The following is a 54,834-nucleotide window of genomic DNA, read 5'->3' as shown; positions in this document are numbered from 1 at the left end:
CGCACCGCCTGGCGGCTGCGCATCGGCCGCTACCGCGAAGACTATGCGCAGGGAACCGCCATCGCCTTCTTCATCTTCGAGAAGGCGAGCGGCAAGCTTGCAGGCGGCATTACGCTCGGCAATATCCGCCACGGCGTCTCGCAAAGCGGCCATGTCGGCTACTGGATCGGGGAGCGGTTCGGCGGCCGCGGCCTGATGACCGACGCGGTCAAGGTGGTCTGCCGCTTCGCCTTCGATACGCTGAGGTTGCACCGGATCGAAGCTGCCTGTATTCCCGACAATGTCCGGTCGATCCGCGTGCTTGAAAAAGCCGGATTCCGGCGCGAAGGACTTCTGCGATCCTACCTCAGGATCAACGGCATCTGGCAGGACCACTACCTCTACGCCCGGATCGCGGACGATCCGCCGGGCGCTGGAACGAAGGACTGATTTTTGACGAATTTCCTGCGAAACGGGTCGCTGTTGGCCTTTGTTCTGGCGGTTGTCGTCACGCTTTGCGCGGCGCTCCCGGCCTTCGCCGTCGAACCGATCAAGATTGCCCGCGACGATGTCGCGCTCGACCTGTCGCGCGCCGTCCAGATCTACGTCAATCAGGGCGAAAACTTCCAGGTGTCGACCGCGCCCGGTCCCGACGGCATCGTGCGGCGCATCGAGGTCGAGGCCAATGACGCGCGCTCGAGCGGCGACTGGGCGGTGTTCGCGCTCGCCAACACCACCGACCAGCAGCTCGACCGGCTGATCGTGGCGCCGCATTTCCGGCTGGTGAATTCCGGCATCTTCTGGCCCGATCTCGGCGCCACCCGCATCGCCGCGATCACCCCCAGCGAGGGCTTCGCGCTCGACCGCCAGTCAAGCTCCGACGCCGACGTGTTCCGGGTGACGCTGAACCCGGGAACGGTGATCACCTTCATCGCCGAACTCGCCTCGCCGAAGCTGCCGCAGGTCTATCTATGGGAGCCGGAAGCCTACAAGGACTCGGTCAATTCCTATACGCTGTTCCGCGGCATCGTTATCGGCATCGCCGGGCTGCTGGCGCTCTTCCTGACCATCCTTTTCGTCGTCAAGGGAACCTCGATGTTTCCGGCGACAGCCGCACTTGCGTGGGCGGTACTTGCCTATATCTGCGTCGATTTCGGCTTTCTAAACAAGATCATAGAGATATCGCCCGGGAACGAGCAGATGTGGCGGGCGGGAACGGAGGTGGCGCTTGCGGCGACCTTCGTGGTGTTCCTGTTCGCCTATCTCAACCTCAACCGGTGGCACGGCCATTTCAGCTATGGCGCGCTGGTCTGGATCCTCGGTCTGGTGCTGATTGCGGGTGTGGCCATCATCGATCCGGCCGTCGCCGCCGGTATTGCCCGGCTGTCCTTTGCCGCCACCGCGCTGACCGGGCTCGGCCTCATCATCCTGCTCGGTCTTCGTGGTTACGACCGTGCGATCATGCTGGTGCCCAGTTGGGTGATGGTGCTGCTATGGCTGTGCGGGTCGTGGATGGCAATCACCGGCATGCTCGACAACGACATCGCCCAGCCGGCATTGGGCGGCGGGCTGATCCTGATCATCCTTTTGATCGGCTTCACCGTCATGCAGCATGCCTTTGCCGGCGGCGCGCTGCATCAGGGCCTGTTCTCCGATCTTGAGCGCCAGGCGCTGGCCGTCGCCGGCTCCGGCGACACGGTGTGGGACTGGGACGTGCTGCGCGACCGCGTCGTCACCAAGCCCGACGTCAGCATCCAGCTTGGCCTGGCGCCCAACAGCCTGGGGGGTGCGGCCCGCAACTGGCTGCCGGTGCTGCATGCCGACGACCGCGACACGTTCCGCACCACCCTCGACGTGGTGCTCGAACATCGGCGCGGCCGGGTCTCGCAGAATTTCCGCCTGCGCGGCGCCGACGGGCACTACCACTGGTTCTTGCTTCGGGCGCGGCCGGTGATCGGCTCGGACGGCGAAGTGATTCGCTGCGTCGGCACCATGGTCGACGTCACCGAGCAGAAAAAGTCCGAGGAAAGGCTGCTGCACGATGCCGTTCACGACAATCTGACCGGCCTGCCCAACCGCGAACTTCTGATGAACCGGCTGGAAGCCATCATCTCGATCGCGCGCACCGAAGAGAAGGTGCGCCCGACCGTCTTCGTCATCGACATCGACCGTTTCAAGCAGGTCAATGACGGGCTTGGCATCTCGGCCGGCGACACCATCCTGCTCACCATTGCGCGCCGCTTGCACCGGCTGTTGAAACCGAAGGATTCGCTGTCGCGCTTTGCCGGTGACCAGTTCGCCCTGATGCTGCTCTCCGAACAGGAACCCTCCCGCATCGCGGCGGTGGCAGACGCCATCAAGCACGCCATCAACAACCCGATCACCTTCGCCAAGCGCGAGATCGTGCTGACTGCCTCGATCGGCCTGATCACCTGGACCTCGGCGCAGACTTCGGCAGAAGACATGGTCAAGGACGCCGAGCTTGCCATGCACCAGGCCAAGCGCTTCGGCGGCGACAGGATCGAGCCGTTCCGGCCGGCCTTCCGCACCGTCGGCACCGACCGGCTGCAATTCGAATCCGATCTGCGCCGCGCCATCGAGCGGCGCGAATTCACCCTTGCCTACCAGCCGATCGTGCGGCTGGAGGACGGCAGCATTGCCGGCTTCGAAGCGCTGCTGCGTTGGGACCATCCGCGCCGCGGCATGATCCCGCCCGGCGATTTCATTCCGGTCGCCGAAAGCTGTGGCCTGATCGTGCAGCTTGGGCTGTTTGCCATGCAGCAGGCGGCTGAAGACCTCGCCGGCTGGCAAAAGCAGATCGGCGACACCCCGCTGTCGGTGTCGGTCAATCTGTCCAGCCGCCAGCTGATCCGCCGCGACCTGGTCAGCGATGTCCGCTCGGTCATCGCCCGCGCCAATCTGAAGCCGCGCTGCTTCCGGCTCGAACTTACCGAATCGCTGGTCATGGACAATCCAGAGCAGACCTCGCATGTGCTGACCAAACTCAAGCAGCTCGGCATCGGCCTGTCGCTGGACGATTTCGGCACCGGCTATTCCTCGCTCGCCTATCTGACCCGCTTCCCCTTCGACACCATCAAGATCGACAAGAGCTTCGTCGACGACGCGACGCCGAAGCGGGCGGTGCTGCTCAAATCCATGGTCAACATGGCGCATGAACTCGGCCTGTCGGTGGTGGCCGAGGGCATTTCCGACGAAAGCGATGCGCTGGAATTGCGCCAGATGGGCTGCGAATATGTGCAAAGCTTCATGTTCGGCGCGCCGATGCCAGGCGACCAGGTGCTGAAGGCGTTGAAAGAGCAGTACCCGATGACGCAGGCGTGACGGGTGAGGCATGCGTCGTGCAGGCGCGTGGTCACATTGGAATGAACCCCTGAAGCGACCGCGCCTTGGTCATCCTGGGGCGAAGCAAGGAGCGCAGCGACGCGGCGCAGACCTTAGGATGGCGAAAGTGGCGGGCGGCTTCGGCTAGTCGCGAAGGTTCGGCGGAACGTCGGCGAAGGCGAGGCCTCAGGCGTGCCCCGCGGCCAGGCTCAAATGCGCCAGATCAATCCCGATCGATGCCAGGATGCGGTCGTACTTCCGCTCGATGTCGGCGTCGAACAGCAGCTCCGGCGTGGCCGGACAGGTCAGCCAGCCATTCTCGGCGATCTCGGTTTCCAGCTGGCCGGCGCCCCAGCCGGAATAGCCGAGCGCCATCAACGCGCGCCGCGGGCCGCGGCCGGACGAGATGGCGCGCAATATGTCGACCGTCGCGGTCAGGCAGATATCGTCGGAGACGGTGAGCGAGGATTCCACCCGGTAGTCGCCCGAGTGCAGGACGAAGCCGCGGCTGCGGTCCACCGGGCCGCCATTGCGCACGACGAAGTCGCGGGCCTGCGCCGGCAGCCTGATCGCCTCCTGCTCGTTCATGATGCCGAGCTGCACCAGAAGATCGGGAAACAGCATCTGTTGCGTCTGGTTGATGATCAGGCCCATGGCGCCTTCATCGCTGTGCGCACAGATGTAGATGACCGAGCGCGTGAAGCGATCGTCCTTCATGCCGGGCATGGCAATCAGAAACTGGTCGTCAAGAAAGCCGCGTCCACCGGCTGTCTTTTTGTGGCGCAACAAGTCCATGGACGGGAGCGTAACGCGTTTCCGGGACGCCGAAAAGATGCGCCGCGTGCGATTCGGCCAAAGCCCAACGGTTGGAACAACGGAATCTTGACTGCGAACTTCACTCGGCCGATTGCTTGAAGCCAACTGTTCCTTGCCCGAAGGTCACGCAAATATGATACGCAGAGCGCCATGAAAACATTGCGCGGCCATGAACTGACGATCAAATCAACGCCATGCAAAGCTTGAAAATCCTGCTGCTCGGTATTGCTATCGGATGCGGAGCAGTCCTGCCCGCCGCCGCCTCCTCGTCGGAATGGTACAACAGCGAAGGCGGCAAGGTGCGGCTGGTGACAACAGGCAAGGCCGACGAGGCCGGTCGCATACAGGGCGTGCTCGACATCGCGCTCAAGCCCGGCTGGAAAACTTATTGGCGCGATCCGGGCGACGCCGGCGTGCCGCCGCAGATCGACGTTTCGGCCAGCACCAACATCACCGATGCGGCGTTTTCCTTCCCGCCGCCGCAGCGCCATGACGACGGCTACGGCAAATGGGCCGGCTACAACCATCCGGTCTCGCTGCCGGTGACATTCACTTTGTCGTCGCCTGGGGATGCGGCCGTCATCGATGCCGACATCTTTCTTGGCATCTGCGAGACGATCTGTATTCCGGTGCAGACGCGGCTGAGCGTCGATCCCGCCGCCGATCCCGACAATGCCGAGGATGCGGCGCTGGTGAAGGCTGCACTCGCCACCTTGCCCGCGCCTGCCAAGCCCGATTTCGGGATCAAGGTGCTGCCGGGCGACCATGAGACGCTGATGGTCGAGGCGACTTTTCCCGGAGATCCGGAGGCGGCGGATTTATTCGTCGCCGGGGGACGCGATTATATGTTCGGGGCGCCTGCACGCAGCGAAAAGGACGGCCGGCTGGTATTTACCATTCCGATCCTCGACCGGCCGTCGACGACACCGACCGATGGCGGGTTGTATTACACCCTGACAAGTGCCGAAGGCGCAGTCGAGGGCGTTCTGCCGTTCCCCTGATACCGAACCCGATCAGGGCTTTCCCTTGATCCAGGCCTTGTCGGCGGTTGCGGGAGATGCCCGATTTCGCTATCGCAAGAAACCTTCCCTGCTTTTCACACGAGGACCATCATGACGATTGCCGTTGGCGACAAACTGCCCGATGCGACCTTCAAGGAAATGACCGCCGACGGCGCCAAGGTGATCACCTCGGCCGAGATTTTCGCGGGCAAGAAGGTCGTGCTGTTCGGCGTTCCAGGCGCCTTCACGCCGACCTGCAGCAACAATCATCTGCCGGGCTATCTCGAGAACCACGATGCCATCCTGGCCCGCGGCGTCGACACCATCGCCGTCGTGTCCGTCAACGATGTCCATGTCATGGGCGCCTGGGCGAATTTCACCGGCGGTCAAGGCAAGATCCTCTATCTCGCCGACGGCAATGGCGACTTCGCCAAGTCGATCGGCCTCGACTCCGACTATTCCAGCGGCGGCATGGGATTGCGCTCGAAGCGCTTCTCGATGATCGTCGACAACGGCAAGGTCACGGCGCTCAATGTCGAGACCAAGCCAGGAGTCGACACGTCGGGTGCCGCTCACATTCTGAGCCAGCTCTAAACCGCGGCCGCCTCGGCTCATGAGCGCCATGGCCTGACGACCACGCGCTTCCGGCCGGATTGCCTGCTTTGGGGGACATCGACGATGTTTGACATCATCTGGCGCAGCATTGCGATCGGCATCGGCGCCACCGTGCTGATGGATCTTTGGGCGCTGTTCCTGCATCTGGCGCTCAGTCAGCCGCGACCGAACTGGGGGCCGCCCGGCCGCTGGGTCTGGCACCTTAGGGAAGGCAAGGTTTTCCACGACGATATCGCCCAAGCAGCACCCTATGCGCATGAGCAGGCGCTGGGCTGGGCTTTCCACTATGTCACCGGCATCGTCTACGGCTTCATCCTGGTGGCGCTGGTGGGCACGGCATGGCTGGACGCACCGACCTTTCTGCCGGCCTTCATCCTCGGCATGGTCACCATCAGCGCCGGCTGGTTCCTGCTAGCGCCGGGCATGGGCGCCGGCTGGGCTGCCTCAAAGCGCCCCAACGCGATGCAGATCCGCGCCTTCAACGTGATCTCGCACACGGTGTTCGCGCTCGGCCTCTACGGCACGGCCCTGCTGATCCGCTGAGGACAGGTTCTATTCGCGCGGCTTCATCGCGGCAACGGTATCGATGATCTCCTGACATCCGCTTTAGCGCGGCGCCAGACTAGCTATCGGCCGCCAGCCGTGGACGACGCGGCGCGTGCCGACATCATAGGCGAAGTAATTACCACCGCCGGCCGGCTGATCCGCCTCGCGGCTGATTGCGCGGCCGCTGAGCGAGAGCAGCAAGAGCGTTCCTACGCCGCCATGGCCGACGAAGGCAATGTCGCCGCCATCCGCAGCACCCAGCACCGTTTCGACCTCGCTGACAATGCGTTGTTGGGCATCGATGGCCCGCTCCCAGCCGCGGATGCTTTTGTGCGGGTTGGCGAAGAACTGGTCGGCGACCGCCTCGAACTCCGGCGGCGGCAGGAAGCCGGTTGCCGACCGATCGTTCTCGTGCATGCGCTCCCGCACCTCGACCGCGAGGCCGAGGTGTTTGCCAAGGATCTCGGCGGTTTCGATCGCCTTGCGTTCGGCCGACGAGACGACCCGCCGGATCGACCCGACCCATGGCTGCTCGAGCATGGCTGATGCTCGAGCCCGTCCGATCTCGGACAGCCCCCAGTGCGGCACGGGAACGTTGGCATCGATCTGAACCTGGGGATGGGCGATGTAGTATACGATCGGCATGAGTGAGGTCTCCTGCCGGTAGCTTGAGCTCAATAGCTCTGGGTCGAGCGCCGTGCCCGTGGCGCCGCAGGCTGCTTCTCGGATGCCGCCGGCTTCAGCGCCGCTTTCGGCGCCGCAGGTTTGGCTGAGCCCCTCTTGAACGGCGCCATGCCTTCCCTTGCGAGTTCGTCGGCGCGTTCGTTCTCGGTGTGGCCGGCATGGCCCTTGACCCAGTTCCAGGTCACCTTGTGGCGCCGATTGGCCTCATCCAGCGCCTGCCACAGTTCACCGTTCTTGACCGGCTTCTTGTCAGCGGTCTTCCAGCCGTTTTTCTTCCAGCCGTGGATCCATTTGGAGATACCGTCCATGACATATTTGCTGTCGGTGTGAAGCTCGACGGCGCACGGCTCCTTCAGCGCATTCAGCGCCGAGATGGCGGCCAGCAGCTCCATGCGGTTATTGGTCGTCTCGGCCTCGCCGCCCGACAATTCCCTGGTCTTGCCGTTGAAGCGCAGGATGGCGCCCCAGCCGCCGGGACCGGGATTGCCCGAGCAGGCACCGTCGGTGAAGATTTCAACCTGCTTGGTCATGTCAGTCCGTATTCCGAAGGCGACTTGATCGCGCGGTGGAAGCGCATGCGGCGGATATATTCGGTCGGATCGCGCTTCATGACCAGCCCGCCCTCGGGAACGGTCAGCCAGTCATAGAGCCGAGTCAGCATAAAGCGCAGCGCCGAGCCGCGCGAAAGCATCGGCAGCGCTGCTTTCTCGCCATCGCTCAAAGGCCGCACGCTCTGATAGCCGGCCAGCAGCGCCGTGCCTTTGGTCAGGTTGAAGGAGAAATCCTTCTCGAAACACCAGGCGTTGAGACAGGTGGCGACGTCATAGGCGTAGAGGTCGTGGCAGGCGAAATAGAAGTCGATGAGGCCGGACAGTTTCTCGCCGAGGAAGAAGACATTGTCGGGAAACAGATCGGCATGGATGATGCCTGCCGGCAGGCCCTGCGGCCAATGGCGTTCGAAATCCGCGAAATCCGCGTCGACCTCGGCCGCCAGTCCCGGCTCGACCTCGTCGGCTCGGTCGCGCGAGGCATTCCAGAGTTTGCGCCAGCCCTCGATGGCCAGTGCGTTGTCACGCGTCATCGCAAAATCCTGCCCGGCCAAATGCAGTGCGGCGAGGGACTTGCCGACCTCCGCGCAATGCGCCGCTGTCGGCCGCCGCAGCGACAGGCCTTCGAGGAAGGTGATGATGACCGCGGGCCGGCCGGCCAGCGTGCCGATGACGGTGCCGTCATGCGCGGTCACCGGCAGCGGACAGGAAATGCCTTTGCGGGCGAGATGGCCCATCAGGCCGAGGAAGAACGGCAGGTCGGCCTTGTCGACGCGCTTCTCGTAGAGCGTCAGTATGTAAGAGCCGCTTGAGGTGTGCAGCAGGAAATTCGAATTCTCCGTGCCTTCGGCGATACCCTTGTAGGACAAGAGTTCGCCGACTGGATATGCCCTCAGGAACGCGCCGAGTTCGCCCTCATTGACGTCGGTGTAGACCGCCATGGCCTGTTCACGCGGCTCCGTTGACGAAGGCCATGTCGGCCCGCGTCAGTTCTACATCGCGCAGAACCCGCATGACTGGAAAATCCTCCGTTTCGGTGGCCGTGATCGCCAGGTCGATGTTCACCTCGAAGCGCTGGCGGAAGGCGTCGATGATCTCGTCGACGATGATCTCCGGCGCCGACGCGCCGGCAGACAGGCCGAGCGTCGAGATATTTGTGATGTCATTCCACGGAATTTCGGCGGCGCGCTGTACGAGAAGCGACATGGTGGCGCCGGCGCGCTCCGCCACTTCGACAAGACGGCGCGAATTGGAGGAATTGGGCGCACCGACGATCAGATAGAGATCGGCGCCGGCGGCGGTTTCCTTGACCGCTTCCTGGCGGTTGGTGGTGGCGTAGCAGATCGATTCGGCGGCCGGTGCATGCAGTTGCGGGAAGCGCTCCTGCAGCACCCGCAATATGCCGGCAGTGTCTTCGACCGACAACGTTGTCTGGCTTACGAAGCCGAGCGCTTCCGGGTCGGCGGGGGCAAAGGTCCCAGCGTCGGCTTCGGTCTCGATCAGCGTGACGGCGCCTTCAGCCAGTTGGCCCATGGTGCCGATCACTTCGGGATGGCCGGCATGGCCGATCAGAAGCACATGGCGGCCGAGCCGCTGATGGCGCATCGCCTGCTTGTGCACCTTGGACACCAGCGGGCAGGTGGCGTCGAGATAGAAGAGCTCGCGTGCCTTGGCGTCGGCCGGCACCGATTTCGGCACGCCGTGGGCCGAGAAGACAACCGGCGACTTGCGGTGCTCGGCCGGGATTTCCGAGAGTTCCTCGATGAAAACCGCGCCAAGGCTTTGCAGGCCCTCGACGACATAGCGGTTGTGCACGATCTCGTGGCGGACATAGACCGGCGCGCCGTATTTCTTCAACGCCAGCACGACGATCTGGATCGCGCGGTCGACACCGGCGCAAAAGCCGCGCGGCTGGCAGAGCCGGATCGTCAGCGGTGGTTTTGTGGCGGTCTGCAGCATGATTCCAGATCGGTTGATCGTATCGTGACGCGAAATGAGGTGTGCACCCCTGCCCTGTCAAGGGCAGTTGAGATCAGGTTGAATGGTCAACCTGATCTAACTCTTTGTTGGAGCATGATCTTGTCCGAAAACCGGTTCCCACTTTTCGGGATGATGCTCTGGATCATTCAGTCTTTGCCGGGCGGCGCAGCCTGATGATCAGAACCGCGGCAAGAGCCGCCGCCAGGCCATACCAGGTGAAGGCATATTGCAGATGAGAGTTCGGCAGGTCGATGATGGTGACGCCGCCGACCGGCAGCCCGCCCGGGTTCGGCGTCTTGTCGGCGTCGATGAAGATCGGCACCAGCACGGCGCCGGCCGGCAGGCCGGCACTCGCCGCCATGACATCACGTTCCTTCCAGTAGAAGATGTTCTTGGCCACGTCATTGTCGGGCAGCATCATCGACGGCTTGCCCGGCAGCGGGTTGCGCGCCAGGCCGGTGACCGTGACCTTGCCGGTCACCTGCCCTTGCGGCCGCTTGGCGGCATCCTTGAGATCATAGGGAACGAAGCCGCGGTTGATCAGGATATAGCGGCCATCGTCGAGGGCCAGCGGGGTGTAGACGTTGAAGCCGGCGTCGCCGTCCCAGGTGGCGTAGAAATGCCGCTCGCCGGAGTGCAGGAACGTCCCGCTGACGGTGACCGGCGTGTAGTCGACATCACCGGTTGCGGCGAATTCCTTCTCGACGTCCGCCAGCGGCTGCGGCGCTGAATGGGTGCGCTGGTCGATGGTCTGCAGAAGGGCTTCCTTCCAGTACAGGCGCTGCACCTGCCATGTGCCAAGCCCGAGCAGGATGACGAACACCACCAGGCCGAGGCCGAGCAGCAATGCCGTCTTCGGCCGCGAGCGGCCGGCGGGCTTGGTCAGTGCCTCGTTCATTGCCCCTGGTCCAGGCGGCCTTCGGCCGCCTTGTTGGCGTATTGAAGCGTCAGCAGCACCCCCTTGATCAGCCTCAGCGCCGTCAGGCACAGCGCCACGGCCAGCGGTATCCAGATGATGAAATGCAGCCACAGCGGCGGGCTCAGCTTCACCTCCACCCACAGCGCCAGCCCAACGACGATGAAGCCGATGATCAGGATGACGAACACCGCCGGGCCGTCGCCGGCATCGGCGTAGGAATAGTCGAGGCCGCAATTGTTGCAGCGCTTGCCGACGGCGAGGAAGCCGGAAAACAGCCGTCCTTCGCCGCAGCGCGGGCAGCGTCCGTGCAGGCCGGCCGAGATCGGCTCGATGGGTGGCCAGATCGCCCTGTCTTCACTCATGGATAGTCATGCTTTATGGCTCGATTTCGATCAGCGTTCCATCCGGCACCATAGTCCAGATTTCGTCCATGTCGCAGTCGGTAACCCCAATGCAGCCATCGGCCCAGTCGACCAATTGAAGCAGCCAGCCCGACCAGCCGAATCCGTTGGCCATTGATGGGCGCCGAAAAGAAGAAAGGCGACCGCGTTGCCGCGACCGCCCTTCTGATTTGTCGGTTCGGTGAAAGCCGTCAGTGGCCTTCGATCACCGCGCCGACCGATCCCCAGACGTAGATCGATGCGAACAGGAACAGCCAGACCACGTCGACGAAGTGCCAGTACCAGGCAGCCGCCTCGAAGCCGAAATGCTGCTTGGGCGTGAAGTCGCCTTTCCAGGCGCGGATCAGGCAGACCAGCAGGAAGATGGTGCCGATGATGACGTGGAAGCCATGGAAGCCGGTCGCCATGAAGAAGGTGGCGCCGTAGATGGAATCCTTGAAGCCGAACGGAGCGTGCATGTACTCGTAGGCCTGCACCATGGTGAACAGCATGCCGAGGCCGACGGTCAGCACCAGGCCGTTGATCAGGCCCTTGCGGTCGCCATGGATGAGCGAATGGTGCGCCCATGTCACCGTGGTGCCCGACAGAAGCAGGATGATGGTGTTGTAGAGCGGCAGATGGAACGGATCGAGGACTTCGAGACCCTTCGGCGGCCAGACGCCGCCAGTGAAAGCGGTGCGGGCGTAATTCTGCACTTCGCTCGGAAACAGGCTGGCATCGAAATAGGCCCAGAACCAGGCAACGAAGAACATCACTTCCGAAGCGATGAACATGATCATGCCGTAGCGCAGATGCAGCGACACGACGCGCGTATGGTGGCCCTCATGCGCTTCCTTGATGGTGTCCGACCACCAGGCAAACATCGTGTAGAGGACGATGACCAGGCCGATGAAGAACAGCCACGGATTGGCGATGTTGTGGCCGAAAATTGGAAAATCGCCGTTCTTGAGATACTGCATCAGGGCGACGCCGCCGACTGCAGTCACCAGCGCGCCGATCGACCCCAGGAAGGGCCACGGGCTCGGGTTGACGAGATGGTAGTCGTGTTGTGGTTTTGCGTGCGCGTCTGCCATATCAACCCCCGAGATTTGCTTCGGTATCTGAAACTTTGCTGCTGCTGTTCGGCGTCGATGACGCCACCGGCTTGTTCTTTTGGACCGGGAACATGGTGTAGGACAGGGTGATCGTCTTCAAGTCCTTCAGTTCCGGCACGTTGACGATATCGGGATCCACATAGAACACGACCGGCATGTCCAGCGTCTCGCCGGGCTTCAGCGTCGTGTCGGTGAAGCAGAAACACTCGACCTTGTTGAAGTAGGGGCCCGCCAGTTCCGGCTGCACGTTGAAGGTGGCGCGGCCGGTAACGGCGCGGTCGAACTTGTTGGTGGCGCTGTAATGCGCCTGCGTGGTCTCGCCGATCTTGATGGTGACCGAGCGGGCGACCGGCTGGAACTGCCAGGGAATGCCGTTGGTGTTGGCGTCGAAGCGCACGGTGATGTCGCGGTCGAGGATGCGGCCGGCATATTGCTTTTCGGCGCGCTGCGTCGTGCCGCCATAGCCGGTGGCCTGGCAGAACATCTTGTAGAGCGGCACCGCGGCGTAGGCCATCCCGATCATGCCGCCGAAAAAGGCGACGCAGACGGCGGCGACGACGCGGTTGGTGTTCTTCTTCCTGGGATCGGTCACGGTCTGGCGGGTCATCATCGGCCTCATCCGGTATGGCCGAATTTCACGATGGTCGCGACGTAGAAGATGACGACCAGAATCGCCAGCGCGACGCCGATCGCCGCCGAACGGTTGCGCCGCGCCTTCTTCTGGCTTTCGGTCAGCGTGACCAGTTCAAGCTTCTTGTCGATCATGGTCATGCTCCACCGATGGCCAAAGCGCGACCGACGACACAGTCGGCAAGATAGATGGCGAAGATGGCGAAGAGGTAGAGCAGCGAATAGGCGAACAGAGCCTTGGCCGGCTTCATGACGCGGTCGCTATCGGTCATGCACAGCACTTTCCAGGCATACCAGACGAAGCCGGCGCCGAGAGCCACTGATGCGACGCCATAGAAGGCGGTAGTGAAACCGAGCACCCAGGGCAGCACGCCGATCGGCGCCAGGATCAGGGCGTAGGCAAAGATCTGGCGGCGGGTCGAGGCCTGGCCGGCAACGTTCGGCATCATCGGGATGCCGGCCTTGGCGTAGTCGTCGGACTTGAACAGCGCCAGCGCCCAGAAGTGCGGCGGCGTCCACAGGAAGATGATCAGGAACAGGACGAGGCTTTCCAGGCTCACCGTTCCGGTCACCGCGGCCCAGCCGATGACCGGCGGGATGGCGCCGGCGGCGCCGCCGATGACGATGTTCTGCGGCGTCGAGCGCTTCAGCCACATCGTGTAGACGACGGCGTAGAAGAAGATGGTGAAGGCAAGCAGCGCCGCCGACAGCCAGTTGACCAGCACGCCCAGCGTCATCACCGACAGCACCGAAAGCACAAGGCCGAAGCTCAGGGCTTCGCCGGGCAGGATGCGGCCGGAGGGTACCGGGCGGCCGGCGGTCCGGCTCATTACTGCGTCGATGTCGGCGTCGTACCACATGTTGAGCGCACCAGAGGCGCCGGCGCCGATGGCAATGGCCAGGATGGCGATCACCGCCAGCAGCGGGTTGATGGTCACGGGTGCAGCGACCATGCCGACAAAGGCCGTGAACACCACCAGCGACATGACGCGCGGCTTCAGCAGGGCGAAGAAATCGCCCGACGTGGCTTCCGACATGCGAAAGCCCGCTTCGTCAATCATTGGGTCGTCGACAAGGGCCATGCGTACATAAGTCCAATCATTCCGTTGGCCGAAAACCGCCGGCGGGCCGGCGGTTTCGTATTCGGGCTGCCTTACTTGATCTTCGGCAGTTGTTCCCACTGGTGGAAGGGCGGCGGCGAAGGCAGCTGCCATTCGAGCGTCGTTGCACCCTCGCCCCACGGATTGGCGCCGGCGACGCGCTTCTTCTGGAAGGCCTCGAACACGCCATAGAGGAAGATCACCACGCCGACGGCCGATATATAGGAGCCGTAGGACGACACCATGTTCCAGCCGGCGAACGCGTCGGGATAGTCGATGGTGCGGCGCGGCATACCGGCGAGGCCGAGGAAATGCTGCGGGAAGAAGATCAAATTGACGCCGACGAAGGTGACCCAGAAGTGGGTGTTGGCGATCACCGGCGAGTACATATAGCCGGTCATCTTGGGGAACCAGTAGTACCAGCCGGCGAAGATGGCGAAGACCGCGCCAAGCGACAGCACATAGTGGAAGTGGGCAATGACGAAATAGGTGTCATGCAGCGAGCGGTCGAGGCCCGCATTGGCGAGCTGGACGCCGGTGACACCGCCGACCGTGAACAGGAAGATGAAGCCCAGCGCCCACAGCATCGGCGTCTTGAACGAGATCGAGCCGCCCCACATCGTCGCGATCCAGGAGAAGATCTTCACGCCTGTCGGCACGGCGATGACCATGGTGGCAAAGACGAAATAGCGCTGCGTGTCGAGCGACAGGCCGGTCGTGTACATGTGGTGCGCCCAGACGATGAAGCCGACGGCGCCGATCGCGACCATGGCGTAGGCCATGCCGAGATAGCCGAACACCGGCTTCTTCGAGAAGGTCGAGACGATGTGGCTGATGATGCCGAAGCCCGGCAGGATCAGGATGTAAACTTCGGGGTGACCAAAGAACCAGAACAGATGCTGGAACAGGATCGGATCCCCGCCGCCATCCGGGGCGAAGAAGGTGGTGCCGAAATTGCGGTCGGTAAGCAGCATGGTGATGCCACCGGCCAGAACCGGAAGCGACAAGAGCAGCAGGAAGGCGGTGATCAGAACCGACCAGGCAAATAGCGGCATTTTGTGCAGCGTCATGCCCGGCGCGCGCATGTTGAAAATGGTGGTGATGAAGTTGATGGCGCCGAGGATCGAGGACGCGCCGGCAATGTGGATCGACAGGATCGCCAGATCCATGGCCGGCCCGGGCTGGCCGGAGGTCGACAGCGGCGGATAGAGCGTCCAGCCGCCGCCAACGCCATAGGCGCCGGGCGCGCTCGGCATGAAAGCCGAAGCGATGAGCAGCAGGAAGGCCGGCGGCAGCAGCCAGAACGAGATGTTGTTCATGCGCGGGAAGGCCATGTCGGGGGCGCCGATCATGATCGGCACCATCCAGTTGGCGAAGCCGCCGATCAGCGCCGGCATGACCATGAAGAAGATCATGATCAGCGCGTGCGCGGTGCCAAAGGCGTTGTACATGCTCTTGCCGCCGTCGATGGCGGCATCGCCGTTCATGCCGTAGACCATCTGCGCCAGACCGGTGAAGATCTGGATGCCCGGCTCCTGCAGCTCCATGCGGATGACGACCGAAAGCGCGCCGCCGACGATGCCCGCGAAGATCGCAAAGATCAGGTAGAGCGTGCCGATGTCCTTGTGGTTGGTGGAGTACACCCACCGGACCCAGCCATGATAGGGCTTGTGGTCGTGGTCGTCGTGAGCTGCAGCTTCTGCCATGGTCGGCTCCGTTCCCTAATTCTTGCTAACCCGCGGCATCAATTGCCGGCGGCCGCTACCTTGTTGGTACCGTCGACCTCGGCCATCAGCGCCTTGTTGGCGCCGGGGAGGTCGGTCTTGGCTGCTGCCAGCCAGGTCTTGTACTGCGCATCGGATACGACGCGGACGGCGATCGGCATGAAGGCATGGTCCTTGCCGCAGAGCTGCGAGCACTGGCCGTAATAGATGCCTTCCTTTTCCGCCTTGAACCACGTCTCGTTGGTGCGGCCGGGAACCGCGTCCATCTTGATGCCGAAGGCCGGAACGGCAAAGGAATGGATCACGTCGGCTGCGGTAACCAGGACACGCGTCATGGTGTTGACCGGCACGACCAGCTCGTTGTCGACCGCCAGCAGGCGCGGATAGACCTTGCGGTCTTCCTTGCCGATCGCGGCGCGGTCGGCGTCCTGCAGGATGGCCGAGTTGAAGGAGAGCGTGTTCTCGGTCTGGTACTCATAGTCCCAGTTCCACTGATTGCCCGTTACCTTGACGGTCAGCTTGGCCTCTTCGGGCGGCGTGTACTGCGCCGTCAGCAGTTGGAACGAGGGAATGGCGATGAACAGCAGGACGACGACCGGCCCGACTGTCCAGATGATCTCGATCAGCGTGTTGTGACTGGTCTTTGACGGAACCGGGTTTTTGCTGGCGCGGAACCTGAAGATGCACCAGGCGAGAAGCGCCAGAACCAAAGCAGTGATCGGGACGACGAACCACATCGTGTAGTTCCCGAACCACTCGATCTGCCGCATCATGTCTGTCGCCGGCGGCTGAAAAGTCATCTCCCACGGCTGCGGCTGGGCCGCATGGGCGGAGGCACCGGCGAAAAATGCGGCGGCGGCGCCTGCCGTTGCCATCAATTTGGCGCTTGCTGGGAATTTTCTCATCGCCCTCTTCATCTCCCGGTTCGTCGCGATCGCGACGCAAGAATATCGAACAATGCCGGGATGGGAATCCCGGACAGTCCCAAGGGTGGTTCAAACCATACTCTATTTCCCTCCGCAAGAAAGGAGCGGGCGAAACCGTGCGGCATTTTTGCGCGCAAGTGCTGCCGCGCTGTTTCGACGGCCTCGTGGCCCGCGCGGGTCGTCGACAGACAGGCTATGCGGGCTTGTGTCCGGAATGCGCCCGACGGTCGCAATTCGGGCGAATTTGCTAGGGAAAAGCGCATTATTGCGCCTGCCGGGGCTGACCGGCGGTCGCCCTATCCTTTACTTGGCCTTGGCGCGGCTTAAAGTGCCGTGATTCGCAATGGAGCCGTCATGACCTCTTGGCTTTCGAGAAACGCTTGGCATTCGAAGAGCGCCTGGCATTCGAAAAGCGCTTGGCTTTCGAGAAGCGGGGCGAAGGTCGTTTTTCTCGCCGCCCTGATCGGTATCGGCTCGTCCGCAACCGGCGTCGCCAATGCAGCGCAGCCCAGCGGCACGGTCAAGTCAACGCATGGCGCGTGGTCGATCATCTGCGACACGCCGGCCGGCGCCACCTCGGAACAATGCGTGATGATGCAGAACGTCGTTGCCGAGGATCGCCCGGAAATGGGACTGTCCGTCGTCGTCCTGCGCACCGCCGACAACAAGGCCGAGATCCTGCGCGTGCTGGCCCCGCTCGGCGTTCTGCTGCCCAATGGCCTGGGCCTCAATGTCGACGGCAAGGATATTGGCCGCGCCTATTTCGTGCGCTGCTTCCAAGACGGCTGCTATGCCGAGGTCATTCTCGAAAAGCCGCTGCTCGATACGCTGAAGACCGGGACGTCGGCCACCTTCATCGTCTTCCAGACGCCGGAAGAAGGCATCGGCATCCCCGTCGACCTCAAGGGCTTCGCCGACGGTTTTGCCGCCCTGCCCTGAGCTTGATGCTTGCGAAACCGTCTTTCCTCACAATTCCCACGGGTTTGATCTTTGGCTGTGGGGGTCATCATGCGTGCTTGTTCTTTGCTTTTGTCGACCGGTCTAATCCTGACCGGCGCCGTTTCCGTCGCCTTTGCCGAGGATTCCGAAATCATCACGGCGCCCGATCCGGCCGTCATTTTCGAGCTTGCGAAAGGCTATGGCTCGGCCAAGATGGACAAGGACGACGGGGCGATCCGATGGTCTCGGGCCGGCTTCAGGGCATGAAATATGTCATCTACTTCTATGGCTGCGAAAACCATGAGAAGTGCAAGTCGATCCAGTTCTCCTCGGGCTATACCGACCCCTTCACGGCCGACCAGGCCAATGAATGGAACAAGAAATATCGCTGGGTGAAGGCCTTTTCGGGTGACGGGTCGAACTTCAAGATGGATGTCATGTTCAGGGGCGGGGCTACCCGCTCCTACCTGCTGCGGATCGTCATTGCGGATTGTGCAGGCGCGTCTTCGCGCCTACATCGTGGCAACACCATTCCTCCTGTGAGCGGACCTGCCATGAACAGCCTGACCGGCCAATTCGACATTTCAGATGATCGCATCAAGCGGATCGTCGCCGACACACTGAACGGCGCCGACGACGGCGAACTGTTCCTCGAATACAGCGAGAGCGAAGCGCTGATGTTCGACAATGGCAGGCTGAAGACCGCCAATTTCAACACCGACCAGGGTTTTGGCCTGCGCGCCGTGGCCGGCGAGGCCAGCGGCTACGCTCATTCCAGCGATCTTTCGGAGGCGTCGCTGCTGCGCGCCGCCGACGCCGTCTCGACAGTCAGGGGCGGCTATTCCGGCACGCTTGCCGCGGCACCCGCGCGCACCAACCGCCATCTCTATGGCGAGGAGAACCCGATCCCCTCGCCCTCCTTCGAGGTCAAGGCCAAGCTGTTGCAGGAAATCGACGCATGGCTGCGCGCCGAGGACCCGCGCGTGCGCCAGGTGACGGCCTCGCTCGCGGCGTCCTGGCAGCATGTCGAGATCGTGCGCGCCGACGGCCAGATCGTGCGCGACATCCGCCCGCTGGTCCGCATCAACGTTTCCGTCGTCGTCGGCGACGGCGACCGCCAGGAAAGCGGCTCCTATGGTATGGGCGGGCGCAAGGCGTTCGGCGAGTTCCTGGTCGAGGACGCCTGGAAGCATGCGGCCAGGGAGGCGCTCAGGCAGGCGCTGGTCAATCTCGAAGCCATTCCCGCGCCGGCCGGAACGTTCGACATCGTTTTGTCCAGCGGCTGGCCAGGCGTGATGCTGCACGAAGCCGTCGGCCATGGGCTGGAGGGCGACTTCAACCGCAAGAAGACCTCCGCCTTTGCCGGCCTGCTCGGCCAGCAGGTCGCCGCCAAGGGCGTTACCGTGGTCGATGACGGCACCATGCCGGAGCGGCGGGGTTCGCTGACCGTCGACGATGAAGGCACGCCTTCGGCCCGCAATGTGCTGATCGAGGACGGCAAGCTTGTCGGCTACATGCAGGACCGCCAGAACGCCCGGCTGATGGGCATGAAAGCCACGGGAAACGGCCGGCGCGAAGGCTATGCGCACCAGCCGATGCCGCGCATGACCAACACCTATATGACGGCGGGCGACATGGAGCCGGACGAGATCATCGCCTCGGTCAAGAACGGCATCTATGCCGTATCCTTCGGCGGCGGCCAGGTCGACATCACCTCAGGCAAGTTCGTGTTCGGCTGCACCGAGGCCTACATGATCGAAAACGGCAAGGTGACGCAGCCGATCAAGGGCGCCATGCTGATCGGCAACGGACCGGACGCCATGCACCGTGTGTCGATGATCGGCAACGACATGAAACTCGACACCGGCATCGGCATGTGCGGCAAGGCCGGACAAGGCGTGCCGGTCGGCGTCGGCCAGCCGCATCTCAGGATGAACCAGATGACGGTCGGCGGCACCAGGGTTTGAGCGAGGAGACGTCGGCGGGCTTGAATAGTTCCCCTCACAGGGATATCTTACCTTTGTCTTACACAAGGGTAATACCGCAATGGGTGCAATAGAAAAGCTTATAACGACCGTCTCGACCAAGGGACAAGTCATCCTGCCCAGCGCTATCCGCAAACGGAGGGACTGGGGCGCGGGCACGCGCCTGCAGGTCGAAGACACACCGGACGGTGTACTTTTGAGACCGGCGCCTGCCTTTGCCCCGACACGACCAGAAGATGTCTTTGGTGTCCTGCCGCACAGTGGCAGACCGAAGACCTTGGAGGAGATGGACGCGGCCGTCCTTGCTGAAGCACGGCGGCGCCATGCTCGCGATTGATACCAACGTTGTCGTCAGGTATCTGACGAACGACGATCCCGAGCAGTCCCCGCGAGCCCGGCGGCTGATCGACGGTCAGCCCGTTTTCGTCGCCGTCACGGTGATCCTGGAGGCTGAGTGGGTGCTGCGCAGCGGCTATGGTTATGATCAGGCCTCGATCGTCAATGCACTGCGGGTGTTCGGCGGGCTTCCCACTGTCGAGATAGAGGATGCTGCGATGGTCTCTTCCGCGGTCGATCTAGCCGAGACGGGAATGGATTTCGCCGATGCGCTCCATCTGGGCAAGTCCTCGCACTGCTCAGCATTTGTGTCCTTCGACCGTAAGTTCATCAAGGCCGCACAAGCGGCCGGGTACGAAAGCGTTCGCGAAGGCTAGTTTGCCAGCCGGCTACGTCTTGCGGGGGGCGGCAAACTCAAGCACGGCCTTGTGAAAATCGGCGGATTAACGTCGCCGTTTCGGCTTCTCCAGCAGCGCCACGGCCTCGACATGCGGCGACCACAGGAACTGGTCGATGGGCGTGACGCTCTTCAAGATGTAGCCGCCGTCAATCAGGATGCGCAGGTCTCGTGCCAGCGTCACCGGATTGCAGGAGACGGCGGCGACGAACGGCACATCCGAGCGGGCGATCTGCTTCGACTGGTCCTCGGCGCCGGCGCGCGGCGGGTCGAAGACGACGCCATCGAAAGCATTCAGCTCCTTGAACGTCAGCGGCCGCCGGAACAGGTCGCGGCGTTCGCCGGTTACCCGCTTCAGGCCGGTGGCGAAGCGCGATCCGCGGTCGAGCGCCGAAAGGGCTGCCGCGTCGCCTTCGACCGCGTGGACTTCGGATTTGGCCGCCAGCCGAAGCGCAAAGCTGCCGCAGCCGGCGAAAAGATCCGCGACTTTCCTGGCACGCTTCAGATGTCCGCCAACGAGATCGGCCATCGTCTGTTCGGCGGCTTGCGTTGCCTGCAGGAAGGCGCCAGGCGGTATGGCGACAGCGACGGTGCCGAACATGACCACCGGCTTTTTCGGCTCGATGACAATCTCGTCGTCGATCGAAAGCCGGGCAAAGCCATTGGCCATGATGAAGTTGGAGGCGACCCGGCGCTGGTTCTCGCCCAGCTTGCCCGACTCATAGACAGCGACGTCAAGCCCCGAGCCCGTCACAGTGACCGCCATCCGGAACGATTTGGTGGTGGCGCAAACCAGGTCGGCGACCGACCTCAAGCGATCGAGCGCGGCAACGATCTCCGGCAGCGAGATCGGACATTCCTCGATGGGGATGATTTCCGGCGACAGATGGCGATGGAAGCCAAGCAGCATGCCTGTGTCGGCGCGCCTGGCGGCAAGCACGACGCGGCGGCGTGTGTGTGGCGCACACGGCACCAGGGCGCCGATGTCGCCGGCAATGCCTTTCAAGGCATGCACGACCTTGTCGCGTTTCCATTGCTGGTAAGCGTCGGCTTGCAGATGCTGGACGGCGCAGCCGCCACATTCGGTGAAATGCCGGCAGGCCGGATCGATACGCAGCGGCGACGTCTCCAATACCGCCATCAGCATGGCGCGATCCCTCTCGCGCGCGGCGGTGACGGTCTCGCCGGGCAGGGTGAAGGGAATGAACAGCTCGCCGGTTTCCGTCTCGGCGACGCCGTCGCCCTGCGAACCCAGTCTCTTGATGGTGAAGCCCGTGCTCATCGGTCCTTGGTCCCGGCATCCTTGGTCCCGGCATCCTTGATCCCGGCAAGCAGGAATTCGCGGTTGCCGTCCCCGCCTTCGATCGGCGACATGTGCAAGCCCAATGTACGCCAGCCAGGGACGCCTTCGAGCCATTCCTGCAGCAAGCCGGCCACACGGGCGGCGTCATAAGGGTCTTTCAAAAGACCGCCCTTGCCGATCGCCTCGCGGCCGGCCTCGAATTGCGGCTTGACCAGAAACACCGCACGAGCGCCGTCCCGTGCCAATGCCAACGCCGGTGGCATCGCCAGTTTCAACGAGATGAAGCTTACATCGGAGACGATGAAATCGGGGATACGGCCGCCGAGATCGGCAGCCGCGAGCTCGCGAGCGTTGAGGCCCTCGATAACCGTCACGCGCGGGTCGCCCGCAATGTCGGGATGCATCTGGCCGTGGCCGACATCGATGGCCGTGACATGGGCCGCGCCGCGTTCGAGCAGCACCTGGGTGAAGCCGCCTGTCGAGGCGCCGATATCGAGAGCTTCACTGCCCGCGGGATCGAGACTGAAATGGTCGAGCCCGGCGATCAGCTTCAGCGCCGCGCGTGAGACATAACCCTGCGCCGGGTCGTCGATGACGATGAGACAGCGCGGCAGAACCGTCTGGCCGGGCTTGCGGGCGACCACGCCGTCGACCATCACGGTGCCGCGCTCGACCGCGTCGCGGGCGCGCGAGCGGCTCGCAAACAGGCCGCGCTGGACGAGCAATTCGTCGAGCCGCTGGCGTGTGCTGGCTGGCAGAGGGGAGTTCATCGGCCTTCATGGCGAAAGCCGGCCGCGAAGGCAAGGACATTGGCATGGGAGGACGTCGAGACCCGGGCCGCAAGCCAGTCCGCCCGGTTGAATAGCGCAGCCAGTCCGGCAAGATGTAGAGGCTCAGGCAATGCGGAGGAAGACGAATGCTGACGGGAACCTGCCATTGCGGCGCCGCCCACTGGACGCTGGAAGGCGATCCCGGCCCGATCACGGCCTGCAATTGCACGCTTTGCCGCCGCTATGGCACGCTCTGGGCCTATGACTTTGTCGACGAGCGTATCCGGCTTGCGGGGCCTGTGCAGTCCTACACCCGCGCCGGCAAGGAGACGCCGTCGCTGGAAATCCTGTTTTGCCCGACATGTGCCTGTGTGCTTGCCTGGCGCGGTTTGCGCCGCAGCGACAGCAGCCGCACGCGTATCGCCGTCAATGTCAGGCTGGCACCGCCTGAGGCGGTCGCCGACCTGCCGATCGACCATTTCGACGGGCTGGACACTTATGACGACCTGCCGCGCGATGGGCGCTGCGTGCGCGATATGTGGTTTTAGAAGATCGTCCGTGAGACCTGCCGTTCAACGGCCGGCATCAGGCCGTCGCTTCCGTCATCTGAAGCCTGCTTGCGCGGGCGCTCGACAGCAACGACTGGTGCGTCCGGCACGACGACAAGCTGCGGCACCTGCTTGTAGGAAAAAGCGCCCCTGATATCGCCCATCTTGCGGGCGACGATGCCTGCCACCGCCTGTTCGAGCTTGCGGTCATAGCGCGTCTCGGCCATGGCCGGCGCGGCGATGACGGCCAAAAGGGCCGCGCCGCACAGAAGCGTTCGCATTGTTTTTAACTCCCTGCCTAGAGGCAGTTCTAGCAGGGCGGCGTTGAAAAACGGCCAAAAGAGACGGTAAGCGAAACGCCAAAGAGAAGCGTTAACAAAGTGTTAAGCTTGCACAGGCAACTGCTTCAGCTGCGTGAGGTTTGATTCAGGCGCGCTGCGCGCGCGCGGAATGGCCGAGCGCGACGAACACGGTGCGCACGATGCCGGCCGCGTCGAGCCCGGCATCGGCATACATTTTTTCCGGCTTGGCGTGGTCGGTGAACTCGTCTGGCAGCACCAGCGGCCGAACTTTCAGACCGCTTTCCAGCAAGCCTTCATGGGCGAGGAACTGCAGCACGTGGCTGGCGAAACCGCCGACAGCGCCCTCTTCCACCGTCACCAGCACTTCGTGCGAGCGGGCAAGACGGCGGATCAAATCCTCGTCGAGCGGCTTGGCGAAACGGGCGTCCGCAACCGTTGTCGACAATCCGGCCGCGCCGAGTTCCTCGGCCGCCAGCAGGCAATCCTGCAGCCGGGTGCCAAAGGACAGAAGCGCCACCTTGGTGCCTTCCCTGACGATGCGGCCCTTGCCAATTTCGAGCACCGAGCCGCGCTCCGGCATGTCGACGCCGACGCCATTGCCGCGCGGATAGCGGAAGGCGATCGGGCCTTCGTCATAATAGCCGGCGGTGCGCACCATGTGGCGAAGCTCCGCCTCGTCGGCGGCCGCCATCACCACGAAGCCCGGCAGCGTCGCCAGGAAGGTGGTGTCGAAGGCGCCGCAATGAGTGGCGCCGTCGGCGCCGACGAAACCGGCGCGGTCGATCGGGAAACGCACCGGCAGTTTCTGGATCGCCACATCATGGACGACCTGATCGTAGGCGCGCTGCAGGAAGGTCGAATAGATGGCGGCGAAGGGCTTGTAGCCCTCGCTGGCGAGGCCGGCGGCGAAGGTCACGGCATGTTGCTCGGCAATGCCGACATCGAAGGTCCGGGTCGGAAACGCTTCGCCGAACAAATCGAGGCCGGTGCCGTTCGGCATGGCGGCGGTGACGGCGACGATGCGGTCGTCCAGGCGGGCCTCCTGGACCAGGCTCTCGGCGAACACCTTGGTGTAGGCCGGCGCATTGGCCGGGGCCTTGGTCTGCGCGCCGGTGATGACGTCGAACTTGTTGACGCCGTGATATTTGTCGGCCGCGGCCTCGGCCGGCGCGTAGCCCTTGCCCTTCTGGGTCACGACATGGATCAGCACCGGGCCGTCGGCATGGTCGCGGACGTTCTTCAGCACCGGGATCAGATGCTCGAGATTGTGGCCGTCGATCGGGCCGATATGGTAGAAGCCAAGCTCCTCGAACAGCGTGCCGCCGGTGACGTAGCCGCGCGCATGCTCGACCGCCCGCTTGATGGCGCGGTCGGCGCGCTTGCCGAGATAGGAGGTCAGCTTCTTGCCGAAATCGCGCAGGCCAAGATAGGTCTTGCCCGACGCGAGCCGCGCCAGATAGGCGCTCATGGCGCCGGTCGGCGGCGCGATAGACATGTCGTTGTCGTTGAGGATGACGATCAGCCGGGCATCAAGCGCGCCGGCATTGTTCATGGCTTCATAGGCCATGCCGGCGGACATGGCGCCGTCGCCGATGACGGCAATGACATTGTTGTGGCCGCCCGAGAGGTCGCGCGCCATGGCCATGCCGAGGCCGGCGGAAATGGAGGTCGAAGAGTGCGCGGCGCCGAACGGGTCGTATTCGCTCTCGGCGCGACGGGTGAAGCCGGACAGGCCGCCTTCTTGCCTGAGCGTTCGGATGCGGTCGCGGCGGCCGGTCAGGATCTTGTGTGGATAGGCCTGGTGGCCGACATCCCAGATCACGCGGTCTTCCGGCGTGTTGAAGACATAGTGCAGCGCCACCGTCAGTTCGACGACACCGAGGCCGGCGCCGAGATGCCCGCCCGTATGCGAGACGGCATCGATCAGCTCGGCGCGCAGCTCCGAGGCCAGCTGCGGCAGCTCGCTTTCGTCAAGCTTCTTCAGGTCGGCTGGAATGCGGACCTTGTCGAGAAGCGGCGTATGCAGCGTTGCGTTCACTGTTAAAGGGCCTGCTCAGCTATAATGCGCGTCGATCATGGCGAAATATGCCTGCGTCGCCGGAATGTAAATGCGTGTCAGTGACGCGGGTGATGCTGACGTTAATTGTCCGGTAACGGAATGAACTCTTCCTCATCTCCAGGAACGATATCGAAGCGGCCCGTCTTCCATTCCTGCTTGGCCTGTTCGATGCGTTCCTTCGACGACGAGACGAAGTTCCACCAGATGTGGCGCGGAGAGCCGAGCGAAGCGCCCCCGAAGAGCATGAAATGGGCGCCGCGCTCGGACGACACGACGATCTCGTCACCAGGCCGGAACACCAAAAGCCGTTCGGCCGGAAAACGGTCGCCCGAAACCGAGACATCGCCGTCCAGCGTGTAGATGGCGCGTTCCTCGGCGTCGGCGGGAATTTTGACGCTGGCGCCGGGCGCCAGCCTCAGATCGGCGTAGAGCGTCTCGGTGTCGGCTCTTACCGGCGAGCGCAGTCCCTGGAAATCGCCGATCACCACGCGGCCGGAAACACCTTCGGCGTCGATCTCGGGCAGAAGGAGCGCGGCCGTGTTCTCGAACACCGGCGCCACTTCCTCCTTGCCGTCGGGCAAAGCCAGCCATGTCTGCAGGCCGGAGACCGACATCGGCGCGCCGCGCAGTTCTTCGGGCGTGCGCTCGGAATGGACAATGCCGCGGCCGGCGGTCATCAAATTCACGTCGCCGGGCTGGATGACCATCTCGGTGCCGAGCGAATCGCGGTGCCTGATATTGCCGTCGAACAGATAGGTGACGGTGGAAAGCCCGATATGCGGGTGCGGGCGCACATCCATCGCCTGGCCGGCGCGCAAGATCGCCGGCCCCATGCGGTCGAAGAAGATGAAGGGACCGACCAGCCGCCGCTTTGCCGTCGGCAGAGCGCGACGAACCTGGAAGCCGCCAATGTCCTTGGCGTTTGGAATGACCATGAGCTCGATCTGGTCGCTGGCGAAGGCATCGCCAGGCTCAGGGTCCTTGCCGGGGAAGAAACTCATCTGGATGTCCTCAGGCGAAGCGGAGCGCCGATTTGGCTTTTGCCTTGGCCGCCACCTCTTCACGATTGCGCGGATGATGCGTGGTTTCCAGCGAATGCAGCAATTCATGCGCCGATTCGGCGATCGCCTCGACGGCACGGTCGAAGGCTGCCTGGTTGCGCTGCGAGGGGCGCGTCGTTCCGCTCAGTTTGCGCACGAATTGAAGGGCGGCGTCGCGGATCTCGTCATGGGTCGCCGGCGGCTCGAAATTGAACAGGGTCTTGATGTTTCTGCACATGCTTGAACTCCTATCTGCTTTATGCCCGCCCCATTCCACTACTCCGCGTCGAGCGGCTCCGTTCCCACCGGTTTGCCATCACGCGACAGCCTGATCTTCTCGACCTTGTCTTCGGCCGCCTTCAGCAGCCGGTCGCAATGGGCCTTCAGCGCCTCGCCGCGCTCATAGATCTTGATCGACTGGTCGAGCGGCACGTCGCCGCGTTCCAGATCATCGACGATCTTTTCCAGCGCGTCGAGTGCCTGCTCGAAGCTCATCGCCTTCACGTCTTCATTTGCTTCGCCAGCCATACTTTATCCCTTCATCAGCCGCCCGACATGGGCGGCGACCGAAAATGCCAGTCCCTGCAGATCGTAGCCGCCCTCAAGCAGGCTGACGAGCCGGTTGCCGCTGTGGCGCCCGGCGCGTTCCAGCAACTGGCCTGTCGCCCAGTCGAAATCGTCCTCGCTGAGGTTGATCTCGGCCAGCGGGTCGCGATGGTGAGCGTCGAAGCCTGCGGAAATGATGATCAGATCGGGCGCGAAATTGTCGAGTGCCGGAAGGACGCGCGACAGCAAGGCATCGCGAAACATGTCCGAGCCGGTCTGCGGCGCCAGCGGCGCGTTGACGATGTTGCCGGCGCCGGTTTCGTTTTTAGCCCCGGTGCCGGGATAGAGCGGCATCTGGTGCGTCGAACAATAGAGCACCGAGGGATCGTCCCAGAAAATGTCCTGCGTGCCATTGCCGTGATGCACGTCCCAGTCGACGATGGCGACACGCTCGGCGCCGTGTTTCTTCTGCGCGTAGCGGGCCGCGATCGCCGCGGTGTTGAACAGGCAAAAGCCCATGGCCGTGGTCTTTTCGGCATGATGGCCGGGCGGACGCGCGGCGACGAAGGCATTGGCAACGCTGCCCTCGAAAACATCGTCGACGGCGGCGTTGGCCGCACCGATGGCAGTGACCACCGCCTGCCAGCTTTTCGGGCTGGCGCTGGTGTCGGCGTCGATCGAGGCAATGCCGCTTTCAGGGATCGCGGCGCGGACGCGGGCGACGAAATCCTCGGGGTGGGCGTAGAGGATTGTGGCCTCGTCGCCTTGCGGCGCCGTTACCCGATCGAGTGCGGTGAAGGCCTCGTCGTCGAGCACGCGCTCGATAGCGCGCAAGCGGTCCGGCCGCTCCGGATGACCGGGGGGCGTCAGATGTTCGAGGAAGATCGGATGGGTGTAGAGCCTGGTGACCATGACCCGATATAGGCGCGCCCGGCCGCTTTGACCATGGTTTGACGCCTCACCGCCCCGACGTTCAACAGGGATTACACCCCGGGCGCGGGCTGCGTCCAGCGCGAGCCGCCGAAGGAAGCCACCGCCTTGTCCCTGAGTTCCCTGAACTTGGACGACGCCTCGGCCAGCCGCTGGTCCCATTCGGCGTTCGGCACCTGGCCTTCGATGGTCTTGAAATAGACCTGCATCAGGCAGGCTATGGCGAAGGGTTCGATGAAGGCCGCCTTGAAGGCCCAGGCAAGGAGGATGGCGAGCACGAAGGCCCAGCCGCCGAGCTGCCCCGGAATGAACCACATGATGGCGGCGGCCGGCGCCAGCATCAAAAGGAAGATGACGAAGGACACACCCCACATGATGACCGCCAGCCAGACGGCGTTCTTGACCATGGTCTTGCCGTTCTGGGCATAGAGCACGACGCCTTGCCGGGCGGTTTCGAAGGGCGACGACGAGTTGATACGGATGTTGTAGCCGAGGATGATCTCGTCAACATAGGTCAGCGACAGGCGGATGACCGTATTGATGAAAGCGACCAGGCCGCCGAGGCCCGGAATGGGCAGGAAGGCGGCGATGCCGCCGATCAGGCCGGTGATGGCGCGGATGGCGCCCTTGACCAGCTGGTCGACCACGAAAAGGATGTTGGCCTCGGCGAAACGTTCCTTCACCACACCCTTGGCGTAGGCGATCTGGTCCTGGCCATTGGGAATCTCGCGGCCATCGATCAGATGGACCATGACGGCGATATGGCCGGCCTTGACGACATAGAGGATGTATTCGCGGATCCAGTACAGCGCGATCGAAAGGACGCCGATGCCGACGATGCCGCCCCAGAGCGCAAAGGACAGCGGCCCGTCGGGATCGGTGGAGATGTGGCCGACGCCATAGCCGACGGAGGCGCCGCTGCCGGTCGCCACGATATAGGCGAGCGTGATGCCGAAATAGACGATCATGCGAAGGGCAATGAAAGGCCATGTCCTGATCATGATGGACACCGACCTGCCGATTTCGAAATCCCACATGCGCCCGAATCTCCCCTCAGAGATGGACGGCGAGGATGAACCTGGGCCGAAAATTGTCAAACTCGGCAAACGCCGGGGATCGGCTCGTGAGATTTCAGGCCGGATGCGAACCCTGCTTTTTGAGCAAGCCTTCGAGCAGTTGCTGGAAGGCCGCCACCACGGTCTTCGACGTGGCTTCGGGATCGTTCGAATTGGCGATGCGCTGCGCCGCCTGGCTGCTGGCGCCGTTGATCAGCCGTGCGGCGGTTTCGGGGTCGACGCCGGGGACGACCACCCCCTCCTGTTGCAAAGCGGTCAGATGATCAGTCATCGAGCCGACGCAGGCATTGGCGTTCGGCCATTGCGCCGGATCGCCGAGCACAGCCGGACCGTCGCGAAACATGATGCGCTGGATTTCCGGCTCCAGCGCCATCTTGATATAGGCCGTGCATTCGTCGACGAAACGCTGCCAACGGTTCGGCGCTTTCGACGCGATCTCATTGATGCGAACCGCCATCTCGCCGTCGATTTCGGCGATGACGGCCTGCAGCAGGCCCTTCTTGTCACCGAAATGATGGTAAAGCGCTCCGCGCGTCAGCCCGGCTGATGCGGTGAAATCATCCATGGACGCCTCGGCATAGCCGATCGTCCCGAAGGCACTGCGGGCCGCCGTGATCAGCTTGGCGCGCGTTTCGGCAATCATCTCCTTGCGGGGTCTGTGCATGGTTCTGGCCTCATTCACATACGCTTCGTATGCCAATTGACATACGCGGCGTATGGACTACCTATATTCATACGCATCGTATGTAATTGTCGAATTGGCCTTTGTCGAGGAACCAGCCATGCAAAACCCATACTCGGAAATCTTTCGTGCCCCTGGAGCCAAGGGGTTTGCCGCCGCGGGCTTCCTCGCGCGGCTGCCGATCGCCATGGCGCCGATCGGCATCGTGGCCATGCTCTCGCAGACGCGTGGCGAATACTGGCTGGCGGGAGCTGTCTCGGCGACGTTCGCGCTGAGCAACGCTTTCGTGGCGCCGCAGATATCACGGCTGGTCGATCGCCTCGGCCAGACGCGGATCGTGATTCCGACCACCATCCTCACCGTGCTCGCCTTCGCGGTGCTGATTGCCGCAGCCAATCAGGACTGGCCGGTGTGGACGCTGTTTGTGTCGGCACTGGCGGCCGCCGCCATGCCCAGCATGCCGGCGATGGTGCGCGCGCGCTGGACCGAGATTTTTCGCGGCCGGCCGCAGATGAACACCGCATTCGCCTTCGAATCGGCGGCGGACGAACTCGTCTACATTGCAGGCGCATCGCTGTCGGTGGGCTTGAGTGCCGCTCTGTTCCCGGAAGCCGGTGTCCTGGTCAGCACGCTATTCCTCGCCCTTGGCTCGGCAGCCTTCATCCTGCAGCGTTCGACCGAACCACAAGTGCGGCCGGTGAATCATGTCTCGAGCGGCTCGGCAATCCGGCTCAGGCCGGTGCAGATCATCACCTTCGCCCTGATCTTCGTCGGCGCCACCTTCGCGACGACGGAAGTGAGCACGGTGGCGATCACCAAGGAACTCGGCCAGCCGGGCGCCGCCAGCCTCGTCATCGGCGTCTATGCGCTGGGATCGTTCGTGCTCGGCCTCGTCGTCGGTGCGCTCAACCTGAAAGCGCCGCTGCAGCGCCAGTTGGCCCTCGCGGTCGCCCTCGTTGCGCTCGGCACATTGCTGCCGCTCACCGCCGACACGGTGCCGCTGCTGGCGCTGACCGTTTTCATCAGCGGCGTGGCGATCTCGCCAACCTTCATCACCGCCTTCGGCCTGATCGAACGCCACGTGCCGGAAGCGATGCTGACCGAAGGCATCACCTGGGTGATGACCGGCATCGGCATCGGCATGGCGCTGGGTTCGTTTGCCGCCGGCGCGGTGGTGGATGAGTTCGGCGCCAGGAACGGGTTCTGGGTCTCGGTGGCGGCCGGCGTCATCGCATTGGTCACGGTGTTGCTGGGCCAGCGCAGCCTGGCCACCCACACATGCGAGCTGGACGGATGCGACGCGGCCGCCGTTCCCGCGTAAGGACGCGGCCTGACGTTCGCTTTGGAGACCACCGCAAACGTTCGGAATTAGGTGAGGCCTCTGGCGTCGTCATCACGGAGCGACGCGAAGCGAAGCGCAGACCCGAGGACCCATTCCGTTACCTTGACCGAAGGGTGCAGCGGAGCAGAATTCTGCACCGTTGCAACGCGTCGAAGTCGCGGCATGGGTCCTGTGTCTGCGCCGCGTCGCTTCGCTCCTTGCTTCGCCATAGGATGACGACCGCGGAAAGGCTTCGGCCAATCACAAACGCATGTGACCTGCCCGCGCAATCCTTCCGACGCGCCATCCACCTGAGAAACTAGATAATCTCAGTTTTCGCGATGTGAATCCCAAAGCCTTCAAGCCCGACATAGTGGCGCTCGCGCGAGGCGATCAGGTTGATCGAGGAAATGCCGAGATCCTTGAGAATCTGCGCGCCGAGGCCGATTTCTCGCCACTCGTTCTCACGGCGGCGGGCCTCTTCGTGGTCCTCACGGTCGGCACTCATCGGCCGGTTGCGCTCCTGATGGGCGACGCCGACCGAACCCTCTCGGAGGTAAACGATGACGCCGCGCTTGCGTTCGCCCATCGCCTTCATAATGGCGTCGAGCCGGTGGCTGGTGCCGAACACGTCGGTCACCACATCCTCGGAATGCAGCCGCACCGGGACGTCCTCGCCGTCACGGATGTCGCCGAAAACGACCGCGACATGGTGCATGGAATCCCAAGGCAGCGTGTAGGTGAAGACCTGCGCCTTGCCGCCGAGTGTGTCGATTTCGGAGCAGGCGACGCGTTCGACCAGCGTTTCCTTGCGCTGCCGGTAGGCGATGAGGTCGGCGACCGAGACCTGCTTGAGGCCGTGTTCCTCGGCAAAGTTCGCCACCTGCGGGCCGCGCTTGACGGTGCCGTCGTCATTGACCAACTCCGAGATCACGCCAACCGGCGGCAGGCCGGCAAGTTTGCACAAGTCAACCGCGGCTTCGGTATGGCCCGAGCGCATCAGCACGCCGCCTTCCCTAGCGATCAGCGGGAAGATGTGGCCGGGCCGGACGAAATCCGAACCGCCGACATTGCCGTTGGCCAGGTTGCGCACGGTCAGCGTGCGGTCCTCGGCCGAAATGCCGGTGGTGGTGCCATGCTTGAAATCGACGCTGACGGTAAAGGCCGTGGTGTGGGCGGAATCATTGTCGGCGACCATCGGCTGCAGATTGAGCCGCTTGGCCTCCTCGCGCGGCATCGGCGTGCAGACGATGCCGGAGGTGTGACGGATGATGAAGGCCATTTTCTCCGGGCTGCAATGCACGGCGGCAACGATCAGGTCGCCCTCGTTCTCACGCCCGTCATCGTCCATGACGACGACGATCTCGCCGCGCTCGAAGGCGCGGATGGCTTCGACGATTTTCTTCTGATCGTATGGCATTGGCTCGCTTCGCTCGCAGGGAATAGGGGTTGGGCAGTAGGAGTTAGGGAAGGAAGGATGGGCTGGCCTATTGCCTAATCCCTACTGCCTAATCCCCGGCCTGTCTGTCCCCGGTGCCGCAGATAATGGTCGGCGATGACGCAGGCAACCATGGCTTCGCCGATCGGCACGGCGCGGATGCCGACGCAGGGGTCGTGGCGGCCCTTGGTCATGACGTCGACGTCGTTGCCGTCCTTGTCGATGGATTTTCGCGGCGTCAGGATCGACGAGGTCGGCTTGACGGCGAAGCGGGCGACGATCGCCTGGCCGGTCGAGATGCCGCCCAGAATGCCGCCGGCATTGTTGGACAGGAAGACCGGCTTGCCGTCATTGCCGATGCGCATCTCGTCGGCATTCTGTTCGCCGGTGATGCGGGCGGCTTCGAAACCGTTGCCGATCTCGACGCCCTTGACGGCGTTGATCGACATCAGGCCGGACGCGATGTCCTGGTCGAGCTTGGCGTAGATCGGCGCGCCAAGTCCGGCGGGCACGCCGTCGGCGACGATCTCGATCACCGCGCCGACCGAGGAGCCGGATTTGCGGATGCCGTCGAGGTATTGCATGAAGACGGGAACGGACGCCGGATCGGGGGTGAAGAACGGGTTTTCGGCGTCACCGATAAAATTCCAGTTCCAGTTGGCGCGGTCGATGGATTTCTCGCCCATCGAGACCAGCGCGCCGCGCACCACCATGCCGGGCACCACCTTGCGCGCCAAGGCGCCGGCCGCCACGCGAGCGGCGGTCTCACGGGCCGAAGAACGGCCGCCGCCGCGATGGTCGCGCAGGCCGTATTTGACGTCATAGGTGTAGTCCGCATGGCCGGGGCGGTACTGGCGGGCGATCTCGCCATAGTCCTTGGAGCGCTGGTCGATATTCTCGATCAGCATCGAGACGGGCGTGCCGGTGGTGATCATCGACTCGCCGTCCTCGTCGAGGATGAAGCCGGACAGCACCTTCACCTCGTCCGGTTCGCGGCGCTGCGTCACAAAACGTGACTGGCCGGGGCGGCGCTTGTCGAGTTCGGCCTGGATTTCGGCCCGTGTGAAGCGGATGCCGGGCGGGCAGCCATCGACGACACAGCCGAGCGACGGGCCATGGCTTTCGCCCCAGGTGGTGACGCGGAAGAGATGGCCGAACGTGTTGTGAGACATGAATTTTAGCCCTGCCCGGCAGCGGACCGGATCAAAGGTGCGTTCTATTGGCGTTTTCCACAGCGGTCAAACTGTGATCCGGCGGTTTTAGTTTTGACACATTCGGTTGGTTTCTGCTCTCTTCCATCCGCCCGTTGAAAGCTCGCCGCCATCCGTGCAGGCGCAATGACAAAGAGGACGACGATGCGTACCCTGATTGGCGCTGCTGCCGCCATGTTGCTGATTTCCACCGCCGCCTATGCCGGCCAGACCGAAGGCCTGATCAAGAAGGTCGACAAGGACGCGCTGACGCTGACGCTGGAGGACGGCAAGTCCTTCAAGCTCAACGCCGAGACCGATCTCGATTCGCTGAAACCGGGCATGGATATCGTCATTGCCTATGACGTGACGAATGGCGAGAACGTCGTCACCGACATGGAACTGCCCGACACCGAGTAACACCGACATCGCACAGGCCCTTGCCGCTCGGCGGAGCCCTGCCCGGATAAACAGGACGGTCGTCCTGTTTTTATCTGCTCGAACCTAAAGCCAATCCAGACGCCCGTCCTGCAGCCTGAGCACCCGGTCCTGCCGCACTTCCAGGTTTGCCGCTTCGTGTTCGGAAACACCCTTGACCATCCGAAACAGGGTCCGCACGACGCCACCATGCGTGACGCAGACCGTCTGGCGGTCGAGCGCGTCGAACCACGGCTTCACCCGTTCGAGCAGCATCTGGTAGCTTTCGGCGCCCTCGCCCGGCGGCTGGAAATTCCATTTGTTGCGCCGTCGCGCCTTCGCCGAGCCCGGCATTCGCGCATCGAGTTCGGCATAGGTAAAGCCCTGCCAGTCGCCAAAGTGCACCTCGACCAGACGCGGGTCGGTGCGGTAGGCATCGGGATCGAGTTGCATCGCCAAGCGTAGCCGCTGCATCGTCTCGCGCGTCCGCTTCATCGGGCTGGCGACAAAGTCGAAATCCTCAGGATTCTGGATCAGTTCGGCCAGCCGCCGTCCATTGCGGGTCGCCTGCTCGCGGCCGAGCGCGTTGAGATCGGTGTCGGCCTGGCCCTGCAGCCGCGACTCGGCATTCCACTGCGTCTGGCCATGGCGCACGATGTAGACGAGCGGAACCATCAGGTCTTCCGGAAATCAGGACAGGCAGGCGGAAACCGCGGCAGAACTATTCCTTGACGGTCGAAATATCCGGCGCGTCGACCGCCTTCATGCCGACGACGTGATAGCCGGAATCGACATGGTGCACCTCGCCGGTGACGCCACGCGACAGGTCCGACAGGAAATACACGGCGGAATCGCCGACTTCTTCCTGGGTGACGGTCTGCTTCAGCGGCGAATTGTATTCGTTCCACTTGAGGATGTAGCGGAAGTCGCCGATGCCCGAAGCAGCCAAGGTCTTGATCGGCCCGGCCGAGATGGCGTTGACGCGGATCTTCTTGCCGCCGAGGTCGACGGCGAGATAGCGCACGCTGGCTTCGAGCGCGGCCTTGGCGACACCCATGACGTTGTAATGCGGCATGACCTTTTCGGCGCCGTAATAGGTCAGCGTCAGCAGCGAGCCGCCATCGGTCATCAACGCTTCGGCGCGCTTGGCGATGGTGGTGAAGGAATAGACCGAAATGTCCATGGTGCGCAGGAAATTGTCGCGCGTCGTCTCGACATAGCGTCCGGTCAGCTCGTCCTTGTCGGAAAAAGCGATGGCATGGACGAGGAAATCGAGCTTGCCGCCCCAATGCTTGGCGACATTGGCAAACACCTCGTCGAGGCTCGCCGGATCGGTGACATCGCAATGACCGGCGACAAAGGCGCCCAATTCCGCAGCCAGCGGCTCGACGCGCTTCTTGAACGCCTCGCCCTGATAGGTCAGCGCGATCTCGGCGCCATGGTCGACGCAGGCCTTGGCGATGCCGTAGGCAATCGATCTGTTGTTGGCGACGCCCAGTATAAGGCCGCGCTTGCCGGCCATAAGGCCCTGTCCACCCGCCATGTCAGCGCTCTCCGAAAGATTTTCTGCTTTGGAGTGCCTATCGCACAGGCAGAAAGGCGCATCAAGCGCAGACGGGGCGCGCGTTCAATTCAGACACTCGGCGTGACAACGAATGGGGGATAATAACGTTGTTGTGAGATTTGAACGCCTCACTGCGGCCAGCGCGCCTTGATGGCCCAGGCCCGGCCGACCAGCCGAATCGGCTGGTCGGCAACGCATCGGCCCTATCCAGCCATTTTGCGCCAGGGAATGAGCATTCCCACCTGCTTGCGGTAGAGGCGGTACTGGTCACCGAACATCGCGACGAGATCGCGTTCCTCGAGGAAGATGCCGAGCAGGATGTAGCCGGTGCTGCCCGCCGCGAACAGAAGATGGCCCCATGTCATGGACGGCGTCGCCCAGAAGGCCAGGAGAAAGCCGACATAGAGCGGGTGCCGGACCCATTTGTAGAACAGCGGCGTCCTGAACACGGGCGGCGCCGGTTCGCTCTTGCGCAAAGCGGCGAGAACCTGGCGCAGGCCGAACAGTTCGAAATGGTTGATCAGAAAGGTGCTGGTCAACAATACCGCCCAGCCGAGCCAGAACACGCCATGGATGACGGCGACCCAGACCGGGTTCTCGACCGTCCAGACGAGACCGGGAATCGGCCGCCATTGCCAGTAGAGGAGCAGCAGGATGAGGCTGGCCAGAAGCACATAGGTGCTGCGTTCGGCCGCGTGCGGGACAATCCGTGTCCACCAGCGCTTGAAAACCGGCCGCGCCATGATGCTGTGCTGGGCGGCGAAAAGACCGAGCAGCAGCGCATTGACGATGACGGCTTCGGCCGGACTTCCAGCGACTCCGGAATCGATCGATTTCGGCACGACCATGTTGCCGACGAAACCGACCGCATAGAGAAACGAACCGAGAAAAATCAGGTATGCGGCAACGCCGTAGATAAGGGTGATTACGCCCGCCATGAGTGCCCTCCATGCAAGCATCAGGATTCGGTCGGTCGACCGAATTCAGCGTCAAAAACCATAAATTTTCTGGCGAGTCAACTTGATCGGTCGCTCGACCGAGATAGAGTGGAGGGACGTCCAGCCCCGGACAGGAGAAGCTATGATCCGCCCAGATTGCATCGCTACCAGCGGCAGCCACGCCGCATGACGGACGCTGCCGAAGCCGTTACCCCGCCGCAGAACAAGCAAAAGCGCGACACGCGCGCCGAACTGATTTCGGCTGCCGAGTTATGCCTCCATCGAGGCGGTTATGCCGATCTGTCGACGCGCCGCGTTGCCGAGATCGCCGGCGTTCCGCTCAGCCAGATCCATTACCATTTCGGCTCCAAGGAACGGCTGTTCCTGGCCCTGCTCGACCATCTGAACGAGGGCCTGCTGAAGCGCCAGGCGGAGACTTTTGCGGCACCTATGCCGCTGTGGCAACGCTGGGAGCGCGCTTGCGATTTCCTCGACGATGATCTGGCGTCCGGCTATGTCCGGATCCTGCACGAGATGATCGCGGCAAGCCTGTCGAGCCCCGAGATCGCCAAGGCGGTGCGCCGCGACCTGCGCGGCTGGTTCGAACTGCTGGACGGACTGGCGCAAGAGGCGGAGCGGCGGTTCGGCGGCCTCGGGCCATTCTCCGCCGCCGAAGTGACCAGCCTGGTCAGCGCCGCATTCCTCGGCAGCGAGACGATGATCCTGCTTGAGATCGAGAGCCCGCATGTCCCGGTGCGGCAGGCGTTGCGCCGCTTCGGCGAAACCATCCGGCGGATGGAGGAAGCAGCGCCCGGCAGCTAGCCAGACAAGTCCAGCCGCGTCAGCCTTTGCGGCTGCGCATCAGCGCTTCGAGTTCGCTGTCGCCGCCTTCCGGCAGCATGATGCGGACATGGGCGTAGAGATCGCCATGGCCACCCGCCTTTTCCGGCAAGCCCCTGCCCTTCAGGCGCAGCACCTTATCGGAGCTCGACCAGGCCGGAATGTTGACCGCCAGCCTGCCGGTCGGCGTGTCGACCGGCACCTTGGCGCCCAGCACCGCGTCGGCCAACGCTACCTCCAGATCGGCATGCAGGTCACGGCCCTCGATGCGGTAGCGCGGGTGCCTGCGGATACGGATCTTGACCAGCGCATCGCCCGGCTGTCCCGGCCCCTGCTCGCCCTGGCCCTTCAGCCGGATGGTCTGTCCGTCCTCGACATAGACCGGCAGCTTGACCGCAATCTTGCGGCCGTCGGGGAACATCGCCGTCACCTTTTCTGCGGTCGCTATCTCCTCGATGGTGACGTCGAGCGTGACGTTGAGATCGGCGGCGGTCGCCTGCTGGCGGCGGTCGCCTGTTCCGGCGCCACGCGCGCCTGAAAAGGCGTCGCCGAAGATCTGGCTGAAGATATCGCTGTTGCCGTCGAACGGATCGCCGCCCGGACGCCCGGATCGGAATTCGAAGCGCGGGCCGCCGGCGCCCTGCTGGCGGCGGAAGCCACCGAACGGATCGCCGCCGCCGGCTGCGCCCTCGAAGCCCTGGAATTTCGGCTTGCCGTCGGCGTCGATCTCGCCGCGGTCGAAGGCCGCACGGTTCTTCTCGTCGCCGACGACCTCATAGGCCTGATTGGCGGCGGCAAAACGGTCCTTGGCCTTGGGATCATTCGGATTCTGGTCCGGATGATACTTTTTGGCGAGCTTGCGGTAGGCCGATTTTATGTCCTTGGCCGATGCGTTCTTGGCAACGCCCAGCACCTCATAGGGGTCGCGCATGCGTCCTGCCCTGGAAAATGAGTTAAATCCACGTTGGCCCTTATATGCGCTCCCATAGGAAGAAATTCCAGTGGCGCGCAGGCTTATCGAGGCTGAAATTGCGGCGCCCGCAAACCCTGGAAAATCAGAGCGGTTTGAAGTCCTGCATGTGCCAGCCGCCGGCCGCGGCGATGCACAATTGGCCCTTGAACAAAGCGACGCCGTCGAAGCTTTCGCGCGAGGCGGTAAAGCTGCGGCAGTCTTGGCCGTTGTCCTGCACTTCGGCGAGTTCGGTGATGGAGCCGCGCGAGCCGGTGTCGGCATTCGCCCACGGCACGGCCTGGCCGCGAAGCTCCTCGATGTCGGCCGAAGACACCGCATTGCCGATCGTGGTCTGGTCGGAAGCGCTGTCGGCGTCCGTCGATGTCACCCTGGCCGGCGCGCTTGAGGTGACGATGGAACGATCGACCTCGGCCTTTTCCAGGCTGAAGCCGCCGGCGCCGCAGGCGGCAAGCGGCAGTGCGATAATCACGATCACGGCTTTCGAACTGGCCGAAGCGATAACGCTCCATTGCCCGCTGTCAAAAGCTTGCGCGATACGCGACAATCGGCAACCTCCTGAAGCTCGAGACAATTTGAGAAAAACTATGAGTGACACTGAGTTAACAAGTAGTGACTTTACCGAAGCCGCCGAGCCGTTCCGGCTCTTTGCCGAGTGGCTGGAGGACGCCAAGAAAAGCGAAATCAACGACGCCAACGGCGTAGCACTTGCAACCGTCGATGCCGACGGCATGCCGGATGTGCGGATGGTGCTGCTCAAGGGTTTCGATGAAAGCGGCTTTGTCTTCTACACGAATTTCGAGAGCGCCAAGGGCCGCGAGATTCTTGGCAGCATGAAGGCGGCGATGTGCTTCCACTGGAAATCGCTGCGCCGCCAGGTGCGCATACGCGGTCCGGTGGAGATCGTCAGCGACGCTGAAGCCGACGCCTATTACGCGACGCGGCCGCGCGGCAGCCGGATCGGCGCATGGGCTTCGAAACAGTCGCGGCCGCTGGAAAGCCGCTTTGCCCTGGAGAAGGCGGTGGCCGAATACACGGCGCGCTACCCTATCGGCGAAATCCCGCGGCCAAAGCACTGGTCGGGCTTCCGCATCGTGCCGCAGGCGATCGAGTTCTGGCACGACCGGCCATTCCGGCTGCACGATCGGCTGGTCTTTTCGCGCAACGCCGAAGGCGGCTGGGACAAGACACGGCTTTATCCCTGAGGATAAGTTCAGGCCTTCTTGCGCGTCATGAAGGCCGTCAACGCGGCGCGCGCTTCGTCGGACTTCAGCCGCTCGGAGAAACGCTCGCTCTCCACCTTGATGCGGGCGACAAGCTCGTCGCGCGGGGCGCGCATCAGGTCACGAGCGATCTTCAGCGCCTGCGGCGGCTTGGCGGCGATCGCGCCGGCCGCGGCGAGTGCCGCGGCTTCTAGCCCGTCCTCCTCGACCACCTCATAGATCAGGCCGGCGGCCTTGGCGCGTTCGGCGGAAAAACCTTCGCCGAGTCCAAGCAGCGCAAAGGCGCCCTGCCTGCCGAGGATGAGCGGCGCCAGCAGGCTGGAGCCCGCCTCCGGCACCAGGCCGAGGTCGACGAAGGGTGTGCGGAACACCGTGCGCGGCGTGGCGAAAGTCAGGTCGCAATGCAAATTGAGCGTGGTGCCGATGCCGACCGCAATGCCGTCGACGCCGGAGACCATCGGCTTCTCCGTTTTGGCCAGCGCCATCAGGAAGTCCCAGACCTCGTTGCCGCCCTCACCGCCGGTGGCGATGACCAGGAAATCGGCGAGATCGTTGCCGGAAGAGAAGGCGCCAGGCACACCGAGGAAGACATGGACGCGAACCGCCGGGTCGGCATCGCCATCGGCCAGCGCCTTGGACATTGTCGCGTACATGGCGCGCGTCAGTGCGTTCTTCTTGTCGGGACGGTTCATGCGGATGATCTGGATGGCGCCCTGGCGCTCGACGAGAATATGGTCTGTCACGGTCATTCTTCCCTGGTGAGCGCTCTGGTATTCAGGCCGTTATCAGCGCCTTGCCGGCGGTAGCGAGGCTCTCGGCGCCATCGATGACGCGTTCCTTCAAGGCGCTGACTTCGCCGAGCAGGTTTTCGGCGAAAAAGCGGCAAAGGGCGATGCGGCTCTGCTGGGCAAGTCCGCCACGCGCCAGATAAGCGCCGCCGGCAGCAAGCGAGATCAGCCTGAGATAGGGGGTCGCACCGGCTTGCGCTTCGTCCAGACGGCCGTCGGCCAGCAGCTTCTGCAGGAAGCGCGTCGCCTCGGTGAGATCGTCGAACGCCTGGTCAAGCGCTTCGGCGGTGCGGCCGAAGCCCTGCAGGTTCGAGGTCCGCACCTCGTCGGCGATGGCCTTCAGTTCGGCGATATAGCCATGCACATGCTCGCCGCCGCCAAGCGGCAATTTGCGGGCTACAAGGTCGATCGCCTGGATGCCGTTGGTGCCTTCATAGATCGGCGCAATGCGGGCGTCGCGATAGAGCGCGGCCGCGCCCGTCTCCTCGATGAAGCCCATGCCGCCGTGGACCTGGACGCCGAGCGATGCGACATCGACGCCGATATCGGTGGAAAAGGCCTTGGCCAGCGGCGTCAGCAGATTGGCGCGATCGCGCCAATGCGCGGCCTCCTCGCCTGTCGACACACGCGCGAAGTCGATGGCATAGGCGCAGGAATACGAGATGGCGCGGGCGATCTGGGTCAAAGCCTTCATGGTCAAGAGATTGCGCTGCACGTCGGGGTGATGGACGATCGGCGCCATCCCGGCGCCTGAAAAGTCCGATGCCTTGCCCTGGCGGCGCTCATTGGCATAGGCGATCGCCTTCTGCGTCGCGGCTTCGGCCACTGCCACGCCCTGCATGCCGACGCAAAGCCTCGCGTTGTTCATCATGGTGAACATGCAGGCGAGCCCCTTGTTCTCCTCGCCGATCAGCCAACCGATGGCGCCGGGCGCAGCACCCTGGAACCCGTCGCCATAGATCATGGTGCAAGTCGGCGAGGCATGGATGCCGAGCTTGTGCTCGAGGCCGGAACAGAAGACGTCGTTGCGGGCGCCGAGCGAGCCGTCATCATTGACCAGGAATTTCGGCACCAAAAACAGCGAGATGCCGCGCGTGCCGGCCGGTGCGTCGGGCAGCCGCGCCAACACCAGATGGATGATGTTGTCGGTGAAATCATGCTCGCCATAGGTGATGAAGATTTTCTGGCCGAAGATGCGGTAGGTGCCGTCGCCGGCAGGCTCGGCGCGACTGCGCAAGGCGGCGAGATCGGAACCGGCCTGCGACTCGGTCAGGTTCATCGTCCCCATCCACTCGCCGGAGACGAGCTTTGCCAGATACTTTGCCTTCAGCGCTTCGGAAGCATGCTTGTCGAGCGCCTCGACCGCGCCCATGGTCAGCGTCGGGCCGATGCCAAAGGCCATGGCGGCGGAGTTCCACATTTCGAGCGCGGCAACGCCGACCATGGTCGGCAGGCCCTGGCCACCGAATTCTTCCGGTCCCGACAGCGCGTTCCAGCCGCCGTCGATCCAGCTGCGGTAAAGCGCCTTCCAGCCGGGCGGCGTGGTCACGGTCGCATCCTTCAGCACCGCGCCATGCTGGTCGCCGATCTTGTAGAGCGGCGCCACTTCCTCGCTGGCGAAGCGGCCGGCCTCGGACAGGATGGCGTCGACAAGGTCTTCGCCGAGGTCCCCGAACGTGCCGCGGTCGAGCGCCGGCTTGAGCCCGGCGACATGCTTGAGCGTGAACGAAATGTCGCCGACCGGGGCCTTGTACATGCCGCTTTCTCCTCCGCTGCTCCGGCCGCTCGATCCTAGGACCCGGGCCGATGCAAAACCATCCGCCTCTGGGCGGCCTCCGACCTTCTTTTTACGTAAACGTCAAACTTTGTCACGCGGATTTTCATCGAACTTCGTCGTCCACAGGTGGAGCGGGAGCGTAGCGGACGCCGAGTACCATGTCGCGACCTCGCGCTAGGGGCGCAACGGTGCAGAATTCCGCGCCGTGGCAGCGCTTCGAAGTCGCGGAATGCATACTATGGTCCGCGCCGCGTCGCTTCGCTCCTTGCTTCGCCATAGAATGACGAAATCGCGAGAGCGACAGGACTCCTGCCCGAAAGCACTTCCTTAACCATACCGGTCCACCATCGGTGTTTGGTCAGCGGGGATCCCCTGTTTGAAAACGCCGGCGCATCTTCTTCGCCGCTCAGCGATCGCTCTCGCGGCGATGATGGCGCTGACGTCAGCGGCTACAGCCTCGGACTTTTCCGAGCCTTGGCGGGATGGCGACCGCGCGCTGGTGGTCGACGCCTATGAATACAATTCCATCGACTGGGCGCAGCTTGCCACCGACAAGCGCATTGTCGGCTTCATCAACAAGGCCTCCGACGGGCTGCCGCCGCCCTATTTCTGCTACGGCGACGAGCCTACGGTCAAACTCTGCAAGACATTGTGGAAACGCTTTGCGGTGACGCGCGAGCTGTTTCAGACGCGCAAGGTGGTGGCCAAGGCGCTCGGCCTGAGATGGGGCGCGTATCATCTTGCCCGCCCCGGCAATCCGCTCGAGCAGGCCAACAGTTTCATCGATTTCGCCGAGCCAGCCCCTGACGATCTGCTCGCCCTCGATCTCGAAGGCAACGACCCCTCGCAATGGATGTCGCTCGAGGATGCCGAGGAATTCGTGCGCCAGGTGCACCGGCGGCTCGGCCGTTTCCCGATCCTCTACACCAACGGCAAGACCGCCCAGTACATCGCCGACAACCGCTACCAATACCGTCTGCTGTCGCGGCTGCCGCTCTGGTATGCGCGCTACAAGCCCGATATCGACGTGCATTTTCCGATGGGCAACTGGCAGGGCTATGCGCTGTGGCAGTTCTCGGCGCAGGCCAATTGCGGGCGCCTGCGCTGCCCCTACCGCGTCGCCGGCACGCCCAACGACATCGACGTCAACGTCGCGCCGATGGACGCGGCGGCACTGCGCCAGCAATGGCCCTTCGGCGGCCTGATCGACGTGCCGCCCGACTACCTCGCCTCGATACCGGTGCCGGTGTCGCGCGCGGCCGGGCTCGCCGGCAAAGTCACCATCACATACGCCGATGTGGCGACGCCACCGACGGTCGAGGAAATGGTGGCGGTGCTCGGCGCGCGCTGGCAGACATTCCGCGCCGCCTTCCGCATGCCGGTGGTCAAGACGGTGCCGCGCCGCGCGCGCTTCGGCATTGCCGAGTATGTCGCCTGGAAGCGGACCACGTATCGTTCGGAGGCTCTGCTCGAGGCCGCCTTCTCGCAGGCCGCCGACCCGGTCAGCACCGCTTCGACGGAACTGGTTCGCGAGCGCTGAGGCTTATGTGGCGGCGCTGGCCTTTTCCCGCGCCACCGCCTGCCAGCCTATGTCGCGGCGGCAGAAGCCTTGCGGCCAGTCGATACGGTCGAGCGCGGCGTAAGCGCGGCTTTGCGCTTCGCCCACCGTCTTGCCTGATGCCGTGACGTTGAGCACGCGGCCGCCATTGGCGACCAGCGCGCCGCCATTGATGGCAGTGCCGGCATGGAAAATCTCAACGCCTTCGCCAGCGGCTTCGTCGAGACCCCGAATGACCGAGCCTTTTTCCGGCGTCCCGGGATAGCCCTGCGCCGCCATCACCACGGTCAGCGCGGCATCGTCGCGCCAGCGGATCGAACTGTGCGCCAACTGGCCGTCGACGGCGGCGTTGAGCAGCACCAGCAGATCGTCCTTCAGCCGCATCATCAGCACCTGACACTCGGGATCGCCGAAGCGGGTGTTGTATTCGATCAGCTTCGGCCCCTTGTCGGTGATCATCAGCCCGGCAAACAGAATACCGGCGAACGGCGCGCCAAGCTCGGCCATGCCGCGCATGGTCGGCTCGACGATCTCGCGCATGGTGCGCTCGACCATTTCGGGGCTCATCACCGGCGCCGGCGAATAGGCGCCCATGCCGCCGGTGTTGGGGCCGGTATCGCCATCGCCGACGCGCTTGTGGTCCTGCGCGGTGCCAAAGGGAAGTGCGGTCGTGTCGTCGCACAGGCAGAAGAAACTCGCCTCCTCGCCGGTCATGAATTCCTCGACTACTACCTCAGCGCCGGCGTCACCGAATGCGCCGTCGAAACAAGCATCGAGGGCGGCGCGCGCCTCGTCCAGCGTCATGGCGATGGTGACGCCCTTGCCGGCGGCAAGCCCGTCGGCCTTGATGACGATCGGCGCGCCGACCTTTTCGACATAGGCTTTCGCCGAGGCAAGATCGGTGAAGCGGCCATAGGCGGCGGTCGGGATGCCGTATTTGGCGCAAAGGTCCTTGGTAAAACCTTTCGAGCCTTCGAGCCGCGCTGCCCGCTTCGACGGGCCGAAGACGCGGATGCCCTGCTCACGCAGATCGTCGGCAATGCCGGCGACCAGCGGCCCTTCCGGCCCGACGACGACGAGATCGATCGCGTTGTCCTGGCAGAAGCTGGCAACAGCGGCACGGTCGGCGATGTCGAGCTTGACCAGTTCGGCCTCGTGGGCGATGCCCGGATTGCCGGGCGCGGCATAGAGCCTGGTCAAAAGCGGCGAGGCCGCGATCTTCCAGGCCAGGGCATGTTCGCGGCCGCCGGAGCCGATTAACAAAACGCGCATGCCGATGTCCCTTGTCATTTCACGACAGGGACTGCGCTATTGCCCCGGGCGGCGCGGGTCAAGAGTTTTACCTTGCGCCATACCGGTTGCGCACGGGAACGTCGCGCCGAGAGCACGGCGTCCCCGGCCGGTATCAGCTCTGGAAGACGACCGGGAACCAGTCCTCGCGCAGTTTCTGGCCGGGCTTCATGTCATGGCCGGGATAGGGCGGCGAGGTACGGCCGGGGCGCTCGACATAGCGCGCATCGTCGCCGACCCAGCGCAGCGACAGCGCCCGGCGACGCGCCGCGGTCGGATTGCCGCGCGCACCATGCGCGGTGCGGAAGTCGAACAGGATGGCGTCGCCCGGCTCCATCTCCCATTCGAGCACCTTCAGCGACGGGTCCTTGTCTGGATCCGGCACGGGCAGATAATCGCCCTCGCCGGCATAGAAATTGCTGTCATCGAGCCAGCGCACCGGCAGGATCATCTTGTCCCATTTGTGCGAGCCGGCGATCAGCCGCAGCGTCGCTTCCTTGACCGGATCGATCGGAATCCAGAAGCTGACGGTCTGGGTGCCATCGACGAAGTAATACGGGATGTCCTGGTGCCAAGGCGTCGGCTTTTGCGTGCCCGGTTCCTTGACCAGCACATGGTCGTGGAAGAACTGGGCGCTGCGCGACTGCATCGCCGCTGCCGCGAGTTCCGCGGCCGGGGAATTGCGCACCACGTCGACGAATTCGGGAATGCGCTCCCAATTGCAGTAATCGTCGAAGAAGCTGCCCTTGCCGTTGGCGATGTCCGAGGCCGTGGCGCTGCGGTTTTGCATGTTGCGCTCGATGCCGGCGCCGATGGTGCCGACCCAGTCCTTGAAGGCGCCGCGTATGCAGACCGCGCCGTCGCGCTGGTAGTCGGCAATCGCTGCGGCATCGATATGTCTGGCGGCCATGTCATGTCTCTCCTGTTTCGATGACCGACTATCGCGGCCGCCGCACATCGCGTAAAATAATAACTTCTCATCTCCCTTATAGCTTTACTCTATGAACCTGACCCTCACCCAGTTGCGCTACCTCGTCACTGTTGCCCGTCACGGCAGCGTCACCGTGGCCGCCCGGATGCTGAACGTCTCGCAACCCTCGATCTCGGTGGCGATCGACAATGTCGAAGCGACGCTCGGCCAGAAAATATTCGTGCGCCAGCGCGGCAGCGGCATCGCGCTGACCTCGTTCGGCCGCAGCGCGGTGGCGAAGGCAAAGCAGGTGCTGGCCGAAGCGGACGAACTGGTTGGGCTCGGGACGCGCGACGCCGATGTCGGCGGCGAACTTGTGCTCGGCTGTTTCGAGGATCTGGCGCCTTATTTCGCGCCGGCGCTGATCCGCGCTTTTTCGCAACGCTGCCCGGCGGTCACCGTGGTGGTCCGCGACGAGACCTTCGAGACGCTCGGCCGGCGGCTCGGCGATGCGGCAATCGATCTCGGCCTGACCTACGATCTCGGCCTGCCTTCGCACTTCGCCCGCACCCTGCTGCATGAGCTGCGGCCACACGCGCTTCTGCCGCAAGGCCACGCGCTGGCCAGCCAGGCCAGCGTCAGCCTGGCGGAGCTGGCGACCCATCCCTTGATCACCACCGACCAGCCGCATAGCTGGCAGCATATGCTGGACCTGTTCCTCAGCCGCGGCCTGTCGCCGGTCTCGCAATCGACGGCGAGTTCGTTCGAACTGCAGCGCAGCATGGTCGCCAACGGCTTCGGCGTCGCGGTGAGCTACACCAGGCCTTATGGCGACAGGAGTTATGACGGGCTGCCGCTGGTCTGCAAGCCGCTGTCCGATCCGCTGCCGATGCAGTGCATCATCCTCACCCATGACACAAGGCAAAGGCTGTCGAAGGCGGCGCTGGCCTTCACGGAGGTGGCGAAGGAATGGTTTGCCAGCCACGATATTTTCACCGCCTGAGCGACAATGCGGCCGCTTGACGGCGCACGCCGCTGCTGCCACTCCAGCACGATGGAAACCATCCAGTCGGAAGCCGCACAGGGCCGCGTCGCCGACGCGCCGAGCGGCCATTGGGTCTACAAGATATTGCCGCGCTGGCTGTGGCCTTACGCGCAGCTTGCGCGCTGGGACCGGCCGATCGGCTGGCAATTGCTGCTGTGGCCCTGCTGGTGGTCGGCAGCGCTTGCGGCCAGCGCCTATCCGCGCGCAAGCGACCCGCTGCTCACATTGCTCCCGTCGCCATGGTTCCTGTTCCTGTTCTTCGTCGGCGCCGTCGCCATGCGCGGCGCCGGCTGCACCTATAACGACATTGTCGACCAGGACATCGACAACAAGGTCGAGCGCACCCGTTCGCGGCCGCTGCCGGCCGGCAAGGTGACGCGCCGCCAGGCCTGGATATTCCTGGTCATCCAGGCCTTGCTGAGCCTCGTCGTGCTGTTGCAGTTCAACGACTTCGCCATTCCGCTCGGCATCGCCTCGCTGGTGATCGTGGCCGTCTATCCCTTCATGAAGCGCTTCACCAACTGGCCGCAATTGGTGCTCGGGCTCGCCTTCTCCTGGGGTGCACTGATGGGCTGGGCGGTCGAGTTCGGCGATCTCGATGGCCCGGCCATCATGCTCTATATCGGCTCGATCCTGTGGGTGATCGGCTACGACACCATCTATGCACATCAGGACAAGGAAGACGACGCCATCGTCGGCGTGCGCTCGACGGCGCGGCTGTTCGGCGACAACACCAAGACCTGGCTGGTCGGGCTTTATGGCGGCACGCTGGTCTGCTTCGCCATCGCCTTCGCCTCGGCGCAGGCGCCGGTGGTGGCGCTGGCCGGGCTGATCGCCGCCGGCGCCCATATGGCGCGGCAGATAGCGGTTCTGGATATCGACGATCCCGATCAATGCCTGCGGCTGTTCAAATCCAACAACCAGGTCGGCTGGTTGATCTTCATCGGCCTGATCGGCGGTGCGCTGTGGGTGGCGCTAAAGCCGCTGGTGTAGGCTCCCTCTTCCTTCTCCCCTTGTGGGAGAAGGTGGATCGACGCGCAGCGCCGAGACGGATGAGGGGTGCTCCAGCGGAGTGAGGCGTTGGCGTTCCCTGGAACACCCCTCATCCGTCTTGCCGCTTCGCGGCAATCCACCTTCCCCCACAAGGGGGGAAGGAGAAGAGCGCTCTACTCTCTCGAAATAATCTCCTGGCCGTCGATCACCAGTCTCAGCCCGAGATTGCCGGCCCTGCGGCGGGCGAGGAAGCGCGGGCGGCGCGTGGTCGAGACCCGGCCCTTGCGGCGATCCTTGGCCGGCAGCGCCTTGATGGCGGCGCCGAGCGATTCCTCAAGCGTGCGGGCAATGCCGTCGGATTCGATCAGCAGCATCTGCAGCCGGTAGGCGTCGGCCCAGGCGCGCCAGTCGGCGGCGACGTCGTCGAGATCGTCGGCCACCAGCAGCGGCACCGACAGCATCGGGTCGTTGTGCAGGAGTTCGAGGGTTACCGTGACATTGCCTTGCGCATCCTCCATCGCGCGGGCGGCGACGCCGCGAAACGCGTTGGCGGGCAGCGCGATGATCGCCGGCACGCCGCTCATCTCGAGCGTGCGGCGGATGACGGCGCCGCGCTGGTCGATGGTGAAGGTAACGTCGCCATAGTCGTCGCGCGTGGCATAGCTCACCACTTGCGGCAGGCGGAATGGGTCGAGGCGCATGTTGCGCCCGGCCCAGACGGGCTTCAATACACTGTTCATCTGCTGCCTTCCTGTGTTTCTCCTGAGAGCCGCTTTCACGGATCCCACCGGGCCAGTTTTCCCGGCCTCGTTGTGTGAAACATTAGCGCGAGCTTCTGCCGCGCGGCTTAAGAAAGTCAGTTAAATTTTGCTGATCTCAGGCGATGGTTATCGGAATGAAACCAGCCACAAAATGTTGAAAGGATCAGATAACCTTACCGGGATTCATGATGCCGGCTGGATCGAAGACGGCCTTCACCCGGCGCATCAGTTCGATCGCCATTGGCGGCGCGGTGGCGATCAGTTCGTCGCGCTTCAACTGGCCGATGCCATGCTCGGCCGAGATCGAACCGTGGAAGGAGCGCACGACATCGTGCACGGCATGGTTCATGGCGTGGTAGAGGCCGAGAAACGCTTCGTCGTCACCGCCCTCCGGCCGGGAGATGTTGTAGTGCAGATTGCCGTCGCCCATATGACCGAAGCAGACCACGCGCGCCTGCGGACTGACCGAAGCCACTGCACCGGCCGCCTTTTCGATAAACGCCGGGATGGATGCCACCGGCACCGAAATATCATGCTTGATCGAAGCACCTTCGGGCTTTTGCGAATCCGGCAGCACCTCGCGGAAGTTCCAGAACGCGTCGCCCTGCGCCAGGCTGGCCGCGATCACCGCGTCGCCGACGATGCCTTGCTGGAGGCCTGCCGACAGCACTTCTTCGATCAGCCCCCTGGCGTCCTCGGCTGAACGGCCCGACGACACCTGCATCAACACATACCATGGCCAATCCTGCGCCAGCGGCCGCGTGACGCCCTGCGCATGGCGCAGCGTGAAATCATACGGACGCCGGCCGATCAGCTCGAAGGCGGTGAGTGCCGCCCCTGCCCGGTCCATCGCCAGGCTGAACAGCGAAAGCGCTGCTTCCGGCGACGACAGGCCGGCAAAGGCCACTTCGCGCCCCTTGGGCTTGGGAAACAGTTTCAGCACCGCTGCGGTGATGATGCCGAGCGTGCCTTCGGCGCCGACGAACAGGTTCTTCAGATCGTAGCCGGTGTTGTCCTTCTTCAATTTGCGCAGATCGTCGAAGACCTCGCCGGTCGGCAGCACCACTTCGACGCCGAGGCAGAGTTCGCGCGCATTGCCATAGGCAAGCACGCCGGTGCCGCCGGCATTGGACGAGAGATTGCCGCCGATCTGGCAGGACCCTTGCGCGGCGAGCGACAGCGGAAACAGCCGGTCGGCGGCATCGGCCGCTTCCTGCAGCGTCTGCAGGATGACGCCGGCTTCGACGGTCACCGTGTTCGAGAAGACGTCGATCTCGCGAATGCGGTTCAGCCGCGACAAAGAAAGCACGATCTCGCGGCCGGATGCGTCAGGCACCTGGGCGCCGACCAGCCCGGTGTTGCCGCTTTGCGGCACGACCGGCGTTCCCGTCTCGCTCGCCAGGCGCATGATCCGGCTGATCTCGTCGACGCTGCCGGGGCGCAGCACCAAGGCGGTCCTGCCGTGCCATAGGCCGCGCCGCTCGGTCAGATACGGCGCAATATCGGCCTGGTCGCTCAGCGCATATTTGTCGCCGACGATTGCCGCGAAGCGGGCGATGAGAGCGGGATCGAGGTCGAAGGGTGCGTCGTTCATGGGCGCAAACTATGGCGCTCAATCGAGCTTGTCACGGGGGGCAGCGGCACGAAACAGCCGATCGTTGATCGCCTCGCCGAGCCCATCGAACGGGATCGGCTCGACGGCGATCGTCGCCGCACCGCTGCGGTCGAGTTCCTGCAAATACGCGAACAGATTGCTTGCGGCTTCGCGCAAATCGCCTGACGCGGACAGGTTGCGCAAGGCGGCCGCCGCTTGCCAGCCTTCGGCGCGGTCGCCACCAAAGGCCAGCAAGGCCTCGCCTTCAGCCACACTCTGTGCATCGAGCCGCACCGATGCGCGCGGCGCATAATGCGACGCCAGCATGCCGGGCGCCTCGATGCCGGCTGTCGCGCCGCGCTGCAGCTTAATGCCGGTGACGGCCTCGATATCGGCGGCAGCGATGCCGCCTGGCCTCAGCAGCCGCACGCTGTTGCCTTCGACCTTGACGATGGTCGATTCCAGCCCGACCGGGGTGGCGCCGCCATCGACCACCAGCTGGATTTTGGCGCCGAGATCGGCCGCGACGGCTTGCGCCGTCGTGGCGCTGATCTTGCCCGAAGAGTTCGCGCTGGGCGCGGCCAACGGCCGGCCGAGTCTGGCGATCAGCTCGCCGCCGAACCCCCTGGGCATGCGCAGCGCGATCGTGTCCAGCCCGGCGGTGACCAGCGGATGGATGCCGTTGCCGGGTTGGAGCGGCAGCACCAGCGTCAGCGGCCCCGGCCAGAACGCCTCGGCCAGCCGTTTCGACAGCGGATCGAAGGCCGCAATGCGCTCGGCCATCGCCAGATCGGCGACATGGGCAATCAGCGGGTTGAAGCGCGGCCGGCCCTTGGCTTCGAAAATGCGGGCGACGCCGACGCCATTGGTCGCGTCGCTGGCCAGTCCATAGACGGTCTCCGTCGGGATGGCGACGACGTCGCCGCCCTCAAGCAGCGCCAACGCCTGCTCCATCGCTTCGCCGACGGATAGTATCTCAGCCACTCGCTTCACCTCACAGGCACCGGACCTAAAGCGCGTCGCGCTGAACCGGATTCATGCGACGCGCTTTAGGTCTTTGTTTTGATGCATGTCGTTCTCTCAAAACCGGGGCCACTTTTGAGCGACATGCATTAGAGCGGTTCAGCGGTTCGCTGAAACGCTCTAAGTATTTGTTTTTGCGCAATTCCGGACGGAAAACCGCTACTCACTTTTCCTGGAATTGCTCTAATACGGCAGTGGTTTTCGGGCAAGCCGGCGTTGGCGAATTATCAATGCCTAAAATGCTACGTTTCCCTGCAAGCCGGCATCAATCCACTGGGGTTAAGGCTATTTGCGGTTAGGGCTGGCGGCTTGTCGGGCAAGGGGACGGTTTCGATGTCGATGCGTGTGCTTGGAGCGCTTGGTTTCACCCTGGCGGCGATGACCGGTGGGGCGCACGCCTCGTCGATCGTCTCTCTCGGCGTCTCGACCTCGACGCCATCGGTCATCAAGGTTGGCGGATCCGAACCGGTCAGGATCGCCTCGTCGCCATCGATCGTCGCACTCGGCGATGCCCAGCCCGATGTGACTTATGAAAAGGTCGCGGCGATCCCCGAAAAGCCTAGGCACGGCCAGGACCCGATGATCATTCGCGGCGGCATCGTCGGCGGCGCCTTCGCCGCGCCGGCTCCGGCCAGGGCGAGCGCCGCGGCGCCGGCGACTGAGCCGACGGCAGAGACCGCACCAGCCGGAACTGCAACGGCATCGAACGGCAAGCCCGAGTCGCAACCGGCAGCGCCGCAGCCGGCAGCAACACCGCAGCAGCCGATCGAGGGCGTCGGCAAAGCCGAGTAGGCCATTCAGCCAAAACAGTCGGCCAAGACAGTCGGCCGATCCATGCCGCTTGACGCCGATCGACGCCCCGGCGCAGGATCGGCTTGGCGGCGGCGGCCCCAATTTCGCCAATCGGGTTTGGCATGAGCGCGCCGGGTTCTAGGAGAGCGAGGGGTTATCATGAACATGACGAAATCTTTGACTATTGCCGGCCTGTTGCTGGCGTCACCTATAGGTGTCGGCGGCGCGCAGGCCGGTGACGAGCTAGGGTCCTACGTCGCGCGCATTTCCGATCGCGACCACCATGCCAGCGACGGCTATGAGCTGAGCAGCGCAGCACAGATGGTGCGGCAGGACCGTGCCAACTGGCACAAGTTCCACCGGCGCGATGCCGACGACCAGGGCGATGACTGGTTCCGCAGCAACGATGATCGCGCGTATCTGGAACGCATGCTGAAGCGCGGTGGCGCGATGAGCTCCTCGACACGGAACGCCATCGTCAATGGCGAGCCGCTGATCCAGGTCGACGTCTATTCAGACAGCGTGCATGTCAGCATTTTGGAGGACTGACGGAGTCAGCCTCGGGAGGACTGAAAACAAAACGGGCGGCGTGTGAACGCCGCCCGTGTTCGGGCTTGTCCGTCCCTTAGCCAGCTATTCTGGAAAAATCCGCGACCTGATCGGTGGCCGTGCGGATGCGAGCCAGCAGCGCCAGGCGGTTGGCGCGCACGGCCTGGTCCTCATCATTCACGAGAACGCGTTCAAAGAATGAATCAACCGGTTCACGCAACACGCTAAGCGCCAGCATGGCGGCGGAAAAGTCTTCGTTTTGAATCGCTTCGCCGGCTTCTCTCTCCGCCTGATTCACCGCCGCAAACAGCGATTTCTCGGCCTCCTCGCGAAACAGCGCCGGCTCAACAGTCGCGGCGACGCGCGTTTTCTTCTTCTCCTCGGCAGCCAGAATGTTGGCCGCGCGCTTGGCGCCGGCGAGCAGGTTCTTGCCGTCCTCGGTGTCGAGGAAGGACCCTAGCGCCTCGACGCGGCGCACGATCTGCAGGAGGTCATCCGAGTGCGATTGGCCGATCTCCCCCCTTGTGAGGGAGATGCCCGGCAGGGCAGAGGGGGGCGCGCCAGAATGAGAGGTCGGCGGGACAGCGCCCCCCTTTGTCGGCTTCGCCGCCCCCACAATGGGGGAGATTGGCGCGCTTCCACCACCTGCCAGCACGGCGTCAATGAGATCATGCCGAGCGCCCTGGTCGCGGAGATAGACTTTCAGGCGGTCGTGGAAGAAGGCGAGGAGGTCGGAGCCAAAGGCCCGTCCAGCCTTAGACGCGAGATAACTCGCCGTTTGATAGGCACTATCGAAGAGCGATGTCAGCGGCAGTGAGATCCCATTCTCGATCAGGATCCTCACCACACCCAGTGCTGCCCTTCTCAGCGCGTAAGGATCCTTCGAGCCCGTCGGCTTTTCATCAATGGCCCAGAAGCCGACCAGCGTATCGATTTTGTCGGCCAGCGCGACGGCAATCGACACCGGATTGGTCGGCACGCTATCCGACGGACCTTGCGGTTTGTAGTGCTCCTCGATCGCCGCAGCCACGGACGGATGCTCGCCTTGCAGCAGCGCGTATTTGCGGCCCATGGCGCCCTGCAGTTCCGGAAACTCGCCGACCACTTCGGTGGTGAGGTCGGCCTTGGCCAGCACAGCGGCACGCCCGGCGAGCGCGGCAATCTCCCCCCTTGAGGGGGAGATGTCGCCGAAGGCGACAGAGGGGGTCGTCTCGCGTGGCGCGCTGACTCCCTCTTTCTTTGCAAAGCCAGATTGCGTCGCGGCAGCCGAAGCGACCCCCTCTGGCCTGCCGGCCATCTCCCCCTCAAGGGGGGAGATCGACTGCGCCACTGTTGGCGCCAGCTCTTCCGCCAGCCGCTTGATCCGCTCCACCCGCTCGCCTTGCGTGCCGAGCTTGGCGTGGAAAGTCACCCCGAGATGGTCGAGGCGGGCCATGCGCTGGTCGAGCGGCTTTTTCAGATCGAGCCCGAACTTTTTTGCCGATGCCTCGAGCTCTCCCAGATCGGGCAGATCGCCCTGGTCGGTCCGCCAGAAGTACAGCGCATCCGACAGGCGCGCGCGCACCACCTTGCCGTTGCCGTGCGCGATCTCCTTGCCGCCATCCTTCGCCTCGATGTTGGCGGTGAGGATGAAGCGGTTGGAGAGGTTTTCGCCGTCGCCCTGCGGCCGGGTGACAAAGCATTTCTGATTGGCGCGGATGGTCAGCCGGACCACTTCGGGCGGAATGGCAAGAAAGGCCTGCTCGAATTCGCCCATCAGCACCACCGGCCATTCGACCAGGCCCGACACTTCCTCCAGCAGCCCTTCGTCCTCGACCAGATCGAGCCCGTTGGCGAAGGCGAGGTTGCGGGCGTCGGCAAGGATGATCTCCTTGCGCCGGTCGCCGTCGAGCACGACCTTGGCTGCTTCCAGCTTGGTCACGTAATCGTCGAAGCGACGCACGGTGATTTCACCCGGCGCCATGAAACGATGGCCGTAGGTGATATTGCCCGAGCGGATGCCATCGATCTCGAAATCGACCACCACCGGCTCCTCGGTCTCCGGCCCGAAGGTGCACAGAATCGTCTGCAGCGGCCGCACCCAGCGCAGCGAACCGGGCTTCGCCGAAGCCGGCCCCCATCGCATCGATGTCGGCCAGGGGAAGCCGCGAATGATGGCCGGCACCAGTTCGGCGATGATTTCTTCCGCCGCCCTGCCCGGCTTCGAAATATGGGCGACGTAGAAGTCGCCCTTCTTCGGATCTGAATGGACATGCGCCTCGGCAGCCGAGGCAAGACCTGCCTTGCGCAGAAAGCCCTGCACCGCCTGTTCCGGCGCCGTCGTCGACGGCCCCTTGATCTCCTCGTGGATATCCTTCGAGCGCGCGGTCAGGCCCCTGACATCGAGCGCCAGGCGCCGCGGCGTCCAGTATTCGCGCGCGGCGTCATAGGTCAGACCCGCCTCCACCAGACCGTCGGTCAGCATCTTCCTGAGATCGCCCGCCGCCTTGCGCTGCATACGGGCGGGGATTTCCTCGGAGCGAAGTTCCAGCAACAAATCCGGCATCAGAGTTTCTCCACCCGCATGCCTTCTCCCTGATTGCGCGTCCTCGCGCCTCCGGCGCTGCGGTTGCGCGGCCGGGCGGGGATTTCCTCG

Annotated in this window: 59 protein-coding genes (1 of these 59 only partly in view); 20 read left to right on the top strand and 39 right to left on the bottom strand. The window is 63.8% G+C overall.

Annotated features, from left to right (window positions below; translation table 11 throughout):
• A protein-coding gene (locus tag NKJ58_RS25670; protein WP_023668403.1) for a GNAT family N-acetyltransferase crosses the window boundary here: on the top strand, positions 1-429 show its 3' portion. 168 nt of this gene lie to the left of the window's left edge; only the last 429 of its 597 coding nucleotides appear in the window; its start codon lies off the left edge, out of view; the stop codon is at positions 427-429.
• 3 nt (positions 430-432) lie between these two features.
• On the top strand, positions 433-3,321 hold the full coding sequence (locus tag NKJ58_RS25665; RefSeq protein WP_023706671.1) for an EAL domain-containing protein: 2,889 nt from the start codon (positions 433-435) through the stop codon (positions 3,319-3,321).
• A 186-nt stretch (positions 3,322-3,507) separates the two neighbouring features.
• Here NKJ58_RS25665 and NKJ58_RS25660 read toward each other — a convergent pair whose 3' ends face one another.
• A complete protein-coding gene (locus tag NKJ58_RS25660) occupies positions 3,508-4,116 on the bottom strand; it encodes a YqgE/AlgH family protein (RefSeq protein WP_023668405.1) in 609 nt (202 codons plus the stop codon).
• A gap of 215 nt (positions 4,117-4,331) precedes the next feature.
• Here NKJ58_RS25660 and NKJ58_RS25655 point away from each other — a divergent pair, with 215 nt between their 5' ends.
• The 3 genes from NKJ58_RS25655 (at position 4,332) to NKJ58_RS25645 (ending at position 6,296) form a co-directional block, all read left to right on the top strand.
• On the top strand, positions 4,332-5,138 hold the full coding sequence (locus tag NKJ58_RS25655; protein ID WP_023706670.1) for a protein-disulfide reductase DsbD domain-containing protein: 807 nt from the start codon (positions 4,332-4,334) through the stop codon (positions 5,136-5,138).
• A 111-nt stretch (positions 5,139-5,249) separates the two neighbouring features.
• The gene (locus NKJ58_RS25650; protein ID WP_023668407.1) at positions 5,250-5,732 is read left to right on the top strand and encodes a peroxiredoxin; all 483 of its coding nucleotides are present in this window, start codon (positions 5,250-5,252) and stop codon (positions 5,730-5,732) included.
• 84 nt (positions 5,733-5,816) lie between these two features.
• Positions 5,817-6,296 (top strand): DUF2938 domain-containing protein, encoded by a 480-nt coding sequence (locus NKJ58_RS25645; protein ID WP_352545015.1) that lies wholly within the window; start codon positions 5,817-5,819, stop codon positions 6,294-6,296.
• 63 nt (positions 6,297-6,359) lie between these two features.
• Here NKJ58_RS25645 and NKJ58_RS25640 read toward each other — a convergent pair whose 3' ends face one another.
• From NKJ58_RS25640 to coxB, 13 genes are all read right to left on the bottom strand, one after another.
• The gene (locus NKJ58_RS25640; protein ID WP_023727480.1) at positions 6,360-6,944 is read right to left on the bottom strand and encodes a histidine phosphatase family protein; all 585 of its coding nucleotides are present in this window, start codon (positions 6,942-6,944) and stop codon (positions 6,360-6,362) included.
• A gap of 29 nt (positions 6,945-6,973) precedes the next feature.
• On the bottom strand, positions 6,974-7,513 hold the full coding sequence (rnhA, locus tag NKJ58_RS25635; protein WP_023727481.1) for a ribonuclease HI: 540 nt from the start codon (positions 7,511-7,513) through the stop codon (positions 6,974-6,976).
• Positions 7,510-8,472: a homoserine kinase gene (locus NKJ58_RS25630; protein WP_023727482.1), complete on the bottom strand. Its 963-nt coding sequence runs from the start codon at positions 8,470-8,472 to the stop codon at positions 7,510-7,512. Before NKJ58_RS25630 ends, rnhA begins: the two co-directional genes overlap by 4 nt.
• A 7-nt stretch (positions 8,473-8,479) precedes the next feature.
• The gene (gene ispH, locus NKJ58_RS25625; protein ID WP_023692071.1) at positions 8,480-9,490 is read right to left on the bottom strand and encodes a 4-hydroxy-3-methylbut-2-enyl diphosphate reductase; all 1,011 of its coding nucleotides are present in this window, start codon (positions 9,488-9,490) and stop codon (positions 8,480-8,482) included.
• A 163-nt stretch (positions 9,491-9,653) separates the two neighbouring features.
• On the bottom strand, positions 9,654-10,409 hold the full coding sequence (locus tag NKJ58_RS25620) for an SURF1 family protein (protein WP_352812334.1): 756 nt from the start codon (positions 10,407-10,409) through the stop codon (positions 9,654-9,656).
• The gene (locus NKJ58_RS25615; RefSeq protein WP_023727484.1) at positions 10,406-10,792 is read right to left on the bottom strand and encodes a DUF983 domain-containing protein; all 387 of its coding nucleotides are present in this window, start codon (positions 10,790-10,792) and stop codon (positions 10,406-10,408) included. The genes NKJ58_RS25620 and NKJ58_RS25615 overlap by 4 nt, the downstream gene beginning before the upstream one ends.
• Before the next feature lie 13 nt (positions 10,793-10,805).
• Positions 10,806-10,946, bottom strand: a complete 141-nt coding sequence (locus tag NKJ58_RS25610) for a hypothetical protein (RefSeq protein WP_023727485.1) — start codon at positions 10,944-10,946, stop codon at positions 10,806-10,808.
• A gap of 76 nt (positions 10,947-11,022) precedes the next feature.
• Positions 11,023-11,904: a cytochrome c oxidase subunit 3 gene (locus tag NKJ58_RS25605; protein WP_023668416.1), complete on the bottom strand. Its 882-nt coding sequence runs from the start codon at positions 11,902-11,904 to the stop codon at positions 11,023-11,025.
• A gap of 1 nt (position 11,905) precedes the next feature.
• Positions 11,906-12,532 (bottom strand): cytochrome c oxidase assembly protein, encoded by a 627-nt coding sequence (locus NKJ58_RS25600; RefSeq protein ID WP_023727487.1) that lies wholly within the window; start codon positions 12,530-12,532, stop codon positions 11,906-11,908.
• A gap of 8 nt (positions 12,533-12,540) precedes the next feature.
• Positions 12,541-12,696 carry a cytochrome c oxidase system small membrane protein gene (locus NKJ58_RS25595; RefSeq protein WP_023668418.1) on the bottom strand — a complete coding sequence of 52 codons (156 nt, stop codon included), beginning with the start codon at positions 12,694-12,696 and terminating at the stop codon, positions 12,541-12,543.
• Positions 12,693-13,637 (bottom strand): heme o synthase, encoded by a 945-nt coding sequence (locus tag NKJ58_RS25590; protein WP_023668419.1) that lies wholly within the window; start codon positions 13,635-13,637, stop codon positions 12,693-12,695. The genes NKJ58_RS25595 and NKJ58_RS25590 overlap by 4 nt, the downstream gene beginning before the upstream one ends.
• A 71-nt stretch (positions 13,638-13,708) precedes the next feature.
• On the bottom strand, positions 13,709-15,361 hold the full coding sequence (gene ctaD, locus NKJ58_RS25585; protein ID WP_023668420.1) for a cytochrome c oxidase subunit I: 1,653 nt from the start codon (positions 15,359-15,361) through the stop codon (positions 13,709-13,711).
• 38 nt (positions 15,362-15,399) lie between these two features.
• Positions 15,400-16,296: a cytochrome c oxidase subunit II gene (coxB, locus tag NKJ58_RS25580; protein WP_050485823.1), complete on the bottom strand. Its 897-nt coding sequence runs from the start codon at positions 16,294-16,296 to the stop codon at positions 15,400-15,402.
• 363 nt (positions 16,297-16,659) lie between these two features.
• Between coxB and NKJ58_RS25575 the strand changes: the two genes are divergently transcribed.
• The 5 genes from NKJ58_RS25575 (at position 16,660) to NKJ58_RS25555 (ending at position 19,942) form a co-directional block, all read left to right on the top strand.
• The gene (locus tag NKJ58_RS25575; protein WP_023668422.1) at positions 16,660-17,244 is read left to right on the top strand and encodes an invasion associated locus B family protein; all 585 of its coding nucleotides are present in this window, start codon (positions 16,660-16,662) and stop codon (positions 17,242-17,244) included.
• 69 nt (positions 17,245-17,313) lie between these two features.
• A complete protein-coding gene (locus tag NKJ58_RS25570) occupies positions 17,314-17,511 on the top strand; it encodes a hypothetical protein (protein ID WP_155923284.1) in 198 nt (65 codons plus the stop codon).
• Positions 17,508-19,211, top strand: a complete 1,704-nt coding sequence (gene tldD, locus NKJ58_RS25565; RefSeq protein WP_023816786.1) for a metalloprotease TldD — start codon at positions 17,508-17,510, stop codon at positions 19,209-19,211. Before NKJ58_RS25570 ends, tldD begins: the two co-directional genes overlap by 4 nt.
• Positions 19,212-19,290: 79 nt before the next feature.
• On the top strand, positions 19,291-19,566 hold the full coding sequence (locus NKJ58_RS25560; protein WP_081725433.1) for an AbrB/MazE/SpoVT family DNA-binding domain-containing protein: 276 nt from the start codon (positions 19,291-19,293) through the stop codon (positions 19,564-19,566).
• Complete coding sequence (locus NKJ58_RS25555; protein WP_023687145.1) at positions 19,553-19,942, top strand: type II toxin-antitoxin system VapC family toxin; 390 nt, start codon at positions 19,553-19,555, stop codon at positions 19,940-19,942. Before NKJ58_RS25560 ends, NKJ58_RS25555 begins: the two co-directional genes overlap by 14 nt.
• A gap of 66 nt (positions 19,943-20,008) precedes the next feature.
• Here the strand turns inward: NKJ58_RS25555 and NKJ58_RS25550 are convergent, their stop codons facing one another.
• Both NKJ58_RS25550 and NKJ58_RS25545 read right to left on the bottom strand, forming a co-directional pair.
• Positions 20,009-21,244: a class I SAM-dependent RNA methyltransferase gene (locus tag NKJ58_RS25550; protein ID WP_023668426.1), complete on the bottom strand. Its 1,236-nt coding sequence runs from the start codon at positions 21,242-21,244 to the stop codon at positions 20,009-20,011.
• On the bottom strand, positions 21,241-22,035 hold the full coding sequence (locus NKJ58_RS25545; RefSeq protein WP_023824247.1) for a TlyA family RNA methyltransferase: 795 nt from the start codon (positions 22,033-22,035) through the stop codon (positions 21,241-21,243). Before NKJ58_RS25545 ends, NKJ58_RS25550 begins: the two co-directional genes overlap by 4 nt.
• Before the next feature lie 146 nt (positions 22,036-22,181).
• Between NKJ58_RS25545 and NKJ58_RS25540 the strand changes: the two genes are divergently transcribed.
• Positions 22,182-22,583, top strand: coding sequence for a GFA family protein (locus NKJ58_RS25540; RefSeq protein ID WP_023668428.1), 402 nt, complete (start codon positions 22,182-22,184; stop codon positions 22,581-22,583).
• Here the strand turns inward: NKJ58_RS25540 and NKJ58_RS25535 are convergent.
• The 8 genes from NKJ58_RS25535 to NKJ58_RS25500 form a co-directional block, all read right to left on the bottom strand.
• Complete coding sequence (locus NKJ58_RS25535; RefSeq protein WP_023668429.1) at positions 22,580-22,864, bottom strand: hypothetical protein; 285 nt, start codon at positions 22,862-22,864, stop codon at positions 22,580-22,582. The two genes, NKJ58_RS25540 and NKJ58_RS25535, sit on opposite strands and share 4 nt — an antisense overlap.
• Before the next feature lie 145 nt (positions 22,865-23,009).
• On the bottom strand, positions 23,010-24,923 hold the full coding sequence (dxs, locus tag NKJ58_RS25530; protein WP_023702019.1) for a 1-deoxy-D-xylulose-5-phosphate synthase: 1,914 nt from the start codon (positions 24,921-24,923) through the stop codon (positions 23,010-23,012).
• A gap of 101 nt (positions 24,924-25,024) precedes the next feature.
• Complete coding sequence (locus tag NKJ58_RS25525; protein WP_023687141.1) at positions 25,025-25,945, bottom strand: pirin family protein; 921 nt, start codon at positions 25,943-25,945, stop codon at positions 25,025-25,027.
• A 10-nt stretch (positions 25,946-25,955) separates the two neighbouring features.
• Complete coding sequence (locus tag NKJ58_RS25520; RefSeq protein WP_023668432.1) at positions 25,956-26,222, bottom strand: DUF2277 domain-containing protein; 267 nt, start codon at positions 26,220-26,222, stop codon at positions 25,956-25,958.
• A 38-nt stretch (positions 26,223-26,260) separates the two neighbouring features.
• Entirely contained in the window at positions 26,261-26,512 is a 252-nt protein-coding gene (locus NKJ58_RS25515) for an exodeoxyribonuclease VII small subunit (protein ID WP_023668433.1), read from the bottom strand.
• Between the two features lie 3 nt (positions 26,513-26,515).
• On the bottom strand, positions 26,516-27,442 hold the full coding sequence (locus NKJ58_RS25510) for a histone deacetylase family protein (protein ID WP_023685412.1): 927 nt from the start codon (positions 27,440-27,442) through the stop codon (positions 26,516-26,518).
• 71 nt (positions 27,443-27,513) lie between these two features.
• On the bottom strand, positions 27,514-28,497 hold the full coding sequence (locus NKJ58_RS25505) for a hypothetical protein (RefSeq protein ID WP_352854087.1): 984 nt from the start codon (positions 28,495-28,497) through the stop codon (positions 27,514-27,516).
• A gap of 94 nt (positions 28,498-28,591) precedes the next feature.
• A complete protein-coding gene (locus tag NKJ58_RS25500) occupies positions 28,592-29,200 on the bottom strand; it encodes a TetR/AcrR family transcriptional regulator (protein ID WP_023668436.1) in 609 nt (202 codons plus the stop codon).
• 118 nt (positions 29,201-29,318) lie between these two features.
• On the opposite strand from NKJ58_RS25500, the gene NKJ58_RS25495 reads away from it, so the two are divergent.
• Positions 29,319-30,539 (top strand): MFS transporter, encoded by a 1,221-nt coding sequence (locus NKJ58_RS25495; RefSeq protein WP_023830291.1) that lies wholly within the window; start codon positions 29,319-29,321, stop codon positions 30,537-30,539.
• Positions 30,540-30,858: 319 nt separating this feature from the next.
• On the opposite strand, the gene ribB is transcribed toward NKJ58_RS25495, so the two are convergent.
• A complete protein-coding gene (gene ribB, locus NKJ58_RS25490) occupies positions 30,859-31,959 on the bottom strand; it encodes a 3,4-dihydroxy-2-butanone-4-phosphate synthase (protein WP_023738482.1) in 1,101 nt (366 codons plus the stop codon).
• Positions 31,960-32,033: 74 nt separating this feature from the next.
• On the bottom strand, positions 32,034-33,149 hold the full coding sequence (aroC, locus tag NKJ58_RS25485) for a chorismate synthase (protein WP_023749360.1): 1,116 nt from the start codon (positions 33,147-33,149) through the stop codon (positions 32,034-32,036).
• Between the two features lie 183 nt (positions 33,150-33,332).
• Between aroC and NKJ58_RS25480 the strand changes: the two genes are divergently transcribed.
• Positions 33,333-33,587: a DUF1344 domain-containing protein gene (locus NKJ58_RS25480; RefSeq protein ID WP_023685405.1), complete on the top strand. Its 255-nt coding sequence runs from the start codon at positions 33,333-33,335 to the stop codon at positions 33,585-33,587.
• Positions 33,588-33,671: 84 nt separating this feature from the next.
• Here the strand turns inward: NKJ58_RS25480 and NKJ58_RS25475 are convergent, their stop codons facing one another.
• From NKJ58_RS25475 to mddA, 3 genes are all read right to left on the bottom strand, one after another.
• A complete protein-coding gene (locus NKJ58_RS25475) occupies positions 33,672-34,259 on the bottom strand; it encodes a histidine phosphatase family protein (RefSeq protein WP_023732104.1) in 588 nt (195 codons plus the stop codon).
• A 46-nt stretch (positions 34,260-34,305) separates the two neighbouring features.
• The gene (gene fabI, locus NKJ58_RS25470; RefSeq protein WP_023727494.1) at positions 34,306-35,127 is read right to left on the bottom strand and encodes an enoyl-ACP reductase FabI; all 822 of its coding nucleotides are present in this window, start codon (positions 35,125-35,127) and stop codon (positions 34,306-34,308) included.
• Positions 35,128-35,351: 224 nt separating this feature from the next.
• On the bottom strand, positions 35,352-36,086 hold the full coding sequence (mddA, locus tag NKJ58_RS25465) for a methanethiol S-methyltransferase (protein ID WP_023698505.1): 735 nt from the start codon (positions 36,084-36,086) through the stop codon (positions 35,352-35,354).
• Positions 36,087-36,272: 186 nt separating this feature from the next.
• Between mddA and NKJ58_RS25460 the strand changes: the two genes are divergently transcribed.
• On the top strand, positions 36,273-36,908 hold the full coding sequence (locus tag NKJ58_RS25460; RefSeq protein WP_023692089.1) for a TetR/AcrR family transcriptional regulator: 636 nt from the start codon (positions 36,273-36,275) through the stop codon (positions 36,906-36,908).
• Positions 36,909-36,927: 19 nt separating this feature from the next.
• Here NKJ58_RS25460 and NKJ58_RS25455 read toward each other — a convergent pair whose 3' ends face one another.
• A complete protein-coding gene (locus NKJ58_RS25455) occupies positions 36,928-37,857 on the bottom strand; it encodes a DnaJ C-terminal domain-containing protein (RefSeq protein ID WP_023702031.1) in 930 nt (309 codons plus the stop codon).
• A gap of 124 nt (positions 37,858-37,981) precedes the next feature.
• Positions 37,982-38,443, bottom strand: a complete 462-nt coding sequence (locus tag NKJ58_RS25450) for an RT0821/Lpp0805 family surface protein (RefSeq protein ID WP_023698503.1) — start codon at positions 38,441-38,443, stop codon at positions 37,982-37,984.
• 28 nt (positions 38,444-38,471) lie between these two features.
• On the opposite strand from NKJ58_RS25450, the gene pdxH reads away from it, so the two are divergent.
• Positions 38,472-39,101, top strand: coding sequence for a pyridoxamine 5'-phosphate oxidase (pdxH, locus tag NKJ58_RS25445; protein ID WP_081725434.1), 630 nt, complete (start codon positions 38,472-38,474; stop codon positions 39,099-39,101).
• 8 nt (positions 39,102-39,109) lie between these two features.
• Here pdxH and NKJ58_RS25440 read toward each other — a convergent pair whose 3' ends face one another.
• Complete coding sequence (locus NKJ58_RS25440; RefSeq protein WP_023738480.1) at positions 39,110-39,862, bottom strand: crotonase/enoyl-CoA hydratase family protein; 753 nt, start codon at positions 39,860-39,862, stop codon at positions 39,110-39,112.
• A 31-nt stretch (positions 39,863-39,893) separates the two neighbouring features.
• On the bottom strand, positions 39,894-41,663 hold the full coding sequence (locus tag NKJ58_RS25435) for an acyl-CoA dehydrogenase family protein (protein ID WP_286456335.1): 1,770 nt from the start codon (positions 41,661-41,663) through the stop codon (positions 39,894-39,896).
• A gap of 448 nt (positions 41,664-42,111) precedes the next feature.
• On the opposite strand from NKJ58_RS25435, the gene NKJ58_RS25430 reads away from it, so the two are divergent.
• Positions 42,112-43,224 carry a glycoside hydrolase family 25 protein gene (locus tag NKJ58_RS25430; RefSeq protein WP_023806746.1) on the top strand — a complete coding sequence of 371 codons (1,113 nt, stop codon included), beginning with the start codon at positions 42,112-42,114 and terminating at the stop codon, positions 43,222-43,224.
• Positions 43,225-43,227: 3 nt separating this feature from the next.
• On the opposite strand, the gene purD is transcribed toward NKJ58_RS25430, so the two are convergent.
• Both purD and NKJ58_RS25420 read right to left on the bottom strand, forming a co-directional pair.
• Entirely contained in the window at positions 43,228-44,514 is a 1,287-nt protein-coding gene (gene purD, locus NKJ58_RS25425) for a phosphoribosylamine--glycine ligase (protein ID WP_352854084.1), read from the bottom strand.
• Positions 44,515-44,647: 133 nt separating this feature from the next.
• Complete coding sequence (locus tag NKJ58_RS25420) at positions 44,648-45,442, bottom strand: phytanoyl-CoA dioxygenase family protein (protein ID WP_023752609.1); 795 nt, start codon at positions 45,440-45,442, stop codon at positions 44,648-44,650.
• A gap of 91 nt (positions 45,443-45,533) precedes the next feature.
• Between NKJ58_RS25420 and NKJ58_RS25415 the strand changes: the two genes are divergently transcribed.
• Together NKJ58_RS25415 and ubiA are read left to right on the top strand one after the other, a co-directional pair.
• Positions 45,534-46,445 (top strand): LysR family transcriptional regulator, encoded by a 912-nt coding sequence (locus NKJ58_RS25415; RefSeq protein ID WP_023702041.1) that lies wholly within the window; start codon positions 45,534-45,536, stop codon positions 46,443-46,445.
• A gap of 51 nt (positions 46,446-46,496) precedes the next feature.
• Positions 46,497-47,480, top strand: coding sequence for a 4-hydroxybenzoate octaprenyltransferase (ubiA, locus tag NKJ58_RS25410; protein ID WP_352854110.1), 984 nt, complete (start codon positions 46,497-46,499; stop codon positions 47,478-47,480).
• A 173-nt stretch (positions 47,481-47,653) separates the two neighbouring features.
• On the opposite strand, the gene NKJ58_RS25405 is transcribed toward ubiA, so the two are convergent.
• The 3 genes from NKJ58_RS25405 to NKJ58_RS25395 form a co-directional block, all read right to left on the bottom strand.
• Positions 47,654-48,220 carry a DUF6101 family protein gene (locus NKJ58_RS25405; RefSeq protein WP_023668457.1) on the bottom strand — a complete coding sequence of 189 codons (567 nt, stop codon included), beginning with the start codon at positions 48,218-48,220 and terminating at the stop codon, positions 47,654-47,656.
• A 184-nt stretch (positions 48,221-48,404) separates the two neighbouring features.
• Entirely contained in the window at positions 48,405-49,835 is a 1,431-nt protein-coding gene (locus tag NKJ58_RS25400; RefSeq protein ID WP_352854081.1) for an FAD-binding oxidoreductase, read from the bottom strand.
• 18 nt (positions 49,836-49,853) lie between these two features.
• Positions 49,854-50,819 carry an L-threonylcarbamoyladenylate synthase gene (locus NKJ58_RS25395; protein WP_352462042.1) on the bottom strand — a complete coding sequence of 322 codons (966 nt, stop codon included), beginning with the start codon at positions 50,817-50,819 and terminating at the stop codon, positions 49,854-49,856.
• 372 nt (positions 50,820-51,191) lie between these two features.
• Here NKJ58_RS25395 and NKJ58_RS25390 point away from each other — a divergent pair, with 372 nt between their 5' ends.
• Positions 51,192-51,650 carry a hypothetical protein gene (locus NKJ58_RS25390; RefSeq protein ID WP_023834484.1) on the top strand — a complete coding sequence of 153 codons (459 nt, stop codon included), beginning with the start codon at positions 51,192-51,194 and terminating at the stop codon, positions 51,648-51,650.
• A 159-nt stretch (positions 51,651-51,809) separates the two neighbouring features.
• On the top strand, positions 51,810-52,199 hold the full coding sequence (locus NKJ58_RS25385) for a hypothetical protein (protein ID WP_023668461.1): 390 nt from the start codon (positions 51,810-51,812) through the stop codon (positions 52,197-52,199).
• Positions 52,200-52,275: 76 nt separating this feature from the next.
• Here NKJ58_RS25385 and glyS read toward each other — a convergent pair whose 3' ends face one another.
• Complete coding sequence (gene glyS / locus NKJ58_RS25380) at positions 52,276-54,744, bottom strand: glycine--tRNA ligase subunit beta (RefSeq protein WP_352519992.1); 2,469 nt, start codon at positions 54,742-54,744, stop codon at positions 52,276-52,278.
• Positions 54,745-54,834: the final 90 nt, after the last annotated feature.

Origin of the sequence: Mesorhizobium sp. M0139 (assembly GCF_040322455.1) — a bacterium.
Classification (GTDB): Bacteria; Pseudomonadota; Alphaproteobacteria; order Rhizobiales; family Rhizobiaceae; genus Mesorhizobium.
The sequence above is the reverse complement of the archived record's forward strand: the minus strand, read 5'-3'. Positions and strand labels throughout refer to the sequence as shown.

Bases quoted from the DNA above. Each gene is read 5' to 3' on its own strand.
- NKJ58_RS25560 (WP_081725433.1), top strand. From the start codon at position 19,291: ATGGGTGCAATAGAAAAGCTTATAACGACCGTCTCGACCAAGGGACAA.
- ubiA (WP_352854110.1), top strand. From the start codon at position 46,497: ATGGAAACCATCCAGTCGGAAGCCGCACAGGGCCGCGTCGCCGACGCG.
- NKJ58_RS25420 (WP_023752609.1), bottom strand. From the start codon at position 45,442: ATGGCCGCCAGACATATCGATGCCGCAGCGATTGCCGACTACCAGCGC.
- NKJ58_RS25525 (WP_023687141.1), bottom strand. From the start codon at position 25,945: ATGAGTTTCTTCCCCGGCAAGGACCCTGAGCCTGGCGATGCCTTCGCC.
- NKJ58_RS25605 (WP_023668416.1), bottom strand. From the start codon at position 11,904: ATGGCAGACGCGCACGCAAAACCACAACACGACTACCATCTCGTCAAC.
- coxB (WP_050485823.1), bottom strand. From the start codon at position 16,296: ATGAAGAGGGCGATGAGAAAATTCCCAGCAAGCGCCAAATTGATGGCA.
- NKJ58_RS25630 (WP_023727482.1), bottom strand. From the start codon at position 8,472: ATGGCGGTCTACACCGACGTCAATGAGGGCGAACTCGGCGCGTTCCTG.
- NKJ58_RS25400 (WP_352854081.1), bottom strand. From the start codon at position 49,835: ATGAACGACGCACCCTTCGACCTCGATCCCGCTCTCATCGCCCGCTTC.
- NKJ58_RS25540 (WP_023668428.1), top strand. From the start codon at position 22,182: ATGCTGACGGGAACCTGCCATTGCGGCGCCGCCCACTGGACGCTGGAA.
- NKJ58_RS25640 (WP_023727480.1), bottom strand. From the start codon at position 6,944: ATGCCGATCGTATACTACATCGCCCATCCCCAGGTTCAGATCGATGCC.
- NKJ58_RS25480 (WP_023685405.1), top strand. From the start codon at position 33,333: ATGCGTACCCTGATTGGCGCTGCTGCCGCCATGTTGCTGATTTCCACC.
- NKJ58_RS25545 (WP_023824247.1), bottom strand. From the start codon at position 22,035: ATGAACTCCCCTCTGCCAGCCAGCACACGCCAGCGGCTCGACGAATTG.
- rnhA (WP_023727481.1), bottom strand. From the start codon at position 7,513: ATGACCAAGCAGGTTGAAATCTTCACCGACGGTGCCTGCTCGGGCAAT.
- purD (WP_352854084.1), bottom strand. From the start codon at position 44,514: ATGCGCGTTTTGTTAATCGGCTCCGGCGGCCGCGAACATGCCCTGGCC.
- NKJ58_RS25575 (WP_023668422.1), top strand. From the start codon at position 16,660: ATGACCTCTTGGCTTTCGAGAAACGCTTGGCATTCGAAGAGCGCCTGG.
- NKJ58_RS25430 (WP_023806746.1), top strand. From the start codon at position 42,112: ATGATGGCGCTGACGTCAGCGGCTACAGCCTCGGACTTTTCCGAGCCT.
- NKJ58_RS25595 (WP_023668418.1), bottom strand. From the start codon at position 12,696: ATGACCATGATCGACAAGAAGCTTGAACTGGTCACGCTGACCGAAAGC.
- NKJ58_RS25535 (WP_023668429.1), bottom strand. From the start codon at position 22,864: ATGCGAACGCTTCTGTGCGGCGCGGCCCTTTTGGCCGTCATCGCCGCG.
- NKJ58_RS25590 (WP_023668419.1), bottom strand. From the start codon at position 13,637: ATGGCCCTTGTCGACGACCCAATGATTGACGAAGCGGGCTTTCGCATG.
- NKJ58_RS25390 (WP_023834484.1), top strand. From the start codon at position 51,192: ATGTCGATGCGTGTGCTTGGAGCGCTTGGTTTCACCCTGGCGGCGATG.
- NKJ58_RS25610 (WP_023727485.1), bottom strand. From the start codon at position 10,946: ATGGCCAACGGATTCGGCTGGTCGGGCTGGCTGCTTCAATTGGTCGAC.
- NKJ58_RS25460 (WP_023692089.1), top strand. From the start codon at position 36,273: ATGACGGACGCTGCCGAAGCCGTTACCCCGCCGCAGAACAAGCAAAAG.
- NKJ58_RS25405 (WP_023668457.1), bottom strand. From the start codon at position 48,220: ATGAACAGTGTATTGAAGCCCGTCTGGGCCGGGCGCAACATGCGCCTC.
- NKJ58_RS25505 (WP_352854087.1), bottom strand. From the start codon at position 28,497: ATGTGGGATTTCGAAATCGGCAGGTCGGTGTCCATCATGATCAGGACA.
- NKJ58_RS25415 (WP_023702041.1), top strand. From the start codon at position 45,534: ATGAACCTGACCCTCACCCAGTTGCGCTACCTCGTCACTGTTGCCCGT.
- NKJ58_RS25475 (WP_023732104.1), bottom strand. From the start codon at position 34,259: ATGGTTCCGCTCGTCTACATCGTGCGCCATGGCCAGACGCAGTGGAAT.
- NKJ58_RS25435 (WP_286456335.1), bottom strand. From the start codon at position 41,663: ATGTACAAGGCCCCGGTCGGCGACATTTCGTTCACGCTCAAGCATGTC.
- NKJ58_RS25645 (WP_352545015.1), top strand. From the start codon at position 5,817: ATGTTTGACATCATCTGGCGCAGCATTGCGATCGGCATCGGCGCCACC.
- NKJ58_RS25550 (WP_023668426.1), bottom strand. From the start codon at position 21,244: ATGAGCACGGGCTTCACCATCAAGAGACTGGGTTCGCAGGGCGACGGC.
- fabI (WP_023727494.1), bottom strand. From the start codon at position 35,127: ATGGCGGGTGGACAGGGCCTTATGGCCGGCAAGCGCGGCCTTATACTG.
- NKJ58_RS25555 (WP_023687145.1), top strand. From the start codon at position 19,553: ATGCTCGCGATTGATACCAACGTTGTCGTCAGGTATCTGACGAACGAC.
- ribB (WP_023738482.1), bottom strand. From the start codon at position 31,959: ATGCCATACGATCAGAAGAAAATCGTCGAAGCCATCCGCGCCTTCGAG.
- NKJ58_RS25650 (WP_023668407.1), top strand. From the start codon at position 5,250: ATGACGATTGCCGTTGGCGACAAACTGCCCGATGCGACCTTCAAGGAA.
- NKJ58_RS25510 (WP_023685412.1), bottom strand. From the start codon at position 27,442: ATGGTCACCAGGCTCTACACCCATCCGATCTTCCTCGAACATCTGACG.
- NKJ58_RS25495 (WP_023830291.1), top strand. From the start codon at position 29,319: ATGCAAAACCCATACTCGGAAATCTTTCGTGCCCCTGGAGCCAAGGGG.
- aroC (WP_023749360.1), bottom strand. From the start codon at position 33,149: ATGTCTCACAACACGTTCGGCCATCTCTTCCGCGTCACCACCTGGGGC.
- ctaD (WP_023668420.1), bottom strand. From the start codon at position 15,361: ATGGCAGAAGCTGCAGCTCACGACGACCACGACCACAAGCCCTATCAT.
- NKJ58_RS25385 (WP_023668461.1), top strand. From the start codon at position 51,810: ATGAACATGACGAAATCTTTGACTATTGCCGGCCTGTTGCTGGCGTCA.
- NKJ58_RS25615 (WP_023727484.1), bottom strand. From the start codon at position 10,792: ATGAGTGAAGACAGGGCGATCTGGCCACCCATCGAGCCGATCTCGGCC.
- NKJ58_RS25570 (WP_155923284.1), top strand. From the start codon at position 17,314: ATGCGTGCTTGTTCTTTGCTTTTGTCGACCGGTCTAATCCTGACCGGC.
- mddA (WP_023698505.1), bottom strand. From the start codon at position 36,086: ATGGCGGGCGTAATCACCCTTATCTACGGCGTTGCCGCATACCTGATT.
- NKJ58_RS25520 (WP_023668432.1), bottom strand. From the start codon at position 26,222: ATGTGCAGAAACATCAAGACCCTGTTCAATTTCGAGCCGCCGGCGACC.
- NKJ58_RS25515 (WP_023668433.1), bottom strand. From the start codon at position 26,512: ATGGCTGGCGAAGCAAATGAAGACGTGAAGGCGATGAGCTTCGAGCAG.
- NKJ58_RS25600 (WP_023727487.1), bottom strand. From the start codon at position 12,532: ATGACCCGCCAGACCGTGACCGATCCCAGGAAGAAGAACACCAACCGC.
- NKJ58_RS25655 (WP_023706670.1), top strand. From the start codon at position 4,332: ATGCAAAGCTTGAAAATCCTGCTGCTCGGTATTGCTATCGGATGCGGA.
- NKJ58_RS25660 (WP_023668405.1), bottom strand. From the start codon at position 4,116: ATGGACTTGTTGCGCCACAAAAAGACAGCCGGTGGACGCGGCTTTCTT.
- glyS (WP_352519992.1), bottom strand. From the start codon at position 54,744: ATGCCGGATTTGTTGCTGGAACTTCGCTCCGAGGAAATCCCCGCCCGT.
- NKJ58_RS25500 (WP_023668436.1), bottom strand. From the start codon at position 29,200: ATGCACAGACCCCGCAAGGAGATGATTGCCGAAACGCGCGCCAAGCTG.
- ispH (WP_023692071.1), bottom strand. From the start codon at position 9,490: ATGCTGCAGACCGCCACAAAACCACCGCTGACGATCCGGCTCTGCCAG.
- NKJ58_RS25620 (WP_352812334.1), bottom strand. From the start codon at position 10,409: ATGAACGAGGCACTGACCAAGCCCGCCGGCCGCTCGCGGCCGAAGACG.
- NKJ58_RS25455 (WP_023702031.1), bottom strand. From the start codon at position 37,857: ATGCGCGACCCCTATGAGGTGCTGGGCGTTGCCAAGAACGCATCGGCC.
- tldD (WP_023816786.1), top strand. From the start codon at position 17,508: ATGAAATATGTCATCTACTTCTATGGCTGCGAAAACCATGAGAAGTGC.